Here is a 54,924-nt window from a genome sequence, read left to right on the forward strand (position 1 = left end):
GCAGGATCCTGGCCAGCGCCGACCTTGATGAGGGTGCCCTGCAGACCCCGCCCGACCTGCCGCTCGATCCGCACGAGGCGGAGGGCTGGCTGCAGACCGGCGGCACCCGGGACCCGCTGCTGATGAACTGCTCGGGCAAGCACGCCGCGATGCTGGCCGTCTGCGTACGCAACGGCTGGCCGCTGGACAGCTATCTCGACCTCTCGCACCCGCTGCAGCAGCTCGTCCTGGACGTGGTCCGTGACGCCAGCGGCGAGAGCGTCGACCACATCGGCGTCGACGGCTGCGGTGCGCCGCTGATGGCGCTGAGCCTGACCGGTCTCGCCCGCGCCTTCCGCGGCTATGTGCTCGCCGAGCCGGGCACCCCCCGGCGCAAGGTCGCCGACGCGATGCGCGCCCACCCCCAGTACGTGGCGGGCACCCGGCGGCCGGACACCTGGCTGATGCGCGAGGTACCGGGGACGCTGTCGAAGATGGGCGCGGAGGCGGTGCAGGCGGTGGCGCTGCCGGACGGCAGGGCACTCGCCTTCAAGATCGACGACGGCGCCGGGCGCGCCCTCGGCCCGGTACTGGCCCGCGCCCTGCGGCTGCTGGGCGTTGACGCGCCGGTGGTGGACCGCATCGGCGAGGCTCCGCTGATGGGCGGTCCGAAGAAGGTCGGCGAGATCCGCGCCGCCTTCTGAGGTCGCTGTGAGCAGGCGCCGGAAAACCCGGATGCGCCGGGGAGTGCGTGCGGCTTAGCCTGCCGGAATGAGCGGCACGATCGAGGTCCGGTACATCGAGGAGTCCGACTACGGCGACTGGGTGTTGGCAACGCGGAGGGGCTTCCTGCGCCCGCCGGTGCGGGAGGACCAGGACACGTCCGTGACACCGTCCGTGATGGGGATCGAACCGGCCCGCACCCAGGGCGCGTTCGACGGCGGACGGTGCGTCGCCACGTTCCGTACGCTGCCGCGCGAGCTGACCGTCCCGGGCGGCGCGATGATCTCGGCGGACGCGGTCAGCAGTGTGACCGTGACCGCGACCCACCGGCGGCGCGGACTGCTCAGCCGGATGATGGCGCGCGGCCTGGCGGCGGCGAAGGAACGCGGCGACGCGGTCTCCATCCTGGTCGCCGCGGAGTACCCGATCTACGGCCGCTTCGGCTTCGGCCCGGCCACCTGGGTCACCGACTGGACGGTGGAGATCCCGCGGGCCCGGCTCGGCCGCCACGAACTGCCCGACGGCGCTCGTATCGACCTGGTCGACGGCGCCGAGGTCCGCAAGGTGGGACCGGAACTGCACGAGCGGGTAAGACGGTTGACCCCGGGGGCGATCAACCGCACCGAGAACTTCTGGAAGCTGTACACCGGCGAGGTGGAGCTGTTCTCGCACCCCTGGACCGAGCCCCACCACGCCGTGTACCGGGACGCCACCGGCCGGGTGGACGGCCTGCTCACCTACGCCATCGACGACGTGTGGGACGGCAAGATGCCGCAGGACACGCTCACCGTGCGGAGCATGACCGCCACCACCCCGGAGGCCGAGCGCGCGCTGTGGAGATACGCGCTGTCCGTCGACTGGGTCGTCAAGCTCGCCTCCGGGTCCCGCCCGCCCGACGACCTGCTGCCGCTGCTCCTGGGGGACCCGCGGGCCGCCAGGGTCACCTCGCACGCCGACTTCATGTGGCTGCGGGTGCTTGATGCGGTGACCGCGCTGGAGGCGCGCGGCTACGCGGGCACCGGCGAACTGGTGCTGCAGGTCGAGGACGCCGACGGGTACGCCGACGGCCGGTGGCGACTGACCGCCTCACCCGAGGGCGGCCAGGTCCGCGCTACGGGAGCGGAGCCCGATCTCGTCTTGGACGTAAGGGAGTTGGGGGCGCTGTATCTGGGCGATGAGTCGGCGGTGCGGCTGGCCGCCCTCGGCCGCGTCGAGGAGCGGCGCCCGGGCGCCGCCGCACGCGCTGACGCGCTCCTGCGCACCCCGCGTCGGCCGTGGTGCCCGGAGACCTTCTGATCCGGGCGGCCACCGGTCCCGGATCCGCCGGACCGTCCTTACCCCTTGGTGAAGACCATCCAGCGCTGTGGATCGTCCAGCGGCCGGAATCCGGCCTGCTCGTAGACGCCGTGTGCGTCCTCGGTCGCCAGCAGAATGCGGCGCAGGCCGTACGGCATCAGATGGTCGCGCACCGCCTCCACCAGTGCGGTGCCCAGACCGTGGCCGCGCGCCGAGCGGTCGACGTAGACATCGCAGAGCCAGGCGAAGGTCGCGTGGTCGGTGACCACCCGGGCGTAGGCCACCTGGATCCCCGAACCGGCCTGGTACGCCCCGAAGTTGAGAGACCCGGCGATGGCGCGTTCCTGTGCTTCGCGGCTGCGGCCTATCGCCCAGTAGGCGTCGGTGCTCAGCCAGCGGTGCACCCGGGTGACGTCCAGCCGGGCCGGGTCGGTGGAGATGTCGTACACGGCTTCCATGGTGGGGAGGCTGGCAGGCCGACCGGCGCCGCGTCGAGGGGATTTCCACGTGGTCCACGCCACCACGGGGAGCGCCACGCCGCCCACCAGCGGCTTCACAACCGGACCGTCCGCGACCGGGAGCACTCGCGTTCCGTGGCACGGCAGTTCGGCACAAGTGATTGAGCACAGCAACCGAAAAGACGCATCATGATCGTGGTGACCGGAGCGCCCGGGAACATCGGACGCCACCCACGCAAGGGGTTTGGGGGAAGCCCCGAACAACCAGCGACAATGCCCACCCACGGGGGGTCTGGGGGAGACCCCCGGAAGACACCAGCAATGCCCACCGCGAAAGGTGAAACGTATGAAGGTCGGAATCGTCGGCGCGACCGGCCAGGTCGGCGGCGTCATGCGCCAGGTGCTGGCGCAGCGCGCGGCCGAGGGCCTCGGCCTGCCAGTCGGGGAGCTGCGGCTGTTCGCCTCGGCGCGTTCGGCGGGCCGAACGCTGCCCTGGCAGGGCACCGAGGTGGTCGTGGAGGACGCCGACACCGCCGACTACCGCGGCCTTGACATCGTGCTGTTCTCCGCGGGGAAGACGGCATCGCTGGCGCTCGCGCCGCGCGTCGCGGAAGCCGGGGCGGTCGTGGTCGACAACTCCTCGGCCTGGCGCCTGGACCCGCAGGTCCCGCTGGTGGTCTCCGAGGTCAACCCGCACGCGGTCACCGACCGTCCCAGGGGCATCATCGCCAACCCCAACTGCACCACCATGGCCGCGATGCCGGTGCTGCGCCCGCTGCACGAGGAGGCAGGCCTCGTCAGCATGGTCGTGGCGACCTACCAGGCGGTGTCCGGCAGCGGTCTCACCGGTGTCGCCGAACTCGCCGAGCAGGCAGCCGCGGTGGGGGACCGAGCCCGCGAACTGACCTTCGACGGCAGCGCCGTGGACCTCCCCGAGCCCAAGGTCTACGCCCGGCCCATCGCGTTCAACGTACTGCCGCTCGCCGGATCCCTGGTGGACGACGGCTCGGGCGAGACCGACGAGGAGCAGAAGCTCCGCAACGAGAGCCGCAAGATCCTGGAGATCCCGGACCTGAAGGTGTCCGGCACCTGCGTGCGGGTGCCGGTCTTCACTGGCCACTCGCTGCAGATCAACGCCCGCTTCGCCCGCGACATCTCTCCGCACCGGGCGCACGAACTGCTCGGTGGTGCGCCCGGTGTGGCACTGTCCGACGTCCCCACCCCGCAGCAGGCCGCGGGTCAGGACCCCACGTTCGTCGGCCGGATCCGTACCGATGAGACCGTGGCCCACGGGCTGTCACTGTTCTGCTCCAGTGACAACCTGCGCAAGGGCGCGGCACTCAACGCGGTGCAGATCGCGGAGCTGGTGGCGGCCGAACTGGGCTGAGCGGCCGGGAGGTTGGGCGGCCGTCCAGCTGAGCATGGGATCAGCGGCGGCCGCCCGGCAGGAACCCGAGGACCGCGGCGGTGAAGTCCTCAGGGCGCTCGGCGTGCACCAGATGACCCGAGGGAATGGTGAGCAGCCTGCCGCCCGGTATCAGCCGGGCCATCTGGGCGAGCTGGTCTTGCGGTATGTGGCTGCGTGAGCCGCCCGCGATGACCAGTGTCGGCGCGGTGATCGCGGCGAGCCCGGAGTGCCAGTGCGACGGCGGTGTCGCGAGTTGGGTATGCACCGCGGTCACCACGTCCCAGTCGAAGTCCAGTTCTCCGTCGGGCCGTTCGGTCTCCTTGTGGTCCCGGGGATACGGCGCCGGAGCCTCCTCCAGCACCAGCCGCTCCACCCGCTCCGGGTGCGCCTGCGCGAACAGGTGTGCTACCACTCCGCCCATCGAGTGCCCGACCAGCGTCACCTGGTCAAGGCCGAGCGCGTTCAGCAGTCCCACGACATCGTCACGCATCAGCTCGAACGAGTACCTACCGGGCCAGTCGCTGCGCCCATGCCCGCGCAGGTCGGGCACGTAGACCCGCCAGCCCGCCGCGAGCTCCTCCGCGATCGCGTCCCAGTCCGTGCTGGATTCACCCAGTGCGTGCAACAGCATCACTGGCGGCCCGTCGGGATTCCCCGACACCCGGCAGGCCAGCCGGACTTCACCGGTGTCGATCAGACGCAGCTCCATCCTGCGAAGCTACCTCGCGGGGGGCGGCGCCAGCCATACCGCGCCGCGCGTCGCTGGCGCCATGTCAGCCGTTGGCGTAGACGGGTCGCTGTCCGAACTTGACGTCCTGGGCGTAGTCCTTGAGCGTGATGGCATTGGCCGCCTTTGTGGTGATCTTGGTGATGACCCCCTTCCACGGCAGATAGGGCAGCGCCTTCCACATCAGATTGCGGGTCCATATCTGCGACCGCGTCTGCGGCACCAGGAACCGGTCGAGACCCTCGGCCTGCTTCATGCACACCGCGGCGTACGGGCGTATCCGCTCCTCGTACCGTGCGAAGGCTGTGCGATGGTCATCGGGGGCCGCCGCCAACTCACCCGCCAGCACATACGCGCCGACCACCGCGAGCCCGGTGCCCATGGCGCCTGGCCCGCCGGCGTAGCCCGCGTCGCCGAGCAGCACCGCCCGTCCGTTGGAGTACCGGTCGATATGGATCTGGCTCGCGCGGTCGAAGTAGAAGTCGGGCGCCTCGCGCATCGCCGTCAACAGCCATGGCGCCTCCCACCCTTCGTCCGCGAAGACGCTGGTGACGATGTCCTTGTGCTGCTCGGTGTTCCGGTGGTCGTACTCCAGCCGTTGCGAGGCGAAGAACAACGCGGCCGTGGCTTCGGCGGTGTCCCGCTTGCTGTAGACGTACACGCCTTTGCCCGGAGTGCTGTACATCAGACCGCGGTGGTCCAGCCCGAACCGGTTGGGCACGGTGAAGACCGCGGAGCACACGCCCAGGTCGCGCCGGAAGTCCGACTCCGGCCCGAAGGCCAGCCGACGGACGCCGGAGTGCACCCCGTCGGCGCCTACGACGAGGTCGAAGGTGCGTGGCGCGGAGCGCTCGAAGGTGACGTCGATCCTGTCGGCACGCTCGGTGAGTGAGGTGATCGAGTCGCCGAAGACGTACTCGGTGCGGTCCTTGGTGGCCTCGTAGAACACTCGGCTCAGATCGCCGCGGGCGATCTCCACCTCACCGCTCATGATCTCCGACGGCAGGCTGGAGAGCTGCTTGCCGTCCGCGTCGACGACGGCCACGGCGCCCGTGTGCGTCTGCAGCCGCCGGATCTCGTCCAGCAGTCCCATACGCTCCAGCACGGTCAGGTGCGCGGTTCCCCGGAAGTCCACCGCCTGGCCGCCCTCGCGCAGGGCCGGTGCCCTCTCCACCAGTGTGGTGCGGAATCCGTACCGGCCCAGCCAGTAGGCGAGCGCGGGCCCGGCGATGCTGCCGCCGGAGATGAGAACGGTCTTCATGGAGTCCCCCCGTGGTCCGTTGGTTGTCTGTCGGTCTGTCGGTCTGCCGGCGTCTGTCCTGCCGTGGAACGACCATACGCCGAAGTTGGGCAAGCGCGCAATACATTTGTATAGAACGGATGTGTAGGGCGGTTGCGCCAACCGTGGTTACCCTCCTGGCATGGGAAACCGTGAAGATCTGCTCGCGGGGGCCAAGCGCTGCCTGAGGGAGAAGGGCTATGCGCGCACCACCGTCCGCGACATCGCCTCCGCCGCCGGTGGCGTCAGCATGGCCGCCATCGGCTACCACTTCGGCTCCCGGGAGGCGCTGCTCAATGCGGCGCTGATCGAGGGGATGGACGAGTGGGGCACCCAAGTCATGGGCGCCCTGGCCGAAGCCACCGACCCGGACGCCACTCCCGTCGAGCGCTACACGGCGACCTGGGCCGAGATGGTGAACTCCCTCGCCGGGCAACGCGAGTTGTGGCTCGCCAGCGTTGAGGCGCTGCTGCAGGCCGAACACGCCCCGGAAGTCCGCGCCGGACTGGCGCAGGGCCAGCAGGAGGGCCGCCGCGGTATGGCTGCCTGGATAAAGGGCGTTGAAGAGTCCGCGGTGACCGAAACCGCCGCGCGCACCCTGGGCTCGGTTCAGATGGCCCTGCTTTCCGGCGTCATGATGCAGTGGCTGACCGACCCCGAGCACGCCCCGACCGGCAGCGAAGTCGTGGCAGGCTTGAGGGAGTTGGCGGCCAGGCTGGACCCCGACCCAGACCCGGAGTGGGGCGTCGGCGAGACGCCGCCCGAGTAGGGTCGACGGCCCCGTCGCGCGTTCGGCGGTCACTCCTCCCCGAACGCCCGTGCGGGATAGGGTGCGTGGCCGTGACCGAACCAGACTTCCTGCGCGCCACCCGGGCGTCCTATGACTCCATCGCCACCGACTACGCCGAACGCTTCGGCGGTGAGCTGGCGGCGAAGCCGCTGGAGCGGGCGATGCTCGCCGGGTTCGCCGATCTCGTGCGGGCCGCGGGTGCCGGGCCGGTGGCCGACATCGGGTGCGGTACCGGCCGTGTGACGGCACATCTGAGCGGCCTCGGGGTGTCCGTGTTCGGGGTCGACCTGTCGCCGGGCATGCTCGAGGTGGCCCGGGAGGCGCACCCCGACCTGCGGTTCGAGGTGGGTTCGATGCTGGACCTGGACCTGCCGGACGGTGCTCTGGGCGGGGTCATGGCCTGGTACTCGATCATCCACGTCCCGCAGGAGCGGCTGCCGGAGGTCTTCGCGGAGTTCTACCGGGTGTTGGCTCCAGGCGGCCATGCGCTGCTCGCGTTCCAGGTCGGCGACGAGCCGCTGCGCCGTACGGAGGCGTTCGGTCGACCGATCTCGCTGGAGTTCCACCGGCGGCAGCCGGACCGTGTCGCCGAGTTGCTCACCGAGGCCGGACTGGTCATATGTGCCCGGCTGCTGCGCGAGCGCGACGAGGGCGGCGAGTTCCCGGAGACGACCCCGCAGGGTTTCCTGCTGGCCCGCAAACCGGCCGCCGCTGGCCGGTCATGACCTGCCGCTGCTGGCCGGTCATGATCTGACAGGGGGCTGACGGTGGACCTGTCGGCTGAGCCGAACGGGATCGCCCTGCCCGGGCCGGGCGTCCCTACCAGGCGGCTCCGCCGACGACCGGCGTCGGCCCCGGCGGCCGAGCCGACGGTCCGGCCGCCCGCTTGATGGTGATCAGCCAGCGCCGGCCAGCAGGTTCTCGGACAACGTCCACAGGCGTTCCGCGTCGGCCGGATCACGGACACCCTGCGCGCCCGCCACGATCGACGTGGACATGCCGCGGTATCCCAACCGGACCAGCCACCGGCATGGGGAGATCTGCTGCCCCGGAAGGGGGCGTCGGAAGCCCGGCTCAACCACAACGGCCAGGCCGCGGTGGGTCGTTGACGGCGGACAGCGCCGCGGAACGGTGTCCGGCGCTGTGCGGCACAACCGCGTGTGACTGCTCGCGGATAGTTGGCATGATCCCGTTCGCTGCCTGCATGAGAGTTGGGGAGCTTGCCGCGTGTCGGGCGAACGCCCCTGCCGCCGAACTGTGATCGGGTCCCCGGCGGGTCAGCTGGTTGTGTCGAACGGTTCGAGGTCGTGGCCGTCGATGAGACGGGCGAGTAACTCCAACACGGCAGCGTGACAACGGGAGGGTGCGTTGCCGCTCCCGGCACGGCTACCCGCTGCGGGCCTGCCGGTCGATCATGGACACCAGGGTCGAGACGAGTTCCTCGGCCGTGATGTGCCACTTGTCCGCGGACAGGTGCCCACTGACCTCCATATCCGTGATCCCGTGCACGCTGGTCAACAGCAGCGCCGCGAATTGACGGGTGTGCTGTGCGCCGACCAGATCGCCGACGACGGCGAGGAACTCGTCCTGGGCGCGGTCGGCCGCCTGGACCGCCGCGCGGATCGCGGTCGGGTCGCCCGCCGGGGAGGCGAACATCAGCCGGTACAGGTGCGGCTGACGGCGGCCGACCGTCATCAGCGAGGACAGGGCACGGTTCAGCTTGTCGGCCGGGGGCACCCGCGGATCGGCGCGCACGTCCCGCACCTGATCCGCGAGCCGGTCCAAGGCCTCGGCTGCTACCGCGGTCAGCAGGCTGTCCTTGTCGGGGAAGTGCCGGTACGGCGCCCCGCGGGTGACCCCCGCACGCGCCCCGACCGCGCGCAGCGTCACCGCGTCCGGACCACCGCTGTCCAGCAGGTCGGCGGCCGCATCCAGCAGGGCGCGTCGCGTCGCGGCGGCGGATTCCACTCGGCTGACCATGCCGGTCACTATACAGTTGACACTGTCATCTGAGATCTCTACCGTTGTTCAGGTGACAATGTCATCTGAAGTGTCGGACACCCTGGGCTGCGTCGTCGTGACCGGAGCCTCGACCGGGATCGGCGCGGCGTCCGCCCGCGAGCTGGCCCGCCGGGGATTCCACGTACTCGCCGGTGTCCGCCGCGACCGGGACGCCGACGCGCTCCGTGCCCCGGGCGTCGAGCCGGTCATCCTCGACATCACCCAGCCCGACCACATCGCCGAGCTGGCCGCCCGCGTCGGCTCGCAGACGGGTGCGTTGCGGGCGTTGGTCAACAACGCCGGCATCTCCGTCAACGCCCCGGTCGAGGCCCTGCCGCTGGACGAGTGGCGCCGGCTGTTCGAGGTCAACCTGTTCGGTCACGTCGCCGTCACCCAGGCCCTGCTGCCCGCCCTGCTGCGCCACTCCGGCCGGGTGGTCAACATCAGCTCGGTCGGCGGGAAGATCGCCATGGCCACCTACGGCCCCTACGCGAGCACGAAGTTCGCCCTGGAGGCGGTCAGCGACGCGCTGCGCCGGGAACTGACGCCGCTGGGCGTGCGGCTGGTGGTCGTCGAGCCCGGCGGGATCTCCACAGAGATGGCCGACCGGGGTATCGCCACCACGAGCCGGCTGGCCGAGACCATGTCACCGGAACAGCGGGATCGCTACGGGCCGCTGGTCCAGGCGGTCACCGCGCAGACCACCGCCTTCACCACAAGCGGTAAGTCCGCCGACGATGCCGCCCAGGTGATCGCCAAGGCCGTGACCGCGAGGAAGCCTCGCACGCGCTACACCATTGGTCGCGACGCGGCCGTGCTCACCCGCCTGTCGCGGGTGCTCCCGGACCGGATGCTCGACCGCATCTTCGTGGCCGGCCTCCGTCCGTACTACCCGAAGACCACCACCGCATGAAACCCGCGTTCTAGCGAGCAGCGGTTGACCACGCCTGGTTCCCGACCGCCACGGGCAGGAGTGAGAGCGGGGCGCTGGAGGTCGAACGGACCGTGGCGAAGGACGGCGGGTGCCGCATCGCCGGAGGTACCCGCATGTTCGGCCTCGCCTGAGCCGGCCGCAAGATCACGCTTCGGCTGGATGGGCACTCAGGCACCCCATCGCCGACAACAGCGCCCTCACCGGCTGGTGCGGGCGGCGCCTCCTCGAAGCGGACCCTGTCGTCCGACGCATCTGCCGCTATGTAGATCGACCGAGACCGCCCTGCCTTGAGCGACTCCGGGCGGCGGTGTCATCCATCGCTGCGAGTCACACCGCGTCACACGGCTGAAACGACACTGTTGCAAGCGGTTTGCTTGCAAAAGTTAGCGGTGTTGTGGCACGGTCGAGTCATGGCGTCACTGAATGTCGGAAACCTCGGCGAGTATCTGCGCGAGCAGCGGCGCAGTGCGCAGTTGTCGTTGCGTCAACTGGCCGAGGCCGCCGGGGTGTCGAACCCGTACCTCAGCCAGATCGAGCGCGGGCTGCGCAAGCCGAGCGCTGAGATCCTGCAGCAGCTCGCCAAGGCGCTGCGGATCTCCGCCGAGACGCTGTACGTCCAGGCCGGGATCCTCGACGAGCGCGACCAGAACGGCATCGAGGTGCGTACCGCGATCCTCACCGACCCGACGATCAACGAGAAGCAGAAGCAGGTGCTGCTGCAGATCTACGAGTCGTTCCGCAAGGAGAACGGTCTCGGGGACGGTCCGGCGAGTGACGCCGCCCCGGCCGCCCCGGTCGAGAAGGCCGCCGCCAAGAAGGCGTCCACCACGACAGCCGCCGCGAAGAAGGCCGCCGCGAAGAAGGCGGCGGCCAAGGTCGCCGACGCCGTCGCGGAGACCGTCGCCGCACGGACGCGCGCGCTGAAGCCCGTGCCGGCGAAGGATAAGCAGCACAATCAGGACAAGCGCGGTGGCGACGTCGCCGCCGGAGCCTGATCGGCGCCCACGAACCACAAAGACGAACACGCCACCATCCCGTACCGGAGGACCCTCATGGCGATCACCGAAAGCGTCCGCAAGGCACTGACCGACCCGGCCCCCCTGTACGCCGCGGCGGGCGCAGTCGACCTCGCGGCCGAGAAGCTGGGCGAGGTGCCGCCGCTCCTCGACAAGCTGCGCGAGGAGGCGCCGGAGCGGTTCAACAAGGTGCGCGCCACTGACCCGAAGGTCGTCCAGGAGCGGGTGACCCAGCAGGCCAAGGACGTCCAGGCCAAGATCACTGAGACGCTTGGCACCGTTGAGCTGGACCTGAAGAAGCTCTCCGACTCCGCCCAGGACTTCGCGCTGCGGCAGGTCGGCTGGGCGGCCGAGGCCGCCGTCAAGGCGGGGGAGACCTACAACGGGCTGGTCGACCGAGGCCGTGGCGCGGTCAGGACCTGGCGCGGCCAGGCCGCCGAGGAGGCCGAGGAGCTGGCCGCGGCCATCGAGCCGGAGCCCAGGCAGGACGCCGAGGGCCAGCCCAGCGCCGCCGCGTCCCGCAAGCCCGCCGCCAAGAAGACCACGGCGCGCAAGACCACGCAGAGCAAGCCCGGCGAGTGACACCGGAGCAAGTCCGGCTAGTGACAAGGGCGTGACAACGGGCCGGGCACGGACGAGGTGCCCGGCCCGTTGTACGAGTACCGTGACGGCGAAGGGGCTCGTTGGCGGACGACAAGGCGGTGGACGGAATGCTGATCCAAGGGTTCAACACGATCTTCAGCTGGGTCTCGACCGGCCTGCTGGTGTTCACGATCGTCGCGTTCGTCAACGCGGCGATCCATCGGGAGGACGCGTATCGGGCGGCGGACAAGCACACCAAGCCGTTCTGGCTGATCATCCTGGGCATCGCGGCGGTGGTGATGGGGCTCTTCCCGATCCTGTCGATACTGCCGCTGATCGGCCTCGTCGCCGCGATCGTGTACATGGTCGACGTACGCCCGGCGCTCAAGGAGGTCTCAGGGCGCGGCCCCCGCAGGCGCGGGAGCAGCAGCGATGGACCGTACGGGCCGTTCAGCCGCTGAGCCTCGGGTCCGTCAACCGCGGTCGAGCAGCACCACCGCGACGTCGTCCGTCAGCTCGCCGCCGTTGAGCTCCCTGACCTCGGCCATCGTCGAGTCCAGCAGTTCCTCACCGCGCAGCCCGGAGCGCACGCGGCGGTCGACCAGCTCGATCATGCCGTCCTGGCCGAGCCGCGCGGTGCCCTCACCGATCCGGCCCTCGATCAGCCCGTCGGTGTACAGCATCAGGCTCCACGCCTCGCCGAGCTCCACCGTGCGGCGGTTCCACTCGGCCCGCTCCAGCAGGCCCAGCGCCGGGCCGCCGTGCTCGTACGGCAGTAGTTCCACCGGCCGTCCGCTGCGGGCCAGTAGCGGCGACGGATGACCGGCGAGGCACAGCCCGGCCCGCAGGCCGTCGGACGCGATGTCGATCGTGCACAGCGTCGCGAACACCTCGTCGTCCGGGCGCTCGTTCTCCAGCACCTCCTGGAGGGTGCCCAGCAACTCGTCGCCGCTCAGCCCGGCGAGCGTCAGCGCGCGCCAGGCGATGCGCAGCTCGACACCGAGCGCCGCCTCGTCCGGTCCGTGCCCGCACACATCGCCGATCATCGCGTGCACGGTGCCGTCCGGGGTGCGTACGACGTCGTAGAAGTCACCGCCGAGCAGCGCGCGGCTGCGACCCGGCCGGTAGCGCGCGGCGAACCGGAGATCGTCGGCGCCGCCCAGCAGCGGGGTCGGCAGCAGACCGCGTTCCAGCCGGGCGTTCTCCTGCGTCAGCAGCCGGGTCTCGGTGAGCTGCCGCTGCGCGAGGTCGGCGCGTTTGCGCTCCACGGCGTAGCGCATCGCGCGGTTGAGCAGGGACGCGTCGAACTCGTCCCGGAAGAGGTAGTCCTGCGCACCGACGCGGACCGCCTCGGCGGCCAGCTCGGCGTCCTCCTCACCGGCCGCCAGCGCGAGCACGGCCGTGGCGGGGGCCATCCGCAGTACCTCGCGCAGGGCGGTGAGGCCACCGGCCTTGGGGTGGTCGGGGACCAGCTCGATGTCCAGGTCGAGCAGGATGCAGGTCACGTCATCGGTGAGCAGCCGCTGGGCCTCGGTGAGGTTGCGGGCTCGGCGGATACGGACGCGGTGCCCGGCGGCGTCCAGCAGATCGGGCACGGCGAAGCCGCCGGTGGGGTCATCACCGACGACGAGCAGGGTGAACGGCTGCGGCTGGGACCGCACCGTTTCGCCCGGCTGCTCGATGGGTACGGGCTCGGTCGCCCGCTGTCGCGGGAGTGTCGCGGCCACCCCTGCCGGACGATGGTCGGACGTCCAGCCGGGGTGCTGGTCATGCTGCCGGTCGGTGGGCCGGCCGGTGGCGCACATGGCGTGATTCCTTCCCTCCCCCGAGGGCGTGGCGGGCGCCGTGGGGGCGCCGCCGTTCCAGGTTCGGACCATGTGGGGTGGTCCGCCGCTGGGTGTTGCCAGGTGACCTTAGCGGCAGGGCACGTGCCGCGGGAGGGTGTGTGAGGTAACCGCCGGTGGCATATCCCTAGGTCGGACGGGGATTTCGGGCGGGACGCCGGAATCTGGGCATGAGATACATCACTGGGGCATTCGGGAACCGGCCACGGCTTTTGAGACAGGGCACGGCCCTCGCGGCCCCGCGCCTTTGGGAAAGCTGTGACTCCCGGTAACGCTGTGACGGTCCTGCCGCACCGGAGGACCGCAGTGGATCCCGTACCGCCGGCGCGCCCAATCCGCTGCTCACCCCGGCCGGACGGCCCCGAGGATCGGCATGGAACCGGCGCCCGCGATCCCTATCGCCCGCCCGGGGCGCGGGGCCTGGATGATCGCGCCGTCGCCGATGTAGATCGCGACATGGCCGGCGTCCGTGAAGTAGATGACCAGATCGCCCGGGCGCAGCTGGTCCAGCGGTATGTGCGGCAGCCGCGCCCACTGCTCCTGCGAGGTCCGCGGGATCGCCACTCCGGCCGCCGCCCACGCCATCTCGGTGAGGCCCGAGCAGTCGTACGTCGACGGCCCCTGCGCGCCCCATTCATACGCCTTGCCGATCTGGGCGGACGCGAAGGCCACCGCCCGCGCGCCGAGCGCGCTCGCCGTGCCCGCGGCGCTGCCGAGCTTCGCCCCGGCGCCGTTCCTCAGCCAGCTGAGCTGCGACTGGTAGGCGGCCTCGTCGTCCAGCCGCCGCAATCGCGTCTGCTGCTGTGCCTGCAGCGTGCCGAGCAGCGCCCGGGCCTGTGCCAGCCGCTGTTCGACCTGCCGTTTCGTGTCAGCCTTCTGGCTCTGCTCGTCCATCAGGCTCTGCCAGCCCGCGGTGGCCGCGTTGGCGTAGCCCTCAAGCTCGCTCTTGGTCGTACGCAACTCGTTCAACGCGGTGGTGGCGGCGTGCGCGCCCTTCTCGGCGAGGCCCGCGTCGTCCAGGAACGACCCGGGGTCGGAGGAGAGCATGAACTGCGCGGCGAGCGGCAGGCCGCCACCGCTGCGGTACTGGGCACGGGCCAGCGCGCCCAACCGCTGGGTCAAGGCGGCCTCCTTCGACTGGGCGGCGACGACCGCGCGCGCGAGGGTGACCAGCTCCTTCTGCTGCTGGTCGATCTTCTCCGTGACGGCGTCGTACGCCTGGGTGGCCGCTTCCGCCTGGCGGTACAGCCGGTTCACCTCGGCCCTGATCTCGGCCAGTGACTTCGGCCTCGCCGCCTGTGCGTTGCTCGGTACGGCCAGCAGGCCCGCCGCGCAGACCAGCACCGTGGACGCCACCGCCGCACCCCGCAACCGCATGAGGCCACCTCAAATCTGACGTGCCGTCACTTAGTTGCGGATGGTGCCACAGGGCGTCGTAATGCGACAGAGAAAGAGGAGTGGGGATCAGCCGCGCGGGGGCGGGGCGCTGCGCTGTGCCGGGATGGCGCGCTCCGCCGCGGCACTGCGCTGGGCCGGGACGGCGCGTCCCGCCGAGGCGCCGCGTCCCGCCGAGGCGCCGTGCCGCGCCGGGGCCAGGGCGTCCCAGCGCACCGTGACCTCGCCCTGCCGCCAGCGCGTGGGGCCGTCCACGAGCGGCCAGCCGGCCGCCCGCAGCGTCTGCGCGGAACGGATCCAGCGCTGCCGTGCGCCGAGCGCGCCGAACGGTGCGGCGGCCGCCCATGCGCGGTCGAAATCGATGAGGAAAGCGTGCACCGGCTCGCCCGGCACATTGCGGTGTATCAACGCCTTCGGCAACCGCTCGGCCAGATCGGACGGCCGCTCCAGCGAGCCCAGCCGGGTGGCGAACGTGACCGTACGAGGGCCCTCCGGGCCGAGCGCGACCCACACATGGCGGCGGCCTATCTCGTCACACGTCCCCTCGACCAGCAGCCCGCCCGGCGCCAGACGATCGCACAGCCGCGCCCAGACTGCGGCGACCTCGTCCTCGTCGTACTGCCGCAGCACGTTCGCCGCCCGTATGAGGGCGGGGCGTCTTCCCGCGGGCAACGGCACCTCGAACCCGCCGCGTACGAAGCGCAGCCCGTCCCGGGCGTAGGGCGCCGCGGCCGCGACCCGCGCGGGGTCTATCTCCACACCCACGACCTCGGCGTCCATGCGGACGGTACGCAGCCTGGTGAGCAGTTCGACGGCGGTCCACGGCGCCGCGCCGTACCCCAGGTCGACGATCACCGGATCGTCGATCCGCCGCAGGGCGCCGCCGTAGGCGGACGCGATCCACCGGTCCATCCGGCGCAGCCGGTTCGGGTTCGTGGTCCCCCGGGTCACGGTGCCGATCGGGTTCATGAGGGGACCTTAGGTGCGGGTGCGGCTGGGGGCTGACGTTCAGGGTAATTGCCCGCTGTTCCACCCGTCACCGGTGCCCGCGGCGCGCTTCGGTCCCGGTCCGTCCACCCGCTCCGGCACCGGTGCCGCGAAGCACCCCGCGCCCGCACCCCGGGGATAACGACTTGGCAAAGCGGAAATGCCCGCCCCCACCGCCGCCGTTACACGACAGACGCATAAGGACCGAGGGAGGCACCGCACGGTGAACCACCAGGTGGCCCACGTGCCCCGGCTGGGCGCGCAACGTCTGCGTGCCCGCTCGCACATGCCCCGGCGCCTGCGCCGCGCGGGCATCCCACGGCGGGTGGCGATGCTCAGCGTCCATACCTCCCCGCTCCACCAGCCCGGCACCGGCGACGCGGGCGGTATGAACGTCTACATCGTGGAACTGGCCAGGCGCCTCGCCGACCTCGGCATCGAGGTCGAGGTCTTCACCCGCGCCACCACCGGCGGCCTGCCGCCGGTGGTCGAGCTGGCGCCCGGCGTCCTCGTGCGGCATGTCGACGCGGGCCCGTACGAAGGGCTCGCCAAGGAGGACCTCCCCGCCCAGCTGTGCGCCTTCACGCACGGCGTGATGCAGGCGGAGGCCTCGCAGCGGCCCGGCTACTACGACCTGGTCCACTCGCACTACTGGCTCTCCGGGCACGTCGGCTGGCTCGCCGCCCAGCGTTGGGGCGTGCCGCTGGTGCACGCCATGCACACCATGGCCAAGGTCAAGAACGCCGCGCTCGCCGACGGCGACACCCCCGAGCCCGCGGCCCGGGTGATCGGCGAGACGCAGATAGTGGAGGCGGCGGACCGGCTGATCGCCAACACGGAAGAGGAAGCCGACGAACTCGTACGGCACTACGGCGCGGCCCGCGAAAAGGTCGCAGTCGTCCACCCGGGCGTGAACCTCGATCGCTTCCGCCCGGCGGACGGCCGCGCGGCCGCCCGGGTCCGGCTCGGTCTGCCGCCGCACGCGGTGATCCCGCTGTTCGCCGGGCGAATACAGCCGCTCAAGGCCCCTGACGTGCTGATCCGCGCGGTCGCGGTACTCCTCGACGAGGACCCCGCACTCCGTGAGCGCCTGGTGGTCCCCATCGTCGGCGGACCCAGCGGCAGCGGCCTCGCCAAGCCGGAACGACTGCACAAACTGGCCGCCCGCCTCGGCGTCGCCGATGTCGTACGGTTCCAGCCGCCGGTGGACCAGGACCGGCTGGCCGACTGGTACCGAGCGGCGAACGCGCTGGTCACGCCCTCGTACAGCGAGTCCTTCGGCCTGGTCGCGATCGAGGCCCAGGCATGCGGCACGCCGGTGGTGGCGGCAGCGGTCGGCGGCCTGCCGGTGGCGGTACAGGACGGGCGCAGCGGCTTCCTCGTGCCCGGCCACGATCCGGCCGACTACGCGCGGGTGCTGCGCCGCTTCGTCGACCAGCCGCGGCTCACCGAGGACCTGGGCAGCGCCGCCGCCCACCACGCCCGCGCCTTCGGCTGGGACGCCTCCGCCGCGGCGACCGCAGATGTCTACGCGGGCGCCACCGCCCGCCGCCGCAAGGTGTGACCGGGTCGCCTACGATCAAGACATGAGCGAGCAGGCCGCGGCCCGCGCGACCGTGGAGCAGGCGCTGACGGACGCCGGGCTCGAATGGGACACGCCGGACGGCGCTTCGGGTACGTACGTGGTGCAACTCCCCGGCACCCGCAAGCTGTCGACCACCTGCTCGCTGGTGGTCGGGCGCCATACGCTCTCCGTCAACGCCTTCGTGGTGCGCCGCCCCGACGAGAACCACGAGGCGTTCTACCGCTGGTTGCTGGAGCGCAACATCCGCATGTACGGGGTGAGTTACGCGATCGACCGGCTCGGTGACGTCTACCTGGTCGGGCGGCTGCCGCTGTCCGCGGTGACGGCGGAGCAGATCGACCAGCTGCTCGGCGCGGTGGTGGAGAACGCGGACGGCAGCTTCAACACCCTGCTGGAACTGGGCTTCGCCTCCGCGATCCGCAGGGAGTACGCCTGGCGGACCTCACGTGGCGAGTCCACCCGCAATCTGGAGGCGTTCGCCCATCTGACCCGGGACGCGTAGGCCCTTCCGGCGGACTTCTCGGGGTGCACGGCGCGGACCACCGGTCCGCGCCGTGGAGGTTGCTCGCCGCTGCGGCAGGACGATCTGTCGGGGGCAAGCCCCCGAAACCCCTTTGGCTTCGCCAAGACAAATGCCGCCGCGGCAGCGAGCAACCCCCATGACGGTGACCGGCGGTCCAAGCCCACCGCAACTCAAGAGGAACCCGCCGGAAAGGCTCTACTCCAAGGAACCCGCGGGCGCGGCGTCGCCCGTCGGGCGCAGGCTGCTCGCGCTTGTGACGCCGCCGGGGGCGGTGCGTATCGGCCCCTGGCGCAACAGCAGCCCGAAGCCGATGGCCGCGACCGTGCCGACCACCCCGCACACCGGCCACATCGCCGAACCCCAGCGGTCCAGCGCCACACCGCCCGCCATCGGTCCGAGGAACGTCGCCGCGGACCACGCCAGCGAGTACATGCCCTGGTAGCGGCCGCGCGCGTGCGTCGGTGACAGATCGGCGACCACCGCCATCAAGGTGGGCGCCGCCATGATCTCGCCCAGCGTCCAGATCGCCACCGTCAGCGCGTAGAACGCGGCCGACCCCGCGAAGACGGTCAGCCCGAAGCCCCAGCCCTGCAGCAGCGTCGCCGTCACCAGCAGTGCGGCCCGGCTGCGGTCGCGCATCAGCCGGGTCATCGGGATCTGCAGCAGGACGATCAGCAGCCCGTTCAGGCCGATCACCAGACCGTACTGGCTGGTCGTCAGTCCCGCCTTGCCCATCGAGACCGACAAGGTGGTCGAGCCCTGCTGCAGCACCGTGGCGATCAGGAAGGTCAACCCGACCAGCGCCATGAACCGGCCGTCCCGCACCACTTGGCCGAGTCCGGCGCTCGGTTCGGCAACCGCCGTGTCCCGTGCCGGCGTTGACGGCCGGGTCTCCGGGATCTTGACGAAGACGACCAGCGCGCACAGCAGCGTCGCCACCGCGTCGCCGAGGAAGAGCAGCAGGTAGCCGTGTGCGGCGATCAGCCCGGCGGCCGCCGCCGAGACGCCGAACCCGATGTTGATGGCCCAGTAGTTGAGCGAGAAGGCGCGCACCCGGTCCTCGGCCGGGACCAGATCGGCCATCATCGCCTGCACCGCCGGGCGCGAGGCGTTGCTGGTGACGCCCACCGCGCAGGCGACCGCCGCGATGGCGACCGGATGGGTGACGAAGCCGAGCACCGCCGTGGTGACCGCCGCGCCGACCTGCGCGAGCAGCATCGTGGTACGGCGGCCGACACGGTCGGTGAGCACCCCGCCGACGATGGCCGCGACCGCGCCGCCCAGCCCGTACAGCGCGGCGACCAGTCCGGCGTACGAGGCCGAGTAGCCCCGGTCGAGGGTGAGGTACAGGGCGAGGAAGGTGACGACGAAGCCGCCCAGCCGGTTGATCAGCGTGCTGGTCCACAGCCACCAGAACGCCCGGGGGAGTCCCGACACCGTCTTGGTGACAGCACGTCTGACGGCACGCATGACAATCCCCCGATGGTAATAGGCGCTCTTCGCATGCGCAGCTTACGTAGGGCGGAAGGCTGGCACCAGCGGTTTTCTATTAGGCTCACATCCATGGCTGCTGCTCCGTACAAGCTGATCCTGCTCCGCCACGGCGAGAGTGAGTGGAACGCGAAGAACCTGTTCACCGGCTGGGTGGACGTGAACCTCAACGAAAAGGGCGAGAAGGAGGCGGTCCGCGGCGGTGAGCTGCTGAAGGAGGCCGGTCTGCTGCCCGACGTCGTGCACACCTCCGTCCAGAAGCGCGCCATCCGCACCGCGAACCTCGCGCTGGAGGCCTGCGACCGCCACTGGATCCCGGTGCACCGCTCCTGGCGCCTGAACGAGCGCCACTACGGTGCGCTGCAGGGCAAGGACAAGGCGCAGACGCTGGCGGAGTTCGGCGAGGAGCAGTTCATGCTCTGGCGCCGCTCGTACGACACCCCGCCGCCGCCGATCGAGGACGGCTCCGAGTTCTCGCAGAGCGACGATCCGCGCTACGCGTCGATCCCGAGCGAGCTGCGGCCGCGCACCGAGTGCCTCAAGGACGTCGTCTCCCGCATGCTGCCGTACTGGTACGACGACATCGTGCCGGACCTGGCCGTCGGCCGCACCGTCCTGGTCGCCGCGCACGGCAACTCGCTGCGCGCCCTGGTCAAGCACCTCGACCGCATCTCCGACGCCGACATCGCGGGCCTGAACATCCCCACCGGCATCCCGCTCTCCTACGAGCTGGACGACGACTTCCGCCCGATCACCCCGGGCGGCACCTACCTCGACCCGGAGGCGGCGAAGGCCGCGATCGAGGCCGTGAAGAACCAGGGCAAGAAGAAGTAGCCTTCCGCCCCGGCGAGTTCATCGTTCATGAAAGGTGTGGCCCCAGCCGGATGGCTGGGGCCACACCTTTCATGAAGCGTCCCTGCTCGGGTCAGCCGCAGGAGCCTCCGCATTGGCACGGGCCGCCCGACTGGCATCCGCATTGGCACCCGGGACCGCAGCTGCATCCACTCATCAACACCCTCCTCGGTGTAGCGCCGTAGCTATGCGTCAAACTCACGTGCTAGCGCTCAGTGAACGCTCGCAGCCCCCGGCGCATCAAGGGCGCGTGGCGGCGCATCTCCAACGCGCCGCCCGCGCCCTCACGCTGCCAAGGGGTTTACGAGCCGTCCGCGGCAGGAGTGGTGGACGAGGTCAGCTCGTCCGCGTGCTCGCCGGTCACCAGGTACACGACCCGGTTCGCCACCGACACCGCGTGGTCCGCGAAGCGCTCGTAGTACCGCCCGCACAGCGTCACGTCGACGGCCGTCTCGATGCCGTGCTGCCAGCGGTCGTCCAGCAGGTGCTGGAAGAGCGTGCGGTGCAGCTCGTCCATGCGGTCGTCGTCCGCCTCCAGCTGGAGGGCGGCGTCGACGTCCTTGGAGATGATCACCTCGGCGGCCTTCGCCATCAGCCGCTGCGCGAGCTGGCCCATCTCCAGGACCGTGCTGTGCAGATCCCGCGGCACCGCCGACTGCGGGTAGCGCAGCCGGGCCAGCTTGGCGACGTGCCGGGCGAGGTCTCCGGACCGCTCCAGGTCCGCGCTCATCCTCAGGGAGGTGACGACGATCCGCAGGTCGGTCGCGACCGGCTGCTGCCGGGCGAGCAGGTCGATCGCCCGGTTCTCCAGTTCCCGCTGGAGGTCGTCCACCCGCTCGTCGGAGGCGATCACGCTCTCGGCGAGCTTGAGGTCCGCGTCCAGCAGCGCCGTGGTGGCCCGCCCGATCGCCGAGCCGACGAGCCGGGCCATCTCGACCAGCCCGTCGCCGATCGAGTCCAGCTCCTCGTGGTAGGCGTCCCGCATCAGTCTTCCTCTCCTTGCAGCCGCGCGCCCGTATGGCGGTACGAGTCTCCGCCACCCACCGTGCTTCGCACACGCGTACCGGCCGGACATCCAGAGTGAACCAGCCCCGACACCACGGTGAACTCTTGGCAACGAGTGTTCGAGTCTCGCCTCGGAAGGCTGTGGACCAGTCATTCCACCCGCCTAGTCTTGACGACATGGACGTGAATGCGGCGATCGCCGCTGCCAGCGCGGTCGGCGGGGTGTGCACCGGCGCCGCCGCCGTGCTCGCCTTCCGCTGGAGCGAGCGCGAGCAGACGCGTCCGACCCGTACCTCCCTGCACACCGACGCGGTGCTGCCGCCCGGTGTGGACACCGTCCTTTCCGTGCTGCGCTCCTCCGCGGTGGTGCTGGACGAGGGCGACACGGTCGTCAAGGCCAGCTCCGCAGCGTACGCCCTGGGCCTGGTCAGGGGCGGCCGACTGGCCGTCGACCAGATGCTGCAGATGGCCCGGGAGACCCGAAGGGACGGCGAGATACGGCAGGTCGAGCTGGACCTGCCGCGCCGCAGCGGCCGGGGCGAGCCGCTGGCGGTCTCCGCCCGGGTGGCGCCGCTCGGCTCCCGCCTGGTGCTGCTGCTGGTCGAGGACCTGACCGAGGCCCGGCGGATCGAGGCGGTGCGGCGTGACTTCGTCGCCAACGTCAGCCATGAGCTCAAGACCCCGGTGGGCGCGCTCTCGCTGCTCTCCGAAGCGGTGATGGACGCGGCCGACGACCCGGAGGCGGTCAACCGCTTCGCCGGCCGGATGCAGGTGGAGGCCACCCGCCTGACCAGCCTGGTCCAGGAGATCATCGACCTGTCGCGGGTGCAGAACGACGACCCGCTGGAGGACGCCGAGGCGGTCGCGGTGGACGATCTGGTCGCCGAGGCCATCGACCGCTGCCGCCACCCGGCCAACACCAAGCAGATCACCATGGCCACCGGGGGCGCGCCCGACCTGTACGTCTGGGGGCATCGCGGCCAGCTCGCCGCCGCACTCGGCAACCTCGTCGAGAACGCGGTCAACTACAGCCCGGCCCGCACCCGCGTGGGCATCGCCGGACGCCGGGTCGCCGCACCGGGCGGCGACCTGATCGAGATCTCCGTGACCGACCAGGGAATGGGAATCTCCCAGGCCGACCGGGAGCGGATCTTCGAGCGGTTCTACCGCGTCGACCCGGCGCGCTCGCGCGCCACCGGCGGTACCGGTCTCGGCCTGTCGATCGTCAAGCATGTGGCCGCCTCGCACGGCGGGGAGGTCACCGTGTGGAGTGCCGAAGGACAGGGCTCCACGTTCACCCTGAGGCTGCCGGAGGCCGGAAGCGCCCGGCCCTCGGACCACCGCGACGCCGATGAACCGGATGACGCGGATACCCCGGATGACGCGGACACAACCGCCGACGCGGTCGACTCCGACGCCGCCGAACATCCCGCGCAGGCCGCCGGGCCTTACGCGACCACCTCAACCTCAACCCATGCAACCCCCCATCCTGCCCCGGAGGTCCTTCCGTGACCCGAGTGCTCGTTGTCGAGGACGAGGAATCGTTCAGTGACGCGCTGTCGTACATGCTCCGCAAGGAAGGCTTCGAAGTGGCGATCGCGGCCACCGGGCCGGACGGTCTTGAGGAGTTCGAGCGCAACGGCGCCGACCTGGTGCTGCTCGACCTGATGCTCCCCGGCCTGCCCGGCACCGAGGTCTGCCGCCAGCTGCGCAACAGGTCCAATGTGCCGGTGATCATGGTCACCGCCAAGGACAGCGAGATCGACAAGGTCGTCGGCCTGGAGATAGGAGCCGACGACTACGTGACCAAGCCGTTCTCCTCGCGTGAGCTGGTGGCCCGGATCCGCGCCGTCCTGCGCCGCCAGGGCGAGCCGGAGGAGGTCGCCCCCGCGGCCCTGGAGGCCGGCCCGGTGCGGATGGACGTCGACCGGCACGTGGTCACGGTCTCCGGCGGCAAGGTCGACCTTCCGCTCAAGGAGTTCGACCTCCTGGAGATGCTGCTGCGCAACGCCGGCCGGGTGCTCACCCGTATGCAGCTCATCGACCGCGTCTGGGGCGCCGACTACGTCGGCGACACCAAGACCCTTGATGTGCACGTCAAGCGCCTGCGCGCCAAGATCGAGCCGGACCCGGGCGCCCCGCGCTACCTGGTGACGGTCCGCGGTCTCGGATACAAGTTCGAGCCGTAAGCCGCCGAGAACGCCCGCCGGTACGGCCGGAAAACGTGGGAGGGGCGCCCGGAGTGATCCGGGCGCCCCTCCCATGCTCTGGTTCAGCGGGTGGCCGCCACGTTCTGGTTCAGCGGGTGGCCGAGGCCGAGACGCTCGGGGCGCCGGACGCCGCACCGCTCGGCGTGGCGGACGTGCCCGGCTTGGCCGAGGCCGAGCCGGACGGGCGCGCCGAGGGCTGACCGGAGGCGGGGGTCGACGGGGTCACCTCGACCGGGCCGAACGGCTGGAAGAAGTGCGTGGCCGGGGTGACCTGCGGGGCGAGGCTCACCTGGCCGGTGCTGCTGAAGTTGAGGACGGTGCTTTGGAAGTTGCCGGGGACGACGCCCTGGCTGCTCGCCAGCAGGGCGGTCGGGTTGCCGCTGCCACCGAGGGTGACCGAGCCGTTCGCCGGGATCGTGATCGGACCCGTCTTGCCGTCCGAGCCGGTCAGCTTCACCTGCTGTGCGGCGCCCTCGACGGTGATCCCGGTGAGCTGCTCCGGGTTGGTGCCGTTGTTGAAGATACGGGCGGTGACCGTGGCCGGTCCCGTGCCGTTCGGCTCGGTGATGATGTAGGCGTTCTGGACGTTGATGTTGCCGACGGACGTTGCGACGGAATCCGGCTTGACCTGCAGGGTCTGCGAGTCGGAGCCGGCCCCGCAGGCGGCGGCGAGCGGGGCGATGGAGAGAGCGAGAACGGCGGCGACAGCGCCGCGTCGAAGGCTGCGGCTCACGGCGGCGGCATCTCCTTGGACGACTTGGACGAGTTACGGCGGCGAACTTCGGCGGCCGATCGCGGTGCCCGGTGGCGCCGTGTAAAGCCGCACTAAGGATCTTCCAGCGCGCTTAGGTTACCGAGCCGCCGATGCCGGGCCGCACCCGGCCACCCCTTCGCGGTCCCGCCTCACTCGCGCGGCGGTTGAACCGCGCCGCGGGCGGGCTGGGCCGGCGGCTCACCAGTGGCCCGGGAGGGGAATCCGTCCGGCGATTCCGCGGCGCGATTCCGGCACTTGTCCGGCAGTTGTCCAGCGCTTGTCCGGCACTTGAAGAGCAGTCTGAAGATCAATTCTGTCGGTTGTACCGCTAGGCCGGTTATCGGAATCTGTCCAAATGTGGATCACTCCCGGGAGCGGTAATTCGTCATTTCGTGCGGGGTGTGTGGTGCGCAAGGTGTGAAGCGATCCTGGAACGGCCCGAACTGGTTCGTGCATCGGCGTCCGATCTCCGAACGGAGTAGCGGAAGTCCACTCGCGAGGGGGCGGCAAAACGGGATGAAACGCCCTTCGGGCGCGGCTTCTGGAGGTGTAACGTGCGCGTTTCACCTCGCCCGTACAGCCGCTCCGACCTGCGGATACCTGTCCAGAACCGTTCCCTCCAGCACGATCCGGCCGCACTTGTCAAGCCCTGAGATATGCCCTGACCTGCGAAAACGCCATTCAGATGAGGCCGTTCCCGTGTTACCCTGGATAGCCACGGAAGGGGTACCTGTCACATGACGTTCAAGGTTGGCGACACCGTGGTCTATCCCCATCACGGGGCCGCGCTGATCGAGGCCATCGAAACTCGCCAGATCAAAGGCGTGGACAAGACCTACTTGGTGCTCAAGGTCGCCCAGGGCGACTTGACGGTACGCGTGCCCGCGGACAATGCGGAGTTCGTCGGCGTACGCGACGTGGTCGGTCAGGACGGGCTGGATCGGGTCTTCGAGGTGCTGCGCGCGCCGTACACCGAAGAACCGACCAACTGGTCCCGTCGCTATAAGGCAAATCTGGAGAAGCTCGCCTCCGGTGATGTCATCAAGGTCGCTGAAGTCGTGCGCGATCTGTGGCGTCGTGAGCGGGAGCGCGGACTGTCGGCCGGCGAGAAGCGCATGCTGGCCAAGGCCCGCCAGATCCTCGTCAGCGAGCTCGCGCTGGCCGAGAACACCAACGAGGACAAGGCCGAGGCGCTCCTCGACGAAGTTCTCGCGTCCTGACACTGGGTCCTGACACTTGGGGCCTGCGGCGCCAGCCGCTGATATCTCCGCGGCGCCAGCCGCTGATGTCACAGCCCCCGGATAACTCAGTCTGCGATAACTCAGTCTCCCGCGGTGCCCGGTACTTGTGCCGGGCGCTGCGGCATGTTTGTCAGGTCCTCCGCCAGCCCGCCACCGAGACGGGCGAGTGCCCGGCGCCCAACGGTGCCGCCCGGCATCCGGCGGTATGGCGTCCCACGACATCTGGCATGCTGAGCGCGTACGTACGACGCGCGAGTGCGCGCCGTACGTGCCGGGCCCGGGCAGCCTGCCCCGCGTCAGCGGGGGTGTGCCACTGCGGCTTCACGGAAGGGGTCCGCGGTGACACCGTGCCCGGCACGTTGAGGCGATACCCAACTCGGCCAAGGACGCAAACCTGACTCCCACCCCGCTGCCCGCGACACCGCCCGCGCCGCGAGCGGTCGCGGCCGTCATCCCCGCCGCCGGACGAGGTGTCCGGCTCGGCCCCGGCGCGCCCAAGGCGCTGCGCACCCTCGGTGGCATCCCGATCCTGGTGCACGCCGTACGGGCCCTCATCCGTGCCCGCGAGGTCTCCCTCGTCGTGGTGGTCGCCCCGGCGGACGGTGTGGCCGCGGTCCGCAGCCTCCTCGACAGCCACGGCCTGCCCGAGTCGAAGGAGATAGCGGTTGTCGCGGGCGGCGACACCCGCCAGGACTCCGTACGCCTCGGCCTGGCAGCGCTCCCCGACGACGTGGACGTCGTCCTCGTGCACGACGCGGCCCGCCCCCTGGTGCCCGTCGAGACGGTGGACGCGGTCGCCGCCGCAGTCCGTGCCGGCGCCCCGGCCGTGGTTCCCGCGCTACCGCTGGCCGACACCGTCAAGGAGGTCGTGCCCGCGCCCGGTGGCGGCCCGGAACCGGTGGTCGGCACGCCCGAGCGGGCCCGGCTGCGCGCGGTGCAGACCCCCCAGGGCTTCCGCCGCGACGTACTCGCCGAAGCGCACGAGAAGATCGCGTCCAACGGCGAAGGCGCCACCGACGACGCCGGAATGGTCGAGCGCCTCGGCGTCGAGGTCGTCGTCGTACCGGGCCATGAGGAGGCCTTCAAGATCACCAGGCCGCTGGACCTGGTGCTGGCCGAGGCCGTACTCGCCCGCCGGAGGGCCACCGATGTCTTCTGACAACCCCGTGATCCCGCGCATCGGCATCGGCACCGACGTACACGCCTTCGAGCAGGGCGGCGAGCTGTGGGTCGGCGGACTGCGCTGGGACGGCGAGGAGTACGGCCTGGCCGGACACTCCGACGCCGACGTCGCGGCGCATGCCGCCTGTGACGCCCTCTTCTCGGCGGCGGGGGTCGGCGACCTCGGCGCGCACTTCGGCACCGACCGCCCGGAATGGGCCGGTGCCTCCGGGGTGACACTGCTGGCCGAGGCGGCGCGGATCGTCCGCGCTGAGGGCTACGAGATCGGCAACGTCGCCATCCAGGTCATCGGCGTACGCCCGAAGATCGGCAAGCGCCGTGACGAGGCGCAGCAGACCCTCTCCGCGGCGGTCGGCGCCCCCGTCTCGATCAGCGGTACCACGACCGACGGCCTGGGCCTGACCGGCCGCGCCGAAGGCCTCGCCGCCATCGCCACCGCCCTGGTGTTGCCCAGGTCCTGACGTTCCGTCGGCCATGCACCCGTACGGGTGCGGAACGGCGGGTCCGGTGGGCGGGTTGGGTACGGATCGCTTGTGCCGTACCACCTGGTACCGGCGCGCCGGTGCACAACGGCCCGACGTACCACTCCCGAAGGGGACCGCCATGGCAGCCGCACTCTCCGACGACCTGAAGAAGCTCCTCGACAGCCCGATCTTCGTCATCCTCGCCACCATCCAGCCGGACGGCAGCCCGCAGGTCTCCCCGGTGTGGTGCAAGCGCGACGGCGACGACGTGCTGATCTCGACGACCATCGGGCGCCAGAAGGAGAAGAACACGCGGCGCGACCCACGGGTCTCGGTCCTGGTGCAGCCGCCCGACGCGCCCTACACGTACGCCGAGATCCGCGGCAACGCGATGCTGTCCACCGAGGGCGGTCCGGAACTGATCGAGGAACTGTCCCGCAAATACACCGGCAAGCCGTACGCGGAATTCAACCCGGCGTCCGTGAACGACGCCCAGCGGGTCGTGGTCCGCGTTACCCCACGCAAGGTCGTCGGAAGCATCTGAACTTCCCGGCACGCCACAAACGCCCGCCCGTCGCCCGCCACCACCCTCGAAGGAGGGCGCTTACGCGCCCACTGTCACGCCCGCCCGTCGCCCACCACCACCCTCAATCGAGGGCGCTTACGCGCCCACTGTCACGCCCGCCCGTCGCCCACCACCACCCTCAATCGAGGGCGCTTACGCGCCCACTGTCACGCCCGCCCGTCGCCCGCCACCACCCTCAAGGGAGGGCGCTTACGCGCCCACTGTCACGCCCGCCCGTCGCCCGCCACCACCCTCAAACGAGGGCGCTTACGCGCCCACTGTCACGCCCGCCCGTCGCCCGCCACCACCCTCAAACGAGGGCGCTTACGCGCCCACTGTCACGTTTGTGTGTCCCTGCGCTGCTCGGTCGCGGGGCACCCTGTTGCGCCCACTACCCTTGTTGCCGTGACTATTCGCCTGTACGACACCAACGCCCGCCAGGTCCGTGACTTCACCCCGCTCGTGCCGGGCTGTGTCTCGATCTACCTGTGTGGCGCGACCGTGCAGGCCGCCCCGCACATCGGGCACATCAGGTCAGGGCTCAACTTCGACATCATGCAGCGGTGGTTTCGCCACCGTGGCTACGACGTGACGTTCATCCGCAACGTCACGGACATCGACGACAAGATCCTCGCCAAGGCGGTCGAGCAGGGCCGCCAGTGGTGGGCGATCGGCTACGAGAACGAGCGTGCCTTCAACGCCGGTTACGACGTGCTCGGCTGCCTGCCGCCCACATACGAGCCGCGCGCGACCGGCCATGTCCCCGAGATGATCGAGATGATGCGCGAGCTCATCGACCGGGGCCACGCCTACGCCGCCGAGGGCAACGTCTACTTCGACGTCCGTTCCTTTCCCGGCTACCTCAGCCTGTCCAACCAGGAGCTGGAGAACCTGCGGCAGCCCGAGGGCGAGGGCGAGACAGGCAAGCGCGACCCGCGTGACTTCGCCATGTGGAAGGCGGCCCGTCCCGGCGAGCCGAGCTGGGAGACGCCGTGGGGCCGCGGCCGCCCAGGCTGGCACCTGGAGTGCTCGGCGATGGCCCACAAGTACCTGGGCTCGGCGTTCGACATCCACGGCGGCGGGATCGACCTGATCTTCCCGCACCACGAGAACGAGATCGCCCAGGCGGTGGCCTGCGGCGACGAGTTCGCGCGCTACTGGGTGCACAACGCCTGGGTCACCATGAGCGGCGAGAAGATGAGCAAGTCGCTCGGCAATTCGGTGCTGGTCTCCGAGATGGTCAAGCGCTGGCGGCCCATCGTCCTGCGCTACTACCTGGGCTCCCCGCATTACCGCTCCACCATCGAGTACAGCGAGGACGCGCTGCGCGAGGCCGAGTCGGCGTTCGCGCGGATCGAGGGCTTCGTCCAGCGGGTGGTGGAGAAGGCCGGGATGGTGGAGCCCGCCGCCGAGGTGCCGCCCGCCTTCGCCGAGGCGATGGACGACGACCTGGGCGTCCCGCAGGCGCTGGCGATCGTGCACACCACCGTCCGGCAGGGCAACGCCGCGCTCACGGCCGATGACAAGGAGTCCGCGGTGGCGCGGCTCGCCGAGGTCCGTGCGATGCTCGGAGTGCTGGGTCTGGACCCGCTCGACCCGCGGTGGGCCGGTGCCGAGCGCGGCGACGACCTGCACGGGGTCGTTGACTCGCTGGTGAGGCTGGTGCTGGAGCAGCGTGAGGGCGCCCGCGCCCGCAAGGACTACGCGACGGCCGACGCCATTCGTGACCAGCTGCAGCAGTCAGGCCTGGAGATCGAGGACACGCCGTCCGGCCCGCGGTGGTCGATCGGCTCACGGTGAGCGATCGCCGCACGGCGGGCCCAACGGCCCGCAGCGGGGGTTCGGGGGCCACAGGCCCCCGAGAACCACTCCGCCCATATGTTTTGGCTCGAAGAAGAAGTGAAGGTGCCCCATGGCCGGGAACAGCCAGCGACGTAACCGCCGCACCACGTCCAAGAAGGGCGCCCAGGTCGGCAGCGGCGGTCAGCGGCGCCGCGGCCTGGAGGGCAAGGGCCCGACCCCGCCCGCCGAGATGCGCAAGGGCCACGCCAAGCAGCGCGCCGCGCAGGCCAAGGTCAAGCGGTCCGCCGCCGCGCAGCGGCGCGCCGCAGGCGGCCGGGGCGGCAAGTCCGCGTCCGAACTGGTCGTCGGCCGCAACCCGGTCGTCGAGGCACTGCGCGCGGACATCCCCGCGACGGCGCTGTACGTCCAGCAGTACATCGACAGCGACGACCGCGTCCGCGAGGCCCTCAAGCTCGCCACCGAGCGCGGCATCCCGCTGATGGAGGCGCCGCGCCCCGAGCTGGACCGGATGACGAACGGCATCAACCACCAGGGTCTGGCCATGCAGATCCCGCCGTACGAGTACGCCCACCCCGAGGACCTGACGGCCGACGCCTTCGACCAGGCCCAAGACCCGCTGATCGTCGCCCTCGACGGGGTGACCGACCCGCGCAACCTGGGCGCCGTGGTGCGCTCCGTCGCGGCCTTCGGCGGACACGGTGTGGTGGTGCCGGAGCGGCGCGCGGCGGGCATGACCGCGGGCGCGTGGAAGACCTCGGCGGGCACCGCGGCGCGCGTCCCGGTGGCGCGGGCCACCAACCTGACGCGCACTTTGGAGGCGTACCAGAAGGCTGGCCTGATCGTGGTCGGCCTGGCCGCCGACGGCGATGTGGAACTGACCGAACTGGAAGCGCTGGACGGCCCCGTCGTGGTCGTGGTCGGCAGCGAGGGCAAGGGCCTGTCCCGGCTGGTCGGCGAGACCTGTGACCTGCGGGTGCGCATCCCGATGCCGGGTGGCGCGGCGGAGTCGCTGAACGCCGGTGTGGCGGCGGGAGTTGTGCTGTACGAGGCGGCCCGCCGCAGGGCCGAGGCGCGCGCGTAGCGCTCGTGGTGGTGGGCGGGCTCCGGATCCGGACCGGAGCCCGCCCACCATGATCCGGTCCTTGACCCGAACTTTGACGGGCCTCGGACACCACGGCGGCCGTCAGGCAGTGTCCAAACCGGGCGTCACTCGGTTAGATGAGTGTGGATACCAGAACACCCCGCTCATCCACGGGGGGACGGTCGCCCGGGTTCGAAGAGGACGTGCTCAACACGGTGCGGGTCCCGAGCGATCCGGCCCAGGTCATCGTCAACCACGCCAGTTTCCGGGTGAAACTCGGTACGAGCCCGCCCACGCCGCGCTACGACCCCGCCGACGACACCACCCCGATCCCGGTCATCCCGACCTCCGTCCGTTCCGCCGCCGAAGCCCGTATGCCGCGTCGGCGCCGCGCCGCGCCGGTGGTCTGGTCCGGGCACACCGAGCCCGGCGACCCGGCGGCCACCCAGCTGCTCCAGGCGGTACGGAGCGCGGGCGGCACCCAACTGCTGCCCAGGGTCGGCGAGCAGCTGCGCGACGACGACCTCGACGACGGGATGCCGCCGGTGCGGCCCGCGGTCGTGGCGCCCCGGTCGCCGGTCGTGGGCGGCCCGCCGCCGGGTGAACCGCACGGCGGCGTACGGCCGTCGCGCGATGCCTACGGCGAGGACGCGTACGACACGCCGCCGCACGGTGCCTCGTACGGCGACAGGTACATCGACGAGCGGGACGAGCGGGACGACTACGAGACGCGGGCGGATCGGCGGGACCGCAGGCGTGGGGAACCGGTTCGGCACGCCTGGTACCCCGGGCGCCGGATGAACCTCGGTGTGGTCCTGCTGCCGCTGCGGATCTTCCTCGGCTTCATCTCCATCTACGCCGGTCTCGGCAAGCTCTGCGACCCGGTCTACTTCGACGGCGGCGAGCGGGGCTCGATGGTCCACTGGCTGCACGCGCTGCACCCGTGGTCGGCCGCCGAGCCGCTGCGCGCGGCGGCGCTCGCACACCCGGTGGGCGCCGGGCTGACGGTGGCCTTCCTGCAGGTGACCGTCGGCGTACTGACGATCATGGGTCTGTGGCAGCGGATGGCCGCCTCCTTCGGCGCGCTGCTCTCGGTGGCGCTGCTGATGACGGTGAGCTGGCGGACCGTTCCGGTCTACGACGCGCCGGACATCATCTACCTGGCCGCCTGGAGCCCGCTGGTCATCGCGGGCGCCCCGGTCTACTCGGTGGACGCCAAGCTCGCGGGCGAGGCCTGGCGGCGGCTCGGCCCGCGCGCCCCGCTGTGGGACCTGCGGCGGTACGTGCTGCGGCGTGGCATCGTTCTGGCGACGTTCGCGGCGGGCGGCACGTTGGTGTTGGGCGCGGTGCTCGGCAGCGCGGTGCGCGCCTCGCACACCCATATCGTCCAGCCCTCGGTGCCGAGCGATCTGCCCACCAACGATCTGCCCGGTTCGCCGCTGCCGCAGGCGCCGGACACCGGCGCTCCCTCGCCGCGCCACTCGCTCGTCCCGGGCGCCGCGCACGGCTCCAAGTCGCCCTCCGCCGACGCGAGTTCGGCGGCGGCCACGGCGGGTACCCCGGGGGCGTCCGCGACATCGGGAGCGGGCGCCGTGGGCGGGAGGTCGCACCTCGGCGGCGGTACGGCGGGTCGGCGCCGCCTGCCCAGCCAGGACCAGACGGTCCAGGCCCCGCACGACTCCGCTCCGGCGCCGCGCTCCGAGCCCGCCAACCCGCCCCCGTCGAGCGGCGGTTCGTCAACCGGCGGCTCACTGGGCGGCCTGCTGGGCAGCAAGCCGCCGACCGGCTGGCTGCTGGGCATGCCGGGCGAGCGCCGGGCTCCGGCTAGCAACGGGATGGCCTGAGCAACGGCATCGGCCGCGCCCCCTTCTCAGGGGTGCGCGGCCGTTTGCGTGTCTGCGGGGCTGTCAGGCCGTCGTGGCGCCCGTCTGCGCGAGTTCCCTGGCGGCCTCCGTGAGGTCCTTCGCGGTGTCGATGGCCCGCCAGTAGGAGCCCTGCGGCAGCGGGAATCCGGCGAGCCGACGCTCCCGGGCGAGCTGCGGGAAGGTGCTCCGCTCGTGGTCGCCGCGCTCCGGCAGCAGCTCGGCGAACTCGGGGGCGAAGACGTACAGCCCCGCGTTGATCAGGAACGGGGACGGCGGAGACTCGATGAAGTCCAGTACGTGCCCGAACTCGTCGGTCTCAACGGCGCCCCACGGGATGTTCGGCCGGGCCAGCGCGAGCGTCGCGGTGGCCGCCCGTTCGGCGTGGAAGTCGGCCATCGCGCGCAGCGAGAAGCGCGTCCAGATGTCGCCGTTGGTGGCGTACCAGGGCTGCTCAGGGCGCGGCAGCGCGGCGGCAGCGTACTTCAACCCGCCGCCGCGGCCCAGCGGTTCACGCTCGACGACCGTGGTCACCTTCAGCGGCAGGTCGGCCGAGTCCAGCCACCTCTCCAGCACTTCGGCGAGGTGCCCGCAGGAGACGACCACGTCGGTGACGCCCTCGGCGGCGAGCCAGTCGAGCTGGTGGCCGATGATCGGGGTCCCGGTACCGGGGATCTCGACCATCGGCTTGGGCCGGTCGTCGGTGTACGGCCGCAGTCGCGAACCCTGGCCGCCGGCCAGGATGACCGCCTGGGTGACCGGGGCGGTGGAGATGGCACCTGTCGTCATGCTGCGCACGATACGGGCTCGGTGTAACGCTGGGCAGGCTTTGCGTTAACACCGGTCGACGGGCAGGCCCAGGTCGGGGTCGAGGGGGAGGACCAGCCGGAAACCGGTGCCGCCCCGCCGTCTCTCACCTGTTGGAGGCGACACCGGAGGCGAACGAGGTGTCGCACACCGGCCGCGACCACGCCTGGGCCCGCCGGGAGGCCGACAGGCTGCCGTAGAGCCGGGTGTACTTGGCGACGGCGGCCTGGCCGAGGGCGCGTGCGATACCGGCGCAGTAGCGGGCGAGCGAGGGCTTCCTGGCCGTCTCCGTCTGGAGGTCGGTGAGCGCGACACCCGGGTTCCGCTCCTGCAGCTCGGCGAGGAGGCGGCGGCGCAGTACGTCCTGCGGGGCCGTAGTGGGCTCCATGGTGCCGCGATGGGAGGAGGCCGTGAGCACCTGCGCCTCCGAGGGCGACGCGGCCCAGGGGACGCGGGTGACGGCGAGGGTCCCGGAGAGTACGAGGACGACCGGGAGCACGAGTGCGAGAGTCTTGCCGATACGGCGAGCTGCCTGGTTCACGACCGTGATGGTAGCGAGGGGTGATGATTTGGCGACATTTAGTCACCCTTACGAGTGATGCAGGTCCCTGGATCGGGGGTTGTCTGTTGACGCGCACCGCTCGAAAAGGCCGCCGTGCCTGGCTATTTGTCGACAGGGTCGGCAACCGCTTCTACGCCCTGCCGACATGGGGCCCGTACGGCCGACCGGCCGTACGGGCCTTCCGGGACCTCAGTCGCTGAGCCGCTCACCGGAGGAGGTCGAGAACACGTGCGTCTCGCCCGCGCGCGGTACGACGTGCAGCACTTCGCCCTTCATCGGCACCTGGCGGCCGCCGACCCGCACCACGATGTCCTTCTGCTCCCCGCCGATCTCGGCCGTCCCGTAGACGTATCCGTCGGCGCCGAGTTCCTCGACGACGTTCACCGTGACGGCCACACCGGCCGGTTCGTCCTTGGCCAGGGCCTTCGCCTCGCCGTTGGCGATGTCGAAGTGCTCGGGCCGCACCCCGACCGTCACCGTACGGTCGCCCTTCTCGGCGGCCGCGGCGATTGCCTCGCGGTTGACCGGCACGATGCTGTTGCCGAACTTCACACCGCCGTCGGTGATCGGCACCTCGACCAGGTTCATGGCCGGGGAGCCGATGAACCCGGCCACGAAGAGGTTCGCCGGTCGGTCGTACATGTTGCGCGGCGAGTCGACCTGCTGCAGCAGTCCGTCCTTGAGGACGGCGACCCGGTCGCCCATCGTCATGGCCTCGACCTGGTCGTGGGTCACGTAGACCGTGGTGGTCCCGAGCCGCCGCTGCAGCCCGGCGATCTGGGTACGGGTCTGCACCCGCAGCTTGGCGTCGAGGTTCGACAGCGGCTCGTCCATGAGGAACACCTGCGGCTCCCGGACGATCGCCCGCCCCATCGCCACCCGCTGCCGCTGTCCGCCGGAGAGCGCCTTCGGCTTGCGGCCCAGGTACTCGGTGAGGTCGAGGATCTTCGCCGCCTCCTCCACCCGGGTCCGGATCTCCGTCTTGTTCACTCCGGCGATCTTGAGCGCGAAGCCCATGTTGTCGGCGACGGTCATGTGCGGGTAGAGCGCGTAGTTCTGGAACACCATCGCGATGTCCCGGTCCTTGGGCGGCAGATGCGTGACGTCGCGATCCCCGATCCGGATCGCCCCGTCGTCGACGTCCTCGAGCCCCGCGAGCATCCTCAGCGACGTCGACTTGCCGCATCCGGACGGTCCGACGAGTACCAGGAACTCGCCGTCCGCGATCTCGATGTCGAGCTTGTCGACCGCCGCCCGATCCGTACCGGGGTAGATGCGGGTCGCCTTGTCGAACGTGACAGTAGCCATGGTGCAGTGATCCCTTCACCGGCAGGAACGTGCCGGACGATCCGAGTAAAGGAAAGGTCTAGTCCACAGTCAGTGGATTGTCCCGTGACGCTACCCCCCACCGGCCTGCTTGTCAGCAGCCCTGCCCGAGCGTTTTCCTCGTATGGCCAGACGGCCACCCCTTGGTACCCTTCTCATGGCCCACCAGCCGCCCACAGCGGCAGGGCCACGCCTCCTTAGCTCAGCTGGCCAGAGCACCGCTCTTGTAAAGCGGGGGTCGTCGGTTCGAACCCGACAGGGGGCTCTGTGTCTGACCAGCGAAAAGCCCTGGACCGATCTTGGTCCGGGGCTTTGCTCATGCCCGGTGACGTCCGTCGCTGACATCAACGACGGCGGGCGGGGACAGCTGGCCGCAGTCAACGCGGCGGCTGAGCGGGCGGCCGCGTGATGAGCGGCTCTCCACCGCACGCAGCGCGCCCTCGCCGAGCCGGTCGGTGTCGTGGCGGGCGGCGATCGGCGCGGCCGCCGTACCGGCACCGGTGATGCTGGTCCCGCGGCTGCGCCTGCCCAAGAGCCCGCGATGCCTGCCCGCTGGCGGCGCGAGCCGCGCGGCAAGGCGTGGCTCGGAAACGCCTGCGGAGCTGATCGCCGACGGCAGCCCCCGGTGTCCGACCTGGTCCGGTCCGGGGCTTTCGCGTAGGTAGGACCAAGGCGCCCCATCGGCCGTGGTCAGGCCGCGGGCTCCGTTGAGTGGGCCGAGACGGCCGGGTTCGACAGGTCGTGGACGGTGACCGGCTGGAGGAAGACCCACTTCTTCATGGCCCACCAACGGAAGCCGGTCCCGAGTAGCGTGCCGACGATCAGGCTGCTGATGAAATCGGACACTGCCTGCGTCACCGCGCTGACGTGCGGAATCCGAAGGTTCAGCAAGTAGTGCGCCACCCAGAGCGGAACGTCGCTGAGCAGGATGCCGAGGCCGCTCACGACCACGAACAGCACCGCTTCGCGGCGATGCTGCCCGGTCGACCGGAAGGACCACTGCCGGTTGAGCAGGTAGGAGACGAGCGTCGCGACGATGTTCGCGACGGTGAACGCCGAGATCGGGCTGCCCCTGAACACGGTGAACTTGAGGCCGTAGTTGACCGCGGTGGTCAGCAGCAGGCATGCGCCGCCGACGACGAGGAACTTCACCAGCTCTCGGTGCTGCACCAGGAAGGGACGCATGCGCGGCGGGACCCGACGCAGCGCTGTCTGGGTGGGTGACGGCATTGGCCCAGTGTGGCACGGCAGGTTGATGACCACCCGGCGCCTCCGGAACCAGCACCGGGCCGACCGGCAACGCCCGCTCCCCTGTTGCTGGTTCGGGGGGAACCATCCGCTGACGGTCGTGCGCAAGTCTCCGTTGGGTACTGCCAGTTGGGCGGGGTGTGGTGGGCCGGACCCTCACCACGCAACACGCACGCACCAGTGGTGCATCTCTTCGGCGACAGGCACACGCCCGCCGGGCGCCCTACTTCTGTACACCGGTGACTGACGGAGAGATCTTCAATACTGTCGGTTATTAATGAGGCGCGCACAGGAGCCTCCCTCGACGGACAGAAGGAATTGCCATGCGGCGCATCGCCACAACACTCGGAGCAGTCGTCGCTGCCGCGACGATGGCGCTCGCCCTTCCCGGATCCGCCTTCGCGGCCACGGGCAACCTCGTCATCAACGGTATCGGGCACAAGGATCCCGGCGGCTGCTACTCGACCGGACCCCTTGTCTCGATCATCGTCAACCAGACTGACCGCCTCGCCTACATCTACTCCGATGCCGACTGTTTCGGAGAGGTGCAAGCGATTGTCCAACCCGGCCTGGCCACCCTTAGTTTCGGCTCCAGCGTCTTCATCAGATGAATCGACGGGTGACCGCAGCGTGCGGGTGTGCTCAGCGGGTGTGCTCGTAGGCATGCGCCGCCCGGTGGACGGTGGCCTCGTCGAAGTGCCGTCCGACGAGCATCAGGCCGATGGGAAGGCCGTCGGATTCTCCGCAGGGCAGGCTGAGGGCCGGGTGGTGCGTCACGTTGAACGGGGAGGTGTTGGCGAACATCCCCGTTGCCCTCGTGCACCATTGCGCGACCGAAGCATGGCCGGGCGGCAACGGCTGCGCTTTCTGCGGGGTTGTCGGCATGAGGAGCAGGTCCACGTCCGCCAGCGCGGCGTCGTAGGCGGCACGTAGTCGGCGGACGCCGTTGGCCGCGCGGCCGTAGTACGTCTGTCCGTACCGTTGGTTGACGTATTCGGCCAGGATCGCGCACAGCTTGATGTTCGGCGGCAGTTCGTCGACGCGGTGCCGTCGCGCGAACAGGTGATCCATCATGCTGGTCGGGTAACAGTTGTCGCGGCCGATGCCGAAGCCCTGACCGTCGACCACGGTTCGGGCCAGGCCGTGCTTGACGATCGGCGTCCACAGGGCGGGGGCGACCGTGTGCATCGGCACGGAGACCCGCACGACGTCCGCGCCCAGCTTGCCGAGGTCAACGGCGGCCTGCCGTACGGCCGCGTCGACATCGGCCTCACCGCCGGCCTGGCCGAAGCCCTCGTCGACCGCAGAATGACGCGGGCACCCGGATCGACCCGGCCTGGTCGGCTCCCAGTGCCATGTCGGCCTCGCCGGTGACGACGACCACCGCGCTGCCGCTGGACGATCCGCCCGCGGAGTACCCGCGCCGGTGCGGGTTGTGCGTTGGTCCATGCCGCCCGCTGTGGCTGCCGCCCGACAGGCAGAAGTACTCGCAGTTCGTCCTGCCTACGATTTCGCCACCGGCTTCGAGAACGCGGTGGACGTCGGTCGCGTCGGCTGGCGCAACGAAGCCGTCCAGCAGACCGGAACCGTTCATCATCGGAATTCCGGCGACCGTGATGCGGTCCTTGACCGCGATCGTCCTGCCCGCGAGCGGCCCCGAGGCGGCGCCCTTGATGCCGGTCTTCACGTACCAGGCGTTGTGCGGGTCCTCGTCCGCGCCGGGGACGTCATGGTGGATAGTTCGTGCATCGCCGGGTGCTTCCGGGCGCGGTGGCGAGGACCCGCCGGGGCGGCAGTAGTCGGCGCGCCACGGGCAGTGCCGTGCCGAGGACGGTGGCGGTGCGAGGGGAACGAGGGCCGCGCAATCGCAGCCGAACTCGCCTTTCGCAGCAGACCGGTTGAACCTTCGCGTCGTGACGCACATCACGCCATCCGGTTACAACCGCCGCTTCCCAGCCCGCGTTTGGAAGGGGTGCGGTGGCCGTCGTTCCCCCCACAGGCGGCCAGGGAGGAGCGGTGTGCGCCGTAGCGAGAGGGAAATCCGGTTCGAGGAGTTCGTGGTGGCGCGGTCCGCGGCGTTGCTTCGCCTGTGCTACCTGCTCACGAACGACCGCGGCCTTGCGGAGGACCTGCTGCAGACCGCGTTGGCCAACTGCTTCCGGCACTGGGATCGGGCGCTGTCCCAGGGACGGGAGGAGGCGTATGTGCGGACCGCGATCATCAACTCGCACGTCAGCCGGGGGCGTCGGCGCAGGGTGCAGGAGATCCTGACCCTGCACCTGCCGGAGACCGGGGGCGAGGAGGCGACGGACGCGGTCAACGACCGCGATGTGCTGCGCCGGGCGCTGGCCAACCTGGCGCCGCGCACCCGGGCGGTGGTGGTGCTGCGGCACTACATGGGACTGACCGAACAGGAGGCCGCGCAAACGCTCGGTTGTTCGGTGGGAAACGTCAAGCGGTTGGCGAACCGTGGTCTGAAACAACTCCGCCTCGCCCTGGGCAGTCAGGAGACGGCGGCACCGGCGGACTGCCCCGTCCAGGACCGGTCCCGGCAGCTCGCCCAGGGGAGGGCGCGATGAAGGCAGAATCCGAGCGGTTCGCGGAGGAGTTGCGGTACGGGCTGGTCGAGTTGGCCGCCGGGTCCGGTCCGCCACCGGCGGACCTCCAGGCCCGGGTGCGGGCAAGAGTGGTGGCGTCCCGGCGCCGCCGTACCGGGGTGCTCGCCGGCTGCGCCGCCGTATGCGTCGGCGCGGCGCTGACGTTCGGGGTGACCCGGGGCGGAGGGACGGGTTCCGGCCAGCAGGCGCAGCCCGCGGCGCAGGCGCCGCCAGCCCCCGCCGTGACCGGTGCGCCCGCGGCCCCGGCACCAGCCGGCCCGCCATCCGCCAGCCCCGCCGGAGAGCTCCCGGACTCCCTTGCACAGCTGTGGAACCTGGCGGCCGGCACCACCCACACCGATGTGCGCGTACTGCACCGGGACACGCTGGACGGCAGGTCGATCCTCCTGGTCCAGGGGCGCCAGCCGGACGGCCAGACTCGTGTGGCCCTGCTGAGTGCCGCTCTCAACCAGGGCAACCGACCGACCGGCGCGGGGACTTACGTCCTCCTGGACCGCGCGGCACGGGGTGGGCCGTCGGTGCCCGTGGCGGTGACGTTCCTCGCCAAGCCGACCGGCACGCGCACCATCGTGGTGCTGCCGACGGGCTGCACCGGTCAACTGCGGCTCACCCAGCAGCCCGGCGGTGAACGGATCGACTGGAAGACGGACTTCACGGGCGAGCTGGTGCTCAACGCGCCGGTCCTGTCGTCGGGGCAGGCGGTGGCGGTCAGCTGCGAGGCGGCGTCCGGCGCCTCGACCTCGGTGCTGAGGTTCACCGGTTCCGCGCGGACGGGCGAGGGCAGCATGGTCAGTCTGCTCACCGGCGACTGACCATGTCGCGCCTGCGCCGCCGCGCGCCGGTCCCGTGGGACCGGCCTAGAGGCGCAGCGCCGCCAGGAAGGCCGTCCTGGCCTGCGCGGGCAGCCCGTCGCCCGTGATGGTCCGGCGGCCCGCGACCCCGGCCAGCGAACGGGACTTCGGATCGGGTTTGAGGTCCGGTCCGTCGCGGAAGACGGCGATCGCCGTGGCCAGTTGCTCGCTGGCGCCTACGGACCAGGCGGAGTCGTCGGACAGCGACTCGCCGGTGGCGCCGCACTCCCCGGGAGCGCCGAACGCCAACGGGCCGGACGCGTGATCGGGGGCGGGACGGGCCGCCACCTTGCACAGCAGGGCGTTGGTCTGTGCGGCCGCCCCCTCGTCCAGGGCGCGCGTCGAGTGGTTCCGCGGACGGTACAGGGCCGTACCGTGCCCGTCCGACACCTCGGCCAGCAGGTGCGGGGCGGTCCGTACCCCGTGGGCGGCCAACGTGGCGTACGCGTCGACGATGTCCAGCACATGGGGGGAGACGTCGCCGGTGAGCAGCCCGTCGGTGGACGACAGCCCCAGGGTCCTGTCGGGTATGCCGAGCCGGACCACCGCCGCCCTTATCGCCTGGGCCCCGGCCCGGTGGGTGCCGGTGTCCAACGCAGTGCTGTCCGGTGAGAGGGCCCCGTCCGCCAGTCCTCCGGTGAGCGGCTCACCGTCCGCGGCCAGGATCCCGGCCGCGACCAATGGTTTGAAGACCCGGCCCGCCGGGACCGCCGACTGGGTCACGTCGTTGAACTCGCGGCGGTTGAAGTCCCGGCCGCCGTACAGCGCGATGATGGCACCGTCCGAAGGCCGTACCGCGGCGAAGCCCACCCGTACGTCGGCGTCCACGGGCCGGCCGGACGAGAGCTGGGAGAGGATCTTCTCCCGCACCGCCTTGACCGCCGCCTCCTCGGCCGGGCGCTGCACCGTGGTACGCACCCGCAGGCCACCGGTGGCGACCTGCTGCTCGGATATGCCGTTCGCGTTCAACTCGCCTGTCGCCAGCGCCATGAGATAGGGCGCCTGGTCCCCCGACGGATGCTGCCGTACGGGCTGCAATCGCGGGAAGGCCAGCCGCCGCGCCCGGTCGGCGGGGAGCCAGCCGGAGGAGACCATGCCGTTGACGACGTATCGCCAGCGGTCCTTGACCACTGGAAGCAGCTCGGGGCGGGCCACCGGGTCGTAGGAGCTCGGCGCCTGGATGATCGCGCCCAGGTAGGCGGCCTGGCTCTCGTCCAGCGCGTTCACGTCCCGGCCGAAGTACGCCTGGGCGGCCGCCTCGATGCCGTAGGCGCCTCGCCCGAAGTAGATGGAGTTCAGGTAGTCCTGCAGGATCTGGTCCTTGCTCCGCTCGTTGTCCAGTTTCATGGAGATGAAGAGTTCGTCCAGCTTGCGGGTCATGGTCCTGGAACTGCTCAGGAACGCGTTCTTGACGTACTGCTGGGTGATGGTGGAGCCGCCCTGCAGGGCTTTCCCCTGGACGTCGGCGATGAGGGCCCGGGCGATGCCCTGCGGGGAGACGCCCGACTCGTTGTAGAACTCCCGGTCCTCGGCGGCGAGTACGGCGTGCCGTACGGACAACGGAACCTGGGCGAGCGGCACATCGCGCCGGCTGGTCACTCCCACCGTGCCCATGACCGACCCGTCGGCGTAGGTCACCACGGTCGCCTGCCGGGTGACGTCCTGGTCGGGGTCAGGGATCCGTACGTTGAGGTACACCACGACGCAGACCCCGGCCAGCAGCAACAGGGGGCCGAGGACGAGTCCGGTGAGGAGCCGCGGCGAGGGGATCCAGCGGCGGAAGCCGTGCTTGCCCGCTCGTGGGTAGTCGATCAGCCGACGCCGCCGGGCGGGGAGACGTCGTCGGCCTCGGGTCCGGTCCGGCGGTGGGGGCGCCGTGTCGGTGGCGGTGCCCTCCTGGGTCGGCACTGCGGCTGCTGGGCTGCGGCGTCCGCGAACGGACTGAACGGACCGCGGTTTGTGGGGCATACGTATGGCCGTTTCCGTTGTGCGGGCTCTGTGGCCCACTGCTGTCACCTCCTAAGAACGCGGTGCGTCCGGTCGTGCGGGACATCGGCGCGGAAATTGACCGGAGGATTCCGAGGTGCCGGGAGCGGAGGGATCCCGCCGTCCGCACCTGCGTCGGTTTACGGGCGCGCGGCTGACGGGCGCGCGGCGACGACCGCGTCGACGCCGGGCCGGGCCTAGCATCGGCCGGGACTGGATCCGCTGATGGGAGGTCGTGATGGACGCGGGGTTCGACGCGCTCAAGACGTGGGAGGCGGTGCGCGAGTTCGCGCTGTCGTTGCCGGAGACGCGGGAGGAGTTCCCCTGGGGTGAGTCGGTCGCCAAGGTGAACAAGAAGGTGTTCGTCTTCCTGGGCTCCGGCGACGGTGGCCGTGCGCCCGGCTTCACCGTCAAGCTCACGGACGAGGACGTACATGCCGATGCCCTCGCCGCCCCCGGTGCCGAGCCCGCCGGATACGGGCTGGGCAGGTCCGGCTGGGTGACGGTGCCCCTCCGGGAGGGGACCCCGGCGGTGGAGGTGCTCTGCGACTGGATCGCGGACAGCTACCGGGCGGTTGCCCCCAAGCGCCTCGCGGCCCGGCTGGATGGGTCGCGCCCCGAGTAGGCCCCGGCCAGATCCGGCTGGTTCTCCGCTGCCGTCATGCGGTGCGGGTGGAGATCCGATTCCGGAGACGAATTCCGTAGTGTTCGCTAAAGAAATGGGGTACGCTGATTCTGTAGCGATCACTAGCGAGGGGGAGGGGTGCGGTCATGGGTGCGTCTACGAGTGCGCTTATGGGGAAGGCGGCACTGGTCACCGGCGACGGCAGGGGGATCGGGCGGGCTGTTGCGGAGCGGCTCACACGAGACCAGGCGCGGGAGCGGACGCCCTTGGCGTCCGGCGGTGGATCCGGCGACGGGCGGCCGCAACTGCCGGTCAACTGGCCGCGGTGGCACCTCCGTTCACCGGTGGTCGCGTGCCGCGTCCTCCAACATCCTTGCCACCGAAAGCCGCAGATCGAAGTGGCGAGCGATCCAGGGCGCGTCGTAGCCCTGCGTGGCGAACACCCAGGCGACATGCAGGCGGTTGAGACTCGGCGCGTCGGGGCCGCAGAGCGTGGCGTCCAGGGCGTCCGCGGGGAAGCCGGTCAGTGTCGTGGCGGGGAACCATGACTCCTCTGCCGTGGCCAGGACCGGTTGCAGTACACGGGCCGTGGCGCGCCGACGCCGTCGTACGGCGCCGAACACGGCGACGGCGGCGATGACCGCGCCCGCCACGGCGGCGACGGCGAACACCCCGCCGAGCGAAAGCCCTTCCGGGCGTGGAAGGAAGGCCTGCGCCATCAGTGTCATTCCGGCCACCACCATCCCGGCCCGCGACGCCGTCACCAAGGTGATGCCCGGCATGGCGCGACTCTCACGCGCGTTCATCGCCGTTCATCACCGGTCGGGGGAACGGTGGCGGGGGTGAAGCTGTAACCGACCTGGCGAACCGTGGAGATCAACTGCCGGTGGTCCGAGCCGAGTTTGCGCCGGAGGCGAGCGATATGCACATCGACGGTACGGGTGTCGCCGACCGTGGGCTGGTTCCATACGGCGGCGATCAGCTGGGCGCGGCTGTGCACCCGGCGGGGGTGCGCGACCAGATGCGCGAGGAGTTCGAATTCCAGATACGTGAGTTTGAGTACCCGGCCGCTGATCGACGCCACACGGCGCTCACTGTCGACGCTCAGGCCAGGGGCTGAGGACACCTCGGGAACGGTGGAACTCTCCACGAGGCAAGCTGACTTGGGTACCGGCCGGGGCGCTTCGGGCGCTGGGACGGCCCGGAAGGGGGGTATGAGAACGGCGCGGCGGCGGTGGGCTCGGGGGTAGCGGACGGGCATCTGTGCTCCTTGGGCGCCCTTGGGACTGGCGGGACGGTTCAGCCGGCTACGGCACGGGACCGGGGCGGGGACGGAGGATCCACGTCCGCCGCGCTCCAGCGCACATCGTGGACGCCCGGCTGCAGGAAGAGCCGGGAGACCAGGGGCTCGACGGCCGGAGCGGGCGCCCCGTGCACGGTGACCGCGGCCCGGAACTCGACGGTGCCATCGACGTGCCGCGCACGCAGCCCTTCGTAACGCAGGCCAGAGGTGGCCAGGACATCGCTCAGCAGCGCGCGGACCCGGACCTCCTGGCGCACGTCGCACACCAAGTGCACGGTGACGGCGCTACGTTCGCATGCGCCGTGCGGCAGGGACGCGGTGCGCGCGGCCGGCCGCAGCGCGGTGACGACCGGGCTGTGCAGCGGCGAGTCGGCGATCCGGTTGAACGCGTCGGCGAAGAAGCGCCGTAGCCGGGCGGCCGTCGCGGTACGCAGGAAGCGGGCAGTGGTGATCGTCACGGTCATGCTGATGACACCTCCCGAAGAGTTCGGAGAGATCAAAGGAGGAAAAAGGTCAGTGGGAAGCGCGCGCTGCCGCTTCGGTGATGCGACGGGCAGCCGTCGACGGCAGTTCGGCGAACCGCGTCAGCCAGTGCGCGTCGTACCCCTGGCGGGCGAGGACGTACGCGGCGTGCACGAGCCGGTCGTAGACCGGGCCGCCGAACCCCGTGGCCGTCGAGGGTGGCGTGTCGAGCAGGTAGTCACGCTCAACACCGTCGAACAGCGCGAGGCGGACGGTGGGCGTACGGCGAAGGGTCAGTACGGTCATGGAGGTCACCTCCAGGAAGGGGGACGCGAGGGCATGACGGAGCCCCCGCAGCGCGCGGGACATCGGTCAACTGCGGTGCGAACCGAGCCGTGACCGGAAGCCGACGTCGGCTAACGGAATGTGGAAGGGCGCGCGGAACGCGGCGCCGGACACGGTGGGTACGAACGCGGAGCGGGCCAGGGGCGGGGCCGACTATGGCCCGGACTACTCGGCGTAGTGCTACTGCGATCCATGTCTGTCGCCTCCTTCCGGCCGGGGCCGCGCGTCATGCGCGTCATCATCGACTCGGCAAGGAGCGGACCGGCCCGTCGACCGACCGGCTCACCCCAACTCGTCAGAGCTTTGGCACTTCACGGCGTAATCCCCCGGCAGGGGCAGCCACTTGGGGTCACCCCTTAGGCCGGGGAGACCTGTCCTGATCCGGAGCGTCTCTCGACGGGTGGGATCAGTGGCCTGTGTCCGTGAAGACGCCTCACCGAACGAGGTGCCTCCTGTGGAACCACCCGCAGTATAAGCAGCTACTTGCGTATCGACGCAAGTAGCGTCAGGAGCGCGTCAATGCCCGCACCATGTGGTCGTTCCAGACCGGCGTGCTGACCAGCGACCGCCGCTGGGCCGCGTCAAGCTCCTTGAGGAAGACCGCCATCACCGCCGGCGCGCCGCCCGCGGGAGGCCGCACGGCGTAGACCTGAGTCAGCGTCCCCGGTAGCGAACCGCCCTTGGCCAGGACGTCCTGGTACACCTCCGCGTTGCCCGGAACATCGCGCATCGGCCAGCTCAGAACGGCTCGGGCGAACGACAGCGGGGCGCCCTCGGCCGGGCTGTCCACCACGGCCTGGAACAGCCCCACCCACTCCCGCGGCGTACCGGCGCAGGTACGGCGCAGCGCCCGTGGCCCCAGCCCACCGGAGGGCAGGAACGGCAGCAGCCGGTGCCAGCGCCGCGGGCGCTCACCGATCCGGTCGTAGTACCCGGCCAACTCGTCGGCCGGACAGCGCACCGCGCGGAGAGCGAAGGGCACGGAGGTGGCGACGAACTCCCCGTACCCGGAGGGGACCGGGTCCTGCGCGGTCATCGCGTGGCGGCGTGCCAGCGCCGCTGTCGCCGAGCCGCCGCCGACCTGGCGCCACAGGTACTCGGTGGAGGCGTTGCACGACGCGCTGATCATCGCGTCGGCGCATTCGCGCACGCTGATCAGCGCGTCCGATGGCGTGCGGCCGTAGGCCCTGCGATACGCGCCGCCGTCCGTCCCCGGCAGCCGGTACCGGCGGACGGCGGCGAGCGGAACGCGTTCCTCGGGGTCGATCCGGCCCTCGTGCACCGCCTCCGACAGCGTGCACAGCACCAGCACCTTGCGGACCGAGGCCAGCGGGAACTTCGCGTCCGCGTTGCGTTCCTCCTCGACGGTCCACCGGCCGTCGCTGTCCCTGCGGCTGAGGAAGACCCCCGCGTGCTCGCCCCGTTCCCGCAGGAAGGCGCCGAAGTCCGCCGTGTCATCGGTGCCGGCACGTCCGGACCGCCCACGCCACCACCGGGCCGCGTTGAGCGCCAGTACGGCGAACCCGAGCGCGGTCAGCCACGGTATGCGCGGTCTCACAACAGCACGACCGAGCGCAGCACTTCGCCCTTCGCCATCTTGTCGAACGCCGCCTCGACACCGTCCAGCGTGATGGTCTCCGAGACGAACGCGTCGAGGTCCAGCCGCCCCTGGAGATAGAGGTCGATCAGCATCGGGAAGTCGCGGGACGGCAGACAGTCCCCGTACCAGGAGGACTTGAGCGCTCCACCGCGTCCGAACACATCCAGCAGCGGCAGTTCCAGCTTCATCTGCGGGGTGGGCACCCCGACCAGGACGACCGTGCCCGCCAGGTCCCGGGCGTAGAAGGCCTGCTTGTAGGTCTCCGGGCGGCCGACTGCCTCGATCACCACATCGGCGCCGTTGCCATCGGTCAGCTCACGGATCGCCTCGACCGGGTCCTGCGCACGGGAGTTGACGGTGTGCGTGGCGCCCAGCCGGCGCGCGGTGGCGAGCTTGTTGTCGTCGATGTCGACGGCGATCACCTTGGCCGCACCGGCGAGCCGGGCGCCCATCACGGCCGCGTTGCCGACGCCGCCGCAGCCGATCACGGCCACCGAGTCGCCACGGGTGACCCCTCCGGTGTTGATGGCCGCGCCGAATCCGGCCATCACCCCGCAGCCGAGCAGCCCGGCGGCGCCAGGGGAGGCGGCCGGGTCGACCTTCGTGCACTGCCCGGCCGCCACCAGCGTCTTGTCGGCGAAGGCCCCGATGCCGAGCGCGGGGGACAGCTCGGTGCCGTCCTCCAGGGTCATCTTCTGCCGTGCGTTGTGCGTGTTGAAGCAGTACCAGGGGCGGCCGCGCCGACAGGCACGGCACTGGCCGCACACCGCACGCCAGTTGAGGATCACGAAGTCCCCGGGCGCGACCTCGGTGACGCCCTCGCCCACCGACTCCACGACGCCCGACGCCTCATGGCCGAGCAGGAACGGGAACTCGTCGTTGATGCCGCCCTCGCGGTAGTGCAGGTCGGTGTGGCAGACGCCGCACGCCTGAACCCGTACCACCGCCTCACCGGGGCCAGGGTCCGGCACGACGATCGTCTCGATCCGCACCGGCTCACCCTTGCCGGGGGCGATCACACCACGTACCCGCTGTGCCATGGGGTTCCCCTTACCCTGCCCGTCGGTTGTCTCCCCCGTCAGCGTACGTAATCGATCACGGGGAATCGCGCGGACGGGCCGTTGAACAAGCCATCGCCGGTGCCGCCGCGCAGCCACTCGTCGAAGAACGCGGTGGTGTAGGCCTCTTGGGCGGCCACCGCCTGGCCGGGGTCGACGGTGCCGATGTTGTCCCGCACGGTGCTCGCGGGCAGCTGGAGCCGGCGGCCGATCTGCGGCAGCAGCGACTCGGCGTCGGTGAACGAGGCGTGCTGGCCGCCGCGCAGCGTGAGGTCGCGGTGCCAGCCGGGGCTGTGGCGCCACAGCAGGCCCCAGGACGGCACGGTGTGGCGGTCGTTGCCCTGCATGCCCATGAGCAGGAACGGCTGCTTCAGCCCGGCCTGGGCGACCGGGAAGGGGTTGCCGGGGGTGTGGTCGCCCTGCTCGTAGGCGAGCACCCCGTCCAGGTCCGCGCCCGCCTTGAGGCGCGGGTCCTCATGCATCGTCTCCAGCGCCGCCATGCCGCCGGAGGACTGGCCGAACATGCCGATGCGATGCGCGTCGAGGGCGCCCGCCAGGCCGGCCGGCAGCGCACGGTGCTCGGCGTCCGGGTTGCGCCCGGCGGCCAGCGCGTCAACCTGGTCCAGTACGAAACGGGTGTCGGCGACGTTCACCGCGACCACCTTCTTCAACAGGTCGGTGATCGCGCCCTGGTCGCCCTTCGTCCCGGCGAACTCCTGCGGCAGTACGGACCGCTCGACCTGGCCACCGGGGAACTGCACGGCGGATGCGTCATGGGTGTGGTCGACGGTGATCACGATGAAGCCGCGCGAGGCGAGATCGTCGGCGAGGGTGGTGCCCAGCGAACGCGGGTCCAGGACTCCGGGCTCGTAGAGGACCACCGGCAGCGGGCCGCCGCGCCGGTCCACCGGAGCGCCTTCGTGCGCGTGGGAGCGGGTGGCCGCCCAGTCGACCCGGCCCTTGGGGATGCCGCTGAAGTTGTTCAGCGCGTCGAACCCGGCCGCCTCGCCCGGCAGCATCTGCGGCGCGAGCGGGTACCGGTCCCCGTCCCGTGCGGGGTAGCGGACGCCCACCATCAGTTCGCGGTGCGGCTGCGAGGCGACCCAGGGTCGTGCCGTGACCGGTCGACCAGGTGCAGGGACACGGTGCCGACCTGGTGGGGCCGGTGGGTTCGGGCAGTACCACCTGGTCACCGGCGGCGGTTGCCGGGGGCGCGGCGAGGGCGGTGACCGCCAGCGCGGCGCCGAGCAGCAGTCCGGCGCGCCGTCCGCGTGGCCTGGGGAGGGTGGTGGAAGCGTTCATGGGGACCCCCTGGTGCGGTGCGAAGACGTGATCAGGATTTCCGGTCTCCGCGCGCCGGACCATGGGGCAGCCAGGCAGGGTTGGGGTGGGGCTTTCCTCACCGGGGCATCCCCTGGGGGCGGGCCGTCACCCCGAACGCCCGCCCCCGCGCACCGTCAGCGGACCGGGTCGAAGGCCATCGGCCGTACCCGTCCCTCCAGCATGGCCCCCAATCCCCGTACCGCGCAGCCGTCAGGGTTGTCCGCGACGCTGACCGGCATCCCCGTGGCCGCCCGCAGCATGGAGTCGAGGCCCGGCATCAGCGCGCTGCCGCCGGTGAGCGTGATGCCCCGGTCGGCCAGGTCGGCGACCAGGTCCGGCGGGCAGCGGTGCAGTACCGAGCGAAGGCCGTCCAGCACCGCGTTCAGCGGGGTGCGGACCGCCAGCCGTACGCTCTCGGAGTCGATGAGCACCGAGCGCGCCATCCCGCTGGCCGCGTCCCGGCCGTGCACCTCGGTGCTGCGGATGGCCGTGCCGTCGGCGCCCAGCATCTGGTGCAGCGGATGCACTTCCTGGCTCGGGATCATCAACGCGTGGTGGTTGCGCAGGTGTTGGATGACGGCGCGGTCCATGACGTCGCGGCCCACCGGGATCGTCTCGGCGGCGACGATCGAGCCCAGTGACAGGACCGCGACCTGTGTGGTCGCGGCACCGGACATCACGATCATCGTCGCCTCGGGCTTCTCGACCGGCAGCCCGCACCCGACGGCGGCGGCGATCAGGGAGTCGACCAGTTCGACCCGGCGGGCCCCCAGCCCGGCGAGCGTCTCGATGGTGGCGCGCTGGGCGAGCGGTTCACTGCCGTGCGGTACGCAGACGGCGGCGCGCAGCACCGGCTTGAAGCGCCATGCCTTGCTGAGCTTGTCGCCGATGAGCGCCCGCAGCATGCGCTGGGCCATGTCGATGTTGACGATGATGCCGCCGGTGATGGGCCGCACGACCCGGATGTGCTCGGGGGTGCGGCCCGTCATGTGCTCGGCGTCGGTTCCCACGGCGACGAGCGAACCGGTGCGGCAGTCCACGGCGGCCACACTGGGCTCGTCGACGATCAGGCCGGTGTTCTTCAGATAGACCCTGGCCTTGGACGCGCCGAGGTCCACGGCGACGGTACAGCGGCGCAACTGGTCGAGGCTGACGGTCATGGGCGCTTCCTCCCCTGGCTGGCTGATACGCCAGATATGTACCCAGATAATCAGCTCATCCGGGGTCAGGTGTGCCGTGTCGTACACCGGTTGGCGGAGGCTGCTCGGAGGGATCCGCCCAGATGGCCCGTCGGCCCTTCGGCCATCGGTTGCCCGAGGTGCCGCTGACGGCAGATCAGGCAGCCGGGACCTTGTCCAGGAAGCCGTGCACCGTCTGGATCCTGCCGTCCGCCGAGACCGCCGCCACATCGAAGCCGACGACCAGGGCCTCGCCGTCCGCCGGGCCCAACTCCCAGGTGAAACGGGCCAGATGGTGATGGGCGTCAATCGCTCCGCCGAGCCGGAAGACCAGACCGGGGAACTGGGCCTGGACCGCGCCGATGGTGGCGTCGAACGCCTCGCGCCCCTCGGCGACCGCCAGCGGGTCCACATAGCTGCCGTCCTCCGCCCACAGCGCGTCCAGCTGCGCACGGCGAGCGGCCGGGTCGGTCTCGTTCCAGACGGCGATGTAGCGCTCGACGAGGTCGCGGATGTCGCTCATGGTCATCTCCTCCTGATGGGTGGCGGTGTGTTTCCGCTGGTCAAAACGGTACGGAGGGCGGTCGGCGGAGGAATCCGTCATCGTTAGGTACTTCCGGTATTCGCACGGGTGTTGGGATCAGTAAGCTTCCGTCCATGCCGGGAACGCTGTACGGGAGGGAGCGCGAGCAAGCGGCCCTCGACCGCCTCCTCGGCGCGGCCAGGGACGGTACGAGCGGCGTCCTGGCGCTGCGCGGCGAACCCGGGATCGGCAAGACGGCGCTGCTCGACCATGCGATGGCCACGGCCGCCGCCCAGGGCATGCGGGTGATCCGTGCCGCAGGCGTCGAGTACGAGGCCGAGCTGCCGTACGCCGCACTCCATCTGCTGCTCGCCGCGGGCCTCGACCGGCTGCCCGCGCTGCCGCAGCCGCAACGCCAGGCGCTCGAATGCGCGTTCGGCCTGGCGGCGCCCGCCACCACGGACCGGTTGCTGACCGGGTTGGCCGTGCTGTCGCTGCTCTGCGAACTCGCCGAGGAACGGCCGCTGCTGTGCGTGGTCGACGACGCCCAGTGGCTGGACCACGCGTCCGCCGACGCACTGCTGCTCGCCGCCCGCCGACTCCAGGCCGAACCGGTCGCGCTGATCCTCGCCGCCCGCGAGGGCGAGGGCGGCTTCACCGCGTACGGCCTGCCCGAACTGCGGCTGACCGGACTCGCCGAAGAGGCGTCGGCGAAGCTCCTCGACGGGTACGCGGGCGAGCTCGCCGCCCCGGTGCGCCACCGCGTGCTCACCGAGGCACGGGGCAATCCGCTGGCGCTCACCGAACTGCCCGCCGCGCTGGCCGCCGAACCCGTCGGCGCGCCCGACGTGCCCGGCGCGATCCCACTCACCGACCGGCTCCAGGTGGCCTTCCACGGCCAGGTCAGCAGGCTGCCCGCGGCCACCCAGACCCTGCTCCTGGTGGCCGCCGCGGAACAGACCGGCGATCTGGACGTGCTGCGCCGCGCCGCCGAGACGCTCGGCGCCGGGCTGCCGGACCTGCGCCCGGCCGAGGACGCCGGCCTGGTCCGCACCGCCTTGACCCAGGACGCGGCGCCGCGGTCCCTCACCTTCCGCCATCCGCTGCTGCGGGCCGCCGTCTACCGGCGGGCGCCGCTCGACCAGCGGCTGGCGGTGCACCGAGCGCTGGCGGACGCCCTCGCCGGAGCGATGGACGACGAGGCCGCCGACCGCCGCGCCTGGCACCTGGCACTCGCCGCCCCAGCCCCCGACGAGGCGATCGCCGCCGCACTGGAACAGGCCGCCGTCCGGGCACACGGCCGCGGCGGCCACGCGGCGGCCGCCGCCGCGATCGAACGCGCCGCGCGCCTCACCCCGGACCCCGACACCGCGACCCGCCGTCTCACGCTGTCCGCGGAAGCGGCCATCGAGGCAGCGGAGTTGGCGCGCGCCGAAGCCCTCGCGGAACGTGCCGCCGCACGCCTCACCGAGCCGCTGCACGACGTCGCGGTGCTGCCGGGCGAACCGCGACTGCGCGATGTGCTGGGCCACGTACGGGCCACCGCGCGCTTCCTGCAGGGCGACTTCCCCGCCGCGTACCGCCTGCTCGTCGACGGCGCCGACCAGGCGGCCGGGCGCGACCCCCGGCAGGCCGCCCGGATGCTGATGCAGGCCTTCCACGTTGCCTGGTACCTCGGCGATCGCGAGCTCGGCGAGGTGGTCGACCGGCTGCAGCGGCTGGAGCACCCCGCGGACGACCCGGTCACGCCGTTGGTCGGCTACCTCGTCGCAGCCACCGCGCCGGTCCTCGGCCGCCGCGCCGAGCCCCTGCCGCCGCTCGCCGAGACGGTGGCCGCCGCGCAGGCCAACAGCGCGCGGGTGCCCTGGGACGTGGTCCAGGTGTGCGGGGCGTCGCTCATCCACGGGCGGGACGCGGAAACGTACCGGCTCGCCGCCTCGCTCGCCGCCGACTCCCGCTCGCGCGGCGGCTTCGGACAGCTGCCCACCGTGCTGTTCTTCCTCGCCGAGGCCGAACTCTTCCACGGGCGGCACCGCGACGCGCTGGCCAGCGCCACCGAGGCGCTGCGCATCGCCCGGGACACCGGACAGCGGCAGTGGACCAGCCAACTGACCGGCTTCCTGGCCTACTTCGCGGCCATCGAGGGAGACGCCGACACCTGCCGCCGCTTCGGTGACGACTCCCTCACCGACACCGGTGCGGCCCCCGGCGCACAGGTCTTCATGGCCCCGGGTGCGCCGTGGACGCACTGGGCGTTCGGCCTGCTCGACCTGGGCGCCGGGCGTGCGCAGGAGGCGCTGAACCGGCTGGAGCCCCTGGTCGGCGGACCGATGCGGCATCATGTCTCGGCCACCCGGGCCGTTCCCGACCTCGTCGAGGCGGCGGTGCGACTCGGCCGTCCGGAGCGGGCCAGGCAGCCCGCCGAGCGGTTCGCCCGCTGGACCGCGCTCACCGGGCAGCCCTGGGCCGAGGCGCTGGACCTGCGCTGCCGGGCGCTGCTCGCCGACGACGCCGCCGACCAGGAGGCCTGGTACACCGCCGCGCTCGCGGCGCACGAGGACCCCGGCGGCCCGGCCCGCCCATTGGAGCAAGCGCGCACCGCCCTGCTGTACGGGGAGTGGCTGCGCCGCGGTCGGCGTAAGGCGGAGGCCAGGCCGTGGCTGCGTACCGCCGTCGAGACCTTCGAGCGGCTCGGCGCCGAGCCGTGGGCGGACCGGGCCCGAACCGAGCTCGGTGCCACCGGCGAGTCCGCGCCGCGCACCCGGGGGCCCGGGGTGCTGGCCGCGCTCACCCCCCAGGAGCTGCAGATCGTCCGGTTGGCCGCACGGGGCCTGTCCAATCGCGATATCGCCGCGCAGCTCTTTCTCAGCCCACGCACTGTCGGGTACCACCTCTACAAGGCCTACCCCAAACTCGGCGTCAGCTCGCGCGGCGAGCTCTCGGCCCTGGAAGACTGATCAGATGTCACCCTGTTGTCACGGACGGTGACGGATTGGGAGCTGTCACCTGGCTATCACCCCCCTGTTTGTCGGCTGTTACGAACCTATGACGTAATTCATGGAGGAGGACGGGATCCGTACGGGCGTTTTCTGCATCTCACAAAGGGCAAACGACCGGCCCATGGACCCGTTAGGAAGCACGATTCGGTGGAGCGACCCTTGATGAAACGTTGGCTGACCGCGGCTGTAGCCCTGATATCCCTGGGCCTGGTCGCCGGCTGCAGCGACGAAGGCGACCCGGTGTCGTTCGGCAACGCGAACCCGAGTGCCGCGGGCTCCGCGGCGCCGAAGCCGGACAATCCGAACTCTCTGGCCCTGATGCCCACCGGTCCCGCCGCGGACTTCAAGGTGCAGCGGACCGTTGAGGCCGCGGACAACACCAAGATAGGTGTGACCACGTACCACGGTGCGAAGTCCGGCTTCACCGGCAAGGTGTGGGTCTGGGCGCCGCCGGCGTACTTCCAGAAGGAGAACGCCAACAAGGGCTTCCCGGTGATCATCGCCCTCCCGGGTGGTGAGGGCTGGCCGACCAACTACTGGTTCGGCGCCGACCTGAAGCTTCAGGAAGACTTCTACAAGTGGTCCCAGGAGAACAAGGCGCTGCCCTTCATCCTGGTGATGCCGGTGATCAACCCGGACAAGCGGTACCACGACTGCAGTGACATACCCGGTTCCGAGAAGATGGGCACCTGGCTCACCCAGGACGTGCCGGACCTGGTGAAGCAGAACTTCCGCACTCTCAAGACCCGCGACGGCTGGGGCTTCATGGGCTCGTCCTCCGGCGGCTTCTGCGGGCTGAAGAGCGTGCTGCAGTACCCGAACACCTTCAAGGCCGCGATACCCAGCGGACCGGACATAGTCCCGGACTCGCCGCTGTGGCACGGCGACCAGGCCGCGATGCAGGCCAACAACCCCCAGTACCTGGCCAAGCAGCTCGCCAAGAAGGGCGGCCCGGACGTTTACCTGGGCTTCCAGGTCGGCACCACCGAGAAGGCCGACATGGTGAAGGTGAAGCAGTTCATCGAGCAGTACGGGCACGGTCCGGTCCACACCCGCCTTCAGGTCATCGACGGCGGCGAGCACAACGCACGCAGCTACACCCGGGGCATGGACGAGGGCACGATCGAGTGGATCAGCCAGCACATGCAGGGTCCGAGCGCGTGATCGGCTGACCGCTCCGCTCACGGCGCCCCGGGGACTCGCTCCCGGGGCGCCGTGCCGTTCGCCGCCGTCGAACAAGTGTGTTACCGTGGGCGGCGTTGCAGTTGTGGTTCCCATGAATGATGCGTGCGCCTGCTGGATAGCGGGCGCATTTCTTGTTTTACCGGGCTTTCCCCGGCGGGGTGATCATCACGGCGACGTGGGTCCGCGAGGTGCGGATCCGGTACTGCCCCGAAGGAGACAGACATGGCCACCGGAACCGTGAAGTGGTTCAACAGCGAAAAGGGCTTCGGCTTCATCGAGCAGGACGGCGGCGGCGCCGACGTCTTCGCCCACTACTCGAACATCGCCGCCCAGGGCTTCCGCGAGCTGCTTGAGGGCCAGAAGGTCGAGTTCGACGTCACGCAGGGCCAGAAGGGCCCGCAGGCGGAGAACATCCGCGTCATCTGAGCCCCGTCCGGCACCCGCCGGAACAGGCGCCAGCGCAACAGCAGGGCCCGCACCGTCCACGGTGCGGGCCCTGCTGTCGTGCTACGTGCCGTCAGCTCTTCGGCGACGGGCTTGACGACGCCCCGATCTGCTTCGCGTAGGTCTGCGTGTACTTCGGGATCAGCGCCTCGATGCGGTTGACGTAGTTCTGCGTCTCGGGGATCTGCGGGATGCCCCCGGCCTTGAGCACCGCTCCGGGGCCCGCGTTGTACGCGGCCAGCGCCAGCTGCGCGGGGTCGCCGGGTATGCCCTTGACCTCCTTGAACAGATGGCACATGTAGGCGCCCTGCGCCGGGATGGCGTCGGCCGGGTTCCACACGTCGGCCTTGCCGTCGCCCGTGTAGTCCTTGCCCCACTCCGCCCAGGTGGACGGGTAGAACTGCGCGATGCCCTGTGCCTGGCCGGAGTCCGCCTGAGGGTTCC

At 70.9% G+C, this 54,924-nt stretch carries 55 protein-coding genes, 1 tRNA gene, 1 pseudogene and 1 riboswitch (2 of these 58 cut by a window edge); of the genes and pseudogenes, 29 read left to right on the forward strand and 28 right to left on the reverse strand.

All coding sequences use genetic code 11. The features are described from left to right. Together P2L57_RS27670 and P2L57_RS27675 are read left to right on the forward strand one after the other, a co-directional pair. Positions 1-683: the 3' portion of an asparaginase gene (locus tag P2L57_RS27670; RefSeq protein ID WP_275818845.1), read on the forward strand. 277 nt of this gene lie to the left of the window's left edge; the window shows 683 of its 960 coding nt (coding positions 278-960); its start codon lies beyond the left edge, outside the window; its stop codon occupies positions 681-683. Between the two features lie 67 nt (positions 684-750). Further along, positions 751-1,998 (forward strand): GNAT family N-acetyltransferase, encoded by a 1,248-nt coding sequence (locus P2L57_RS27675; RefSeq protein WP_275818847.1) that lies wholly within the window; start codon positions 751-753, stop codon positions 1,996-1,998. Positions 1,999-2,036: 38 nt separating this feature from the next. Here P2L57_RS27675 and P2L57_RS27680 read toward each other — a convergent pair whose 3' ends face one another. Beyond that, complete coding sequence (locus P2L57_RS27680) at positions 2,037-2,456, reverse strand: GNAT family N-acetyltransferase (RefSeq protein ID WP_275818849.1); 420 nt, start codon at positions 2,454-2,456, stop codon at positions 2,037-2,039. A gap of 346 nt (positions 2,457-2,802) precedes the next feature. Between P2L57_RS27680 and P2L57_RS27685 the strand changes: the two genes are divergently transcribed. Further along, a complete protein-coding gene (locus P2L57_RS27685) occupies positions 2,803-3,843 on the forward strand; it encodes an aspartate-semialdehyde dehydrogenase (protein WP_275818851.1) in 1,041 nt (346 codons plus the stop codon). Positions 3,844-3,883: 40 nt separating this feature from the next. Here the strand turns inward: P2L57_RS27685 and P2L57_RS27690 are convergent, their stop codons facing one another. Further along, positions 3,884-4,573 carry an alpha/beta fold hydrolase gene (locus P2L57_RS27690; protein ID WP_275818853.1) on the reverse strand — a complete coding sequence of 230 codons (690 nt, stop codon included), beginning with the start codon at positions 4,571-4,573 and terminating at the stop codon, positions 3,884-3,886. A gap of 64 nt (positions 4,574-4,637) precedes the next feature. Next, positions 4,638-5,852: an FAD-dependent monooxygenase gene (locus P2L57_RS27695; RefSeq protein WP_275818855.1), complete on the reverse strand. Its 1,215-nt coding sequence runs from the start codon at positions 5,850-5,852 to the stop codon at positions 4,638-4,640. A gap of 160 nt (positions 5,853-6,012) precedes the next feature. Here P2L57_RS27695 and P2L57_RS27700 point away from each other — a divergent pair, with 160 nt between their 5' ends. After that, entirely contained in the window at positions 6,013-6,639 is a 627-nt protein-coding gene (locus P2L57_RS27700) for a TetR/AcrR family transcriptional regulator (RefSeq protein ID WP_275818857.1), read from the forward strand. Positions 6,640-6,710: 71 nt separating this feature from the next. Further along, positions 6,711-7,385, forward strand: coding sequence for a class I SAM-dependent methyltransferase (locus P2L57_RS27705; protein WP_275818859.1), 675 nt, complete (start codon positions 6,711-6,713; stop codon positions 7,383-7,385). A gap of 661 nt (positions 7,386-8,046) precedes the next feature. Here P2L57_RS27705 and P2L57_RS27710 read toward each other — a convergent pair. Beyond that, positions 8,047-8,640 carry a TetR/AcrR family transcriptional regulator gene (locus P2L57_RS27710; protein ID WP_275818861.1) on the reverse strand — a complete coding sequence of 198 codons (594 nt, stop codon included), beginning with the start codon at positions 8,638-8,640 and terminating at the stop codon, positions 8,047-8,049. Between the two features lie 58 nt (positions 8,641-8,698). Between P2L57_RS27710 and P2L57_RS27715 the strand changes: the two genes are divergently transcribed. From P2L57_RS27715 to P2L57_RS27730, 4 genes are all read left to right on the forward strand, one after another. Further along, a complete protein-coding gene (locus P2L57_RS27715) occupies positions 8,699-9,574 on the forward strand; it encodes an SDR family oxidoreductase (protein ID WP_275818990.1) in 876 nt (291 codons plus the stop codon). 431 nt (positions 9,575-10,005) lie between these two features. Then, positions 10,006-10,590, forward strand: coding sequence for a helix-turn-helix domain-containing protein (locus P2L57_RS27720; RefSeq protein ID WP_275818863.1), 585 nt, complete (start codon positions 10,006-10,008; stop codon positions 10,588-10,590). Between the two features lie 57 nt (positions 10,591-10,647). Next, positions 10,648-11,193, forward strand: a complete 546-nt coding sequence (locus P2L57_RS27725; RefSeq protein WP_275818865.1) for a hypothetical protein — start codon at positions 10,648-10,650, stop codon at positions 11,191-11,193. A gap of 128 nt (positions 11,194-11,321) precedes the next feature. Continuing rightward, positions 11,322-11,654, forward strand: a complete 333-nt coding sequence (locus tag P2L57_RS27730; protein ID WP_275818992.1) for a DUF2516 family protein — start codon at positions 11,322-11,324, stop codon at positions 11,652-11,654. A 12-nt stretch (positions 11,655-11,666) separates the two neighbouring features. On the opposite strand, the gene P2L57_RS27735 is transcribed toward P2L57_RS27730, so the two are convergent. The 3 genes from P2L57_RS27735 to P2L57_RS27745 form a co-directional block, all read right to left on the reverse strand. Further along, the gene (locus P2L57_RS27735) at positions 11,667-13,070 is read right to left on the reverse strand and encodes a PP2C family protein-serine/threonine phosphatase (protein WP_372515959.1); all 1,404 of its coding nucleotides are present in this window, start codon (positions 13,068-13,070) and stop codon (positions 11,667-11,669) included. Between the two features lie 309 nt (positions 13,071-13,379). After that, entirely contained in the window at positions 13,380-14,414 is a 1,035-nt protein-coding gene (locus tag P2L57_RS27740; RefSeq protein ID WP_275818869.1) for a C40 family peptidase, read from the reverse strand. Positions 14,415-14,501: 87 nt separating this feature from the next. Beyond that, positions 14,502-15,401, reverse strand: coding sequence for a class I SAM-dependent methyltransferase (locus P2L57_RS27745; RefSeq protein WP_275818871.1), 900 nt, complete (start codon positions 15,399-15,401; stop codon positions 14,502-14,504). A gap of 304 nt (positions 15,402-15,705) precedes the next feature. Between P2L57_RS27745 and mshA the strand changes: the two genes are divergently transcribed. Both mshA and P2L57_RS27755 read left to right on the forward strand, forming a co-directional pair. After that, positions 15,706-16,983: a D-inositol-3-phosphate glycosyltransferase gene (gene mshA, locus P2L57_RS27750; RefSeq protein ID WP_275818994.1), complete on the forward strand. Its 1,278-nt coding sequence runs from the start codon at positions 15,706-15,708 to the stop codon at positions 16,981-16,983. Positions 16,984-17,005: 22 nt separating this feature from the next. Then, on the forward strand, positions 17,006-17,506 hold the full coding sequence (locus tag P2L57_RS27755; RefSeq protein WP_275818874.1) for a type III secretion system chaperone family protein: 501 nt from the start codon (positions 17,006-17,008) through the stop codon (positions 17,504-17,506). A gap of 216 nt (positions 17,507-17,722) precedes the next feature. On the opposite strand, the gene P2L57_RS27760 is transcribed toward P2L57_RS27755, so the two are convergent. After that, positions 17,723-18,997, reverse strand: coding sequence for an MDR family MFS transporter (locus tag P2L57_RS27760; RefSeq protein WP_275818875.1), 1,275 nt, complete (start codon positions 18,995-18,997; stop codon positions 17,723-17,725). Positions 18,998-19,090: 93 nt separating this feature from the next. Between P2L57_RS27760 and P2L57_RS27765 the strand changes: the two genes are divergently transcribed. Then, positions 19,091-19,852: a phosphoglyceromutase gene (locus tag P2L57_RS27765; RefSeq protein WP_275818877.1), complete on the forward strand. Its 762-nt coding sequence runs from the start codon at positions 19,091-19,093 to the stop codon at positions 19,850-19,852. Positions 19,853-20,171: 319 nt separating this feature from the next. Here the strand turns inward: P2L57_RS27765 and phoU are convergent, their stop codons facing one another. Next, positions 20,172-20,855, reverse strand: a complete 684-nt coding sequence (gene phoU / locus P2L57_RS27770; RefSeq protein ID WP_275818880.1) for a phosphate signaling complex protein PhoU — start codon at positions 20,853-20,855, stop codon at positions 20,172-20,174. Positions 20,856-21,052: 197 nt separating this feature from the next. On the opposite strand from phoU, the gene phoR reads away from it, so the two are divergent. Beyond that, positions 21,053-22,387 carry a two-component system sensor histidine kinase PhoR gene (phoR, locus tag P2L57_RS27775; protein ID WP_275818882.1) on the forward strand — a complete coding sequence of 445 codons (1,335 nt, stop codon included), beginning with the start codon at positions 21,053-21,055 and terminating at the stop codon, positions 22,385-22,387. 5 nt (positions 22,388-22,392) lie between these two features. Further along, entirely contained in the window at positions 22,393-23,064 is a 672-nt protein-coding gene (gene phoP, locus P2L57_RS27780) for a two-component system response regulator PhoP (RefSeq protein ID WP_486387826.1), read from the forward strand. 109 nt (positions 23,065-23,173) lie between these two features. Here phoP and P2L57_RS27785 read toward each other — a convergent pair whose 3' ends face one another. Beyond that, positions 23,174-23,818: a copper chaperone PCu(A)C domain-containing protein gene (locus tag P2L57_RS27785; protein ID WP_275818886.1), complete on the reverse strand. Its 645-nt coding sequence runs from the start codon at positions 23,816-23,818 to the stop codon at positions 23,174-23,176. Between the two features lie 758 nt (positions 23,819-24,576). On the opposite strand from P2L57_RS27785, the gene P2L57_RS27790 reads away from it, so the two are divergent. The 7 genes from P2L57_RS27790 (at position 24,577) to P2L57_RS27820 (ending at position 32,019) form a co-directional block, all read left to right on the forward strand. Beyond that, entirely contained in the window at positions 24,577-25,059 is a 483-nt protein-coding gene (locus P2L57_RS27790; RefSeq protein WP_222975880.1) for a CarD family transcriptional regulator, read from the forward strand. Between the two features lie 415 nt (positions 25,060-25,474). Next, positions 25,475-26,239: a 2-C-methyl-D-erythritol 4-phosphate cytidylyltransferase gene (gene ispD, locus P2L57_RS27795; protein ID WP_275818996.1), complete on the forward strand. Its 765-nt coding sequence runs from the start codon at positions 25,475-25,477 to the stop codon at positions 26,237-26,239. Beyond that, the gene (gene ispF / locus P2L57_RS27800; protein WP_275818890.1) at positions 26,229-26,723 is read left to right on the forward strand and encodes a 2-C-methyl-D-erythritol 2,4-cyclodiphosphate synthase; all 495 of its coding nucleotides are present in this window, start codon (positions 26,229-26,231) and stop codon (positions 26,721-26,723) included. Before ispD ends, ispF begins: the two co-directional genes overlap by 11 nt. A 142-nt stretch (positions 26,724-26,865) precedes the next feature. Continuing rightward, positions 26,866-27,270 carry a PPOX class F420-dependent oxidoreductase gene (locus tag P2L57_RS27805; protein WP_275818892.1) on the forward strand — a complete coding sequence of 135 codons (405 nt, stop codon included), beginning with the start codon at positions 26,866-26,868 and terminating at the stop codon, positions 27,268-27,270. Between the two features lie 426 nt (positions 27,271-27,696). Continuing rightward, the gene (cysS, locus tag P2L57_RS27810) at positions 27,697-29,091 is read left to right on the forward strand and encodes a cysteine--tRNA ligase (RefSeq protein ID WP_275818894.1); all 1,395 of its coding nucleotides are present in this window, start codon (positions 27,697-27,699) and stop codon (positions 29,089-29,091) included. 112 nt (positions 29,092-29,203) lie between these two features. Further along, positions 29,204-30,175 (forward strand): 23S rRNA (guanosine(2251)-2'-O)-methyltransferase RlmB, encoded by a 972-nt coding sequence (gene rlmB / locus P2L57_RS27815; RefSeq protein ID WP_275818896.1) that lies wholly within the window; start codon positions 29,204-29,206, stop codon positions 30,173-30,175. A 137-nt stretch (positions 30,176-30,312) separates the two neighbouring features. After that, entirely contained in the window at positions 30,313-32,019 is a 1,707-nt protein-coding gene (locus P2L57_RS27820; RefSeq protein WP_275818898.1) for a DoxX family protein, read from the forward strand. A 63-nt stretch (positions 32,020-32,082) separates the two neighbouring features. Here the strand turns inward: P2L57_RS27820 and P2L57_RS27825 are convergent, their stop codons facing one another. The 3 genes from P2L57_RS27825 to P2L57_RS27835 all read right to left on the reverse strand — a co-directional run bounded on the left by P2L57_RS27825 (position 32,083) and on the right by P2L57_RS27835 (position 34,714). Then, a complete protein-coding gene (locus tag P2L57_RS27825; RefSeq protein ID WP_275818900.1) occupies positions 32,083-32,826 on the reverse strand; it encodes a nucleotidyltransferase family protein in 744 nt (247 codons plus the stop codon). Positions 32,827-32,950: 124 nt separating this feature from the next. Beyond that, positions 32,951-33,385: a hypothetical protein gene (locus P2L57_RS27830; RefSeq protein ID WP_275818902.1), complete on the reverse strand. Its 435-nt coding sequence runs from the start codon at positions 33,383-33,385 to the stop codon at positions 32,951-32,953. A gap of 210 nt (positions 33,386-33,595) precedes the next feature. Further along, positions 33,596-34,714 carry an ABC transporter ATP-binding protein gene (locus P2L57_RS27835; protein WP_275818904.1) on the reverse strand — a complete coding sequence of 373 codons (1,119 nt, stop codon included), beginning with the start codon at positions 34,712-34,714 and terminating at the stop codon, positions 33,596-33,598. A 209-nt stretch (positions 34,715-34,923) separates the two neighbouring features. Here P2L57_RS27835 and P2L57_RS27840 point away from each other — a divergent pair. Next, a tRNA-Thr gene (locus tag P2L57_RS27840) sits at positions 34,924-34,997 on the forward strand. 51 nt (positions 34,998-35,048) lie between these two features. Here P2L57_RS27840 and P2L57_RS27845 read toward each other — a convergent pair. Together P2L57_RS27845 and P2L57_RS27850 are read right to left on the reverse strand one after the other, a co-directional pair. Continuing rightward, positions 35,049-35,264 carry a hypothetical protein gene (locus P2L57_RS27845; protein WP_275818905.1) on the reverse strand — a complete coding sequence of 72 codons (216 nt, stop codon included), beginning with the start codon at positions 35,262-35,264 and terminating at the stop codon, positions 35,049-35,051. 158 nt (positions 35,265-35,422) lie between these two features. Continuing rightward, positions 35,423-35,962 (reverse strand): GtrA family protein, encoded by a 540-nt coding sequence (locus P2L57_RS27850; RefSeq protein ID WP_275818907.1) that lies wholly within the window; start codon positions 35,960-35,962, stop codon positions 35,423-35,425. Positions 35,963-36,303: 341 nt separating this feature from the next. On the opposite strand from P2L57_RS27850, the gene P2L57_RS27855 reads away from it, so the two are divergent. Continuing rightward, a complete protein-coding gene (locus P2L57_RS27855) occupies positions 36,304-36,591 on the forward strand; it encodes a hypothetical protein (protein WP_275818909.1) in 288 nt (95 codons plus the stop codon). A gap of 31 nt (positions 36,592-36,622) precedes the next feature. Here the strand turns inward: P2L57_RS27855 and P2L57_RS27860 are convergent. Beyond that, positions 36,623-37,202, reverse strand: a pseudogene (locus tag P2L57_RS27860) (amidase family protein); the annotation flags it as partial. Between the two features lie 48 nt (positions 37,203-37,250). After that, positions 37,251-37,667: an amidase family protein gene (locus tag P2L57_RS40355; protein WP_275818998.1), complete on the reverse strand. Its 417-nt coding sequence runs from the start codon at positions 37,665-37,667 to the stop codon at positions 37,251-37,253. Between the two features lie 331 nt (positions 37,668-37,998). On the opposite strand from P2L57_RS40355, the gene P2L57_RS27870 reads away from it, so the two are divergent. Both P2L57_RS27870 and P2L57_RS27875 read left to right on the forward strand, forming a co-directional pair. Then, positions 37,999-38,559 (forward strand): SigE family RNA polymerase sigma factor, encoded by a 561-nt coding sequence (locus P2L57_RS27870; protein WP_275818911.1) that lies wholly within the window; start codon positions 37,999-38,001, stop codon positions 38,557-38,559. Next, positions 38,556-39,410 (forward strand): hypothetical protein, encoded by an 855-nt coding sequence (locus P2L57_RS27875; RefSeq protein WP_275818913.1) that lies wholly within the window; start codon positions 38,556-38,558, stop codon positions 39,408-39,410. Before P2L57_RS27870 ends, P2L57_RS27875 begins: the two co-directional genes overlap by 4 nt. Before the next feature lie 45 nt (positions 39,411-39,455). Here the strand turns inward: P2L57_RS27875 and P2L57_RS27880 are convergent, their stop codons facing one another. After that, positions 39,456-41,357, reverse strand: coding sequence for a transglycosylase domain-containing protein (locus P2L57_RS27880; RefSeq protein ID WP_275818915.1), 1,902 nt, complete (start codon positions 41,355-41,357; stop codon positions 39,456-39,458). 316 nt (positions 41,358-41,673) lie between these two features. Between P2L57_RS27880 and P2L57_RS27885 the strand changes: the two genes are divergently transcribed. After that, positions 41,674-42,060, forward strand: a complete 387-nt coding sequence (locus P2L57_RS27885; RefSeq protein ID WP_275818917.1) for an MmcQ/YjbR family DNA-binding protein — start codon at positions 41,674-41,676, stop codon at positions 42,058-42,060. Positions 42,061-42,398: 338 nt separating this feature from the next. Here P2L57_RS27885 and P2L57_RS27890 read toward each other — a convergent pair whose 3' ends face one another. The 9 genes from P2L57_RS27890 to P2L57_RS27930 all read right to left on the reverse strand — a co-directional run bounded on the left by P2L57_RS27890 (position 42,399) and on the right by P2L57_RS27930 (position 49,852). Next, complete coding sequence (locus P2L57_RS27890; RefSeq protein WP_275818919.1) at positions 42,399-42,866, reverse strand: hypothetical protein; 468 nt, start codon at positions 42,864-42,866, stop codon at positions 42,399-42,401. Next, entirely contained in the window at positions 42,863-43,186 is a 324-nt protein-coding gene (locus P2L57_RS27895) for a winged helix-turn-helix domain-containing protein (RefSeq protein ID WP_372515960.1), read from the reverse strand. Before P2L57_RS27895 ends, P2L57_RS27890 begins: the two co-directional genes overlap by 4 nt. A gap of 173 nt (positions 43,187-43,359) precedes the next feature. After that, positions 43,360-43,827, reverse strand: a complete 468-nt coding sequence (locus tag P2L57_RS27900) for a hypothetical protein (protein ID WP_275819006.1) — start codon at positions 43,825-43,827, stop codon at positions 43,360-43,362. 49 nt (positions 43,828-43,876) lie between these two features. Then, complete coding sequence (locus P2L57_RS27905) at positions 43,877-44,131, reverse strand: hypothetical protein (RefSeq protein ID WP_275818921.1); 255 nt, start codon at positions 44,129-44,131, stop codon at positions 43,877-43,879. 318 nt (positions 44,132-44,449) lie between these two features. After that, positions 44,450-44,622, reverse strand: a riboswitch (M-box (ykoK) riboswitch). Positions 44,623-44,675: 53 nt separating this feature from the next. Beyond that, complete coding sequence (locus P2L57_RS27910) at positions 44,676-45,728, reverse strand: serine hydrolase (RefSeq protein ID WP_275818923.1); 1,053 nt, start codon at positions 45,726-45,728, stop codon at positions 44,676-44,678. Next, positions 45,725-46,810 carry an S-(hydroxymethyl)mycothiol dehydrogenase gene (locus tag P2L57_RS27915; RefSeq protein ID WP_275818925.1) on the reverse strand — a complete coding sequence of 362 codons (1,086 nt, stop codon included), beginning with the start codon at positions 46,808-46,810 and terminating at the stop codon, positions 45,725-45,727. Before P2L57_RS27915 ends, P2L57_RS27910 begins: the two co-directional genes overlap by 4 nt. 38 nt (positions 46,811-46,848) lie before the next feature. Continuing rightward, complete coding sequence (locus tag P2L57_RS27920) at positions 46,849-47,904, reverse strand: alpha/beta hydrolase (RefSeq protein ID WP_275818927.1); 1,056 nt, start codon at positions 47,902-47,904, stop codon at positions 46,849-46,851. 381 nt (positions 47,905-48,285) lie between these two features. Next, positions 48,286-49,311 (reverse strand): rod shape-determining protein, encoded by a 1,026-nt coding sequence (locus tag P2L57_RS27925; protein ID WP_275818929.1) that lies wholly within the window; start codon positions 49,309-49,311, stop codon positions 48,286-48,288. A gap of 175 nt (positions 49,312-49,486) precedes the next feature. Further along, positions 49,487-49,852 (reverse strand): nuclear transport factor 2 family protein, encoded by a 366-nt coding sequence (locus P2L57_RS27930; RefSeq protein WP_275818931.1) that lies wholly within the window; start codon positions 49,850-49,852, stop codon positions 49,487-49,489. A 134-nt stretch (positions 49,853-49,986) separates the two neighbouring features. Here P2L57_RS27930 and P2L57_RS27935 point away from each other — a divergent pair, with 134 nt between their 5' ends. The 3 genes from P2L57_RS27935 (at position 49,987) to P2L57_RS27945 (ending at position 54,462) form a co-directional block, all read left to right on the forward strand. Then, positions 49,987-52,809: an ATP-binding protein gene (locus tag P2L57_RS27935; RefSeq protein WP_275818933.1), complete on the forward strand. Its 2,823-nt coding sequence runs from the start codon at positions 49,987-49,989 to the stop codon at positions 52,807-52,809. A 204-nt stretch (positions 52,810-53,013) separates the two neighbouring features. Then, positions 53,014-54,015: an alpha/beta hydrolase gene (locus tag P2L57_RS27940; RefSeq protein WP_275818935.1), complete on the forward strand. Its 1,002-nt coding sequence runs from the start codon at positions 53,014-53,016 to the stop codon at positions 54,013-54,015. A 243-nt stretch (positions 54,016-54,258) separates the two neighbouring features. Beyond that, the gene (locus P2L57_RS27945) at positions 54,259-54,462 is read left to right on the forward strand and encodes a cold-shock protein (protein WP_275818937.1); all 204 of its coding nucleotides are present in this window, start codon (positions 54,259-54,261) and stop codon (positions 54,460-54,462) included. A gap of 91 nt (positions 54,463-54,553) precedes the next feature. On the opposite strand, the gene P2L57_RS27950 is transcribed toward P2L57_RS27945, so the two are convergent. Further along, a protein-coding gene (locus tag P2L57_RS27950) for a lytic transglycosylase domain-containing protein (RefSeq protein ID WP_275818939.1) crosses the window boundary here: on the reverse strand, positions 54,554-54,924 show its 3' portion. 238 nt of this gene lie beyond the right edge of the window; 371 of the gene's 609 nt are visible here — the last part of the coding sequence; its start codon lies off the right edge, out of view; its stop codon occupies positions 54,554-54,556.

The organism is Streptantibioticus ferralitis (assembly GCF_029223525.1).
Classification (GTDB): Bacteria; Actinomycetota; Actinomycetes; order Streptomycetales; family Streptomycetaceae; genus Streptantibioticus_A; species Streptantibioticus_A ferralitis.

Bases quoted from the DNA above. Each gene is read 5' to 3' on its own strand.
- P2L57_RS27675 (WP_275818847.1), top strand. From the start codon at position 751: ATGAGCGGCACGATCGAGGTCCGGTACATCGAGGAGTCCGACTACGGC.
- P2L57_RS27680 (WP_275818849.1), bottom strand. From the start codon at position 2,456: ATGGAAGCCGTGTACGACATCTCCACCGACCCGGCCCGGCTGGACGTC.
- P2L57_RS27685 (WP_275818851.1), top strand. From the start codon at position 2,803: ATGAAGGTCGGAATCGTCGGCGCGACCGGCCAGGTCGGCGGCGTCATG.
- P2L57_RS27690 (WP_275818853.1), bottom strand. From the start codon at position 4,573: ATGGAGCTGCGTCTGATCGACACCGGTGAAGTCCGGCTGGCCTGCCGG.
- P2L57_RS27695 (WP_275818855.1), bottom strand. From the start codon at position 5,852: ATGAAGACCGTTCTCATCTCCGGCGGCAGCATCGCCGGGCCCGCGCTC.
- P2L57_RS27700 (WP_275818857.1), top strand. From the start codon at position 6,013: ATGGGAAACCGTGAAGATCTGCTCGCGGGGGCCAAGCGCTGCCTGAGG.
- P2L57_RS27710 (WP_275818861.1), bottom strand. From the start codon at position 8,640: ATGGTCAGCCGAGTGGAATCCGCCGCCGCGACGCGACGCGCCCTGCTG.
- P2L57_RS27715 (WP_275818990.1), top strand. From the start codon at position 8,699: ATGTCATCTGAAGTGTCGGACACCCTGGGCTGCGTCGTCGTGACCGGA.
- P2L57_RS27720 (WP_275818863.1), top strand. From the start codon at position 10,006: ATGGCGTCACTGAATGTCGGAAACCTCGGCGAGTATCTGCGCGAGCAG.
- P2L57_RS27725 (WP_275818865.1), top strand. From the start codon at position 10,648: ATGGCGATCACCGAAAGCGTCCGCAAGGCACTGACCGACCCGGCCCCC.
- P2L57_RS27730 (WP_275818992.1), top strand. From the start codon at position 11,322: ATGCTGATCCAAGGGTTCAACACGATCTTCAGCTGGGTCTCGACCGGC.
- P2L57_RS27735 (WP_372515959.1), bottom strand. From the start codon at position 13,070: ATGGTCCGAACCTGGAACGGCGGCGCCCCCACGGCGCCCGCCACGCCC.
- P2L57_RS27740 (WP_275818869.1), bottom strand. From the start codon at position 14,414: ATGCGGTTGCGGGGTGCGGCGGTGGCGTCCACGGTGCTGGTCTGCGCG.
- P2L57_RS27745 (WP_275818871.1), bottom strand. From the start codon at position 15,401: ATGAACCCGATCGGCACCGTGACCCGGGGGACCACGAACCCGAACCGG.
- mshA (WP_275818994.1), top strand. From the start codon at position 15,706: ATGCCCCGGCGCCTGCGCCGCGCGGGCATCCCACGGCGGGTGGCGATG.
- P2L57_RS27755 (WP_275818874.1), top strand. From the start codon at position 17,006: ATGAGCGAGCAGGCCGCGGCCCGCGCGACCGTGGAGCAGGCGCTGACG.
- P2L57_RS27760 (WP_275818875.1), bottom strand. From the start codon at position 18,997: ATGCGTGCCGTCAGACGTGCTGTCACCAAGACGGTGTCGGGACTCCCC.
- P2L57_RS27765 (WP_275818877.1), top strand. From the start codon at position 19,091: ATGGCTGCTGCTCCGTACAAGCTGATCCTGCTCCGCCACGGCGAGAGT.
- phoU (WP_275818880.1), bottom strand. From the start codon at position 20,855: ATGCGGGACGCCTACCACGAGGAGCTGGACTCGATCGGCGACGGGCTG.
- phoR (WP_275818882.1), top strand. From the start codon at position 21,053: ATGGACGTGAATGCGGCGATCGCCGCTGCCAGCGCGGTCGGCGGGGTG.
- P2L57_RS27790 (WP_222975880.1), top strand. From the start codon at position 24,577: ATGACGTTCAAGGTTGGCGACACCGTGGTCTATCCCCATCACGGGGCC.
- ispF (WP_275818890.1), top strand. From the start codon at position 26,229: ATGTCTTCTGACAACCCCGTGATCCCGCGCATCGGCATCGGCACCGAC.
- P2L57_RS27805 (WP_275818892.1), top strand. From the start codon at position 26,866: ATGGCAGCCGCACTCTCCGACGACCTGAAGAAGCTCCTCGACAGCCCG.
- rlmB (WP_275818896.1), top strand. From the start codon at position 29,204: ATGGCCGGGAACAGCCAGCGACGTAACCGCCGCACCACGTCCAAGAAG.
- P2L57_RS27820 (WP_275818898.1), top strand. From the start codon at position 30,313: ATGAGTGTGGATACCAGAACACCCCGCTCATCCACGGGGGGACGGTCG.
- P2L57_RS27825 (WP_275818900.1), bottom strand. From the start codon at position 32,826: ATGACGACAGGTGCCATCTCCACCGCCCCGGTCACCCAGGCGGTCATC.
- P2L57_RS27835 (WP_275818904.1), bottom strand. From the start codon at position 34,714: ATGGCTACTGTCACGTTCGACAAGGCGACCCGCATCTACCCCGGTACG.
- P2L57_RS27850 (WP_275818907.1), bottom strand. From the start codon at position 35,962: ATGCCGTCACCCACCCAGACAGCGCTGCGTCGGGTCCCGCCGCGCATG.
- P2L57_RS27855 (WP_275818909.1), top strand. From the start codon at position 36,304: ATGCGGCGCATCGCCACAACACTCGGAGCAGTCGTCGCTGCCGCGACG.
- P2L57_RS27875 (WP_275818913.1), top strand. From the start codon at position 38,556: ATGAAGGCAGAATCCGAGCGGTTCGCGGAGGAGTTGCGGTACGGGCTG.
- P2L57_RS27885 (WP_275818917.1), top strand. From the start codon at position 41,674: ATGGACGCGGGGTTCGACGCGCTCAAGACGTGGGAGGCGGTGCGCGAG.
- P2L57_RS27890 (WP_275818919.1), bottom strand. From the start codon at position 42,866: ATGAACGCGCGTGAGAGTCGCGCCATGCCGGGCATCACCTTGGTGACG.
- P2L57_RS27900 (WP_275819006.1), bottom strand. From the start codon at position 43,827: ATGACCGTGACGATCACCACTGCCCGCTTCCTGCGTACCGCGACGGCC.
- P2L57_RS27905 (WP_275818921.1), bottom strand. From the start codon at position 44,131: ATGACCGTACTGACCCTTCGCCGTACGCCCACCGTCCGCCTCGCGCTG.
- P2L57_RS27915 (WP_275818925.1), bottom strand. From the start codon at position 46,810: ATGGCACAGCGGGTACGTGGTGTGATCGCCCCCGGCAAGGGTGAGCCG.
- P2L57_RS27920 (WP_275818927.1), bottom strand. From the start codon at position 47,904: ATGGTGGGCGTCCGCTACCCCGCACGGGACGGGGACCGGTACCCGCTC.
- P2L57_RS27925 (WP_275818929.1), bottom strand. From the start codon at position 49,311: ATGACCGTCAGCCTCGACCAGTTGCGCCGCTGTACCGTCGCCGTGGAC.
- P2L57_RS27930 (WP_275818931.1), bottom strand. From the start codon at position 49,852: ATGAGCGACATCCGCGACCTCGTCGAGCGCTACATCGCCGTCTGGAAC.
- P2L57_RS27935 (WP_275818933.1), top strand. From the start codon at position 49,987: ATGCCGGGAACGCTGTACGGGAGGGAGCGCGAGCAAGCGGCCCTCGAC.
- P2L57_RS27940 (WP_275818935.1), top strand. From the start codon at position 53,014: ATGAAACGTTGGCTGACCGCGGCTGTAGCCCTGATATCCCTGGGCCTG.
- P2L57_RS27945 (WP_275818937.1), top strand. From the start codon at position 54,259: ATGGCCACCGGAACCGTGAAGTGGTTCAACAGCGAAAAGGGCTTCGGC.